The sequence below is a fragment of the Desulfovibrio biadhensis genome, from assembly GCF_055388615.1.
This window is the reverse complement of record NZ_AP042477.1, coordinates 3,329,049-3,386,719: the sequence shown is the minus strand read 5'-3', so window position 1 is coordinate 3,386,719 and position 57,671 is coordinate 3,329,049. Positions and strand designations below refer to the sequence as shown.

The 57,671-nt window shown below is 54.3% G+C and carries 55 protein-coding genes and 1 pseudogene (2 of these 56 cut by a window edge); 29 read left to right on the top strand and 27 right to left on the bottom strand.

Annotated elements, in window-relative coordinates; translation table 11 throughout:
* Positions 1-269: the beginning of a hypothetical protein gene (locus ACZ5EH_RS14695; RefSeq protein ID WP_464274632.1), read on the bottom strand. It extends 724 nt beyond the left edge of the window; the window shows 269 of its 993 coding nt (coding positions 1-269); the start codon lies at positions 267-269; the stop codon falls past the left edge of the window.
* A gap of 288 nt (positions 270-557) precedes the next feature.
* On the opposite strand from ACZ5EH_RS14695, the gene ybgF reads away from it, so the two are divergent.
* From ybgF to ACZ5EH_RS14665, 6 genes are all read left to right on the top strand, one after another.
* On the top strand, positions 558-1,484 hold the full coding sequence (ybgF, locus tag ACZ5EH_RS14690; RefSeq protein WP_464274631.1) for a tol-pal system protein YbgF: 927 nt from the start codon (positions 558-560) through the stop codon (positions 1,482-1,484).
* A 12-nt stretch (positions 1,485-1,496) separates the two neighbouring features.
* Positions 1,497-2,720 (top strand): DNA-processing protein DprA, encoded by a 1,224-nt coding sequence (gene dprA / locus ACZ5EH_RS14685; protein ID WP_464274630.1) that lies wholly within the window; start codon positions 1,497-1,499, stop codon positions 2,718-2,720.
* A 129-nt stretch (positions 2,721-2,849) separates the two neighbouring features.
* Positions 2,850-3,245 carry a hypothetical protein gene (locus tag ACZ5EH_RS14680; RefSeq protein WP_464274629.1) on the top strand — a complete coding sequence of 132 codons (396 nt, stop codon included), beginning with the start codon at positions 2,850-2,852 and terminating at the stop codon, positions 3,243-3,245.
* A gap of 4 nt (positions 3,246-3,249) precedes the next feature.
* Positions 3,250-4,089, top strand: a complete 840-nt coding sequence (locus tag ACZ5EH_RS14675) for an HDOD domain-containing protein (RefSeq protein ID WP_464274628.1) — start codon at positions 3,250-3,252, stop codon at positions 4,087-4,089.
* A 20-nt stretch (positions 4,090-4,109) separates the two neighbouring features.
* On the top strand, positions 4,110-5,087 hold the full coding sequence (locus tag ACZ5EH_RS14670) for a GGDEF domain-containing response regulator (RefSeq protein WP_464274627.1): 978 nt from the start codon (positions 4,110-4,112) through the stop codon (positions 5,085-5,087).
* Positions 5,053-6,042, top strand: a complete 990-nt coding sequence (locus ACZ5EH_RS14665) for a tyrosine recombinase XerC (RefSeq protein WP_464274626.1) — start codon at positions 5,053-5,055, stop codon at positions 6,040-6,042. Before ACZ5EH_RS14670 ends, ACZ5EH_RS14665 begins: the two co-directional genes overlap by 35 nt.
* Positions 6,043-6,104: 62 nt before the next feature.
* Here the strand turns inward: ACZ5EH_RS14665 and ACZ5EH_RS14660 are convergent, their stop codons facing one another.
* The 3 genes and pseudogenes from ACZ5EH_RS14660 to ACZ5EH_RS14650 all read right to left on the bottom strand — a co-directional run.
* The gene (locus tag ACZ5EH_RS14660) at positions 6,105-6,851 is read right to left on the bottom strand and encodes a superoxide dismutase (RefSeq protein WP_464274625.1); all 747 of its coding nucleotides are present in this window, start codon (positions 6,849-6,851) and stop codon (positions 6,105-6,107) included.
* Between the two features lie 10 nt (positions 6,852-6,861).
* A complete protein-coding gene (locus ACZ5EH_RS14655; RefSeq protein ID WP_464274624.1) occupies positions 6,862-7,968 on the bottom strand; it encodes an AI-2E family transporter in 1,107 nt (368 codons plus the stop codon).
* Between the two features lie 89 nt (positions 7,969-8,057).
* Positions 8,058-8,162: pseudogene (locus tag ACZ5EH_RS14650) on the bottom strand (desulfoferrodoxin FeS4 iron-binding domain-containing protein); the annotation flags it as partial.
* 310 nt (positions 8,163-8,472) lie between these two features.
* On the opposite strand from ACZ5EH_RS14650, the gene ACZ5EH_RS14645 reads away from it, so the two are divergent.
* A complete protein-coding gene (locus ACZ5EH_RS14645; RefSeq protein ID WP_464274623.1) occupies positions 8,473-8,727 on the top strand; it encodes a hypothetical protein in 255 nt (84 codons plus the stop codon).
* Positions 8,728-8,826: 99 nt separating this feature from the next.
* The gene (locus ACZ5EH_RS14640; RefSeq protein ID WP_464274622.1) at positions 8,827-9,216 is read left to right on the top strand and encodes a DUF3568 family protein; all 390 of its coding nucleotides are present in this window, start codon (positions 8,827-8,829) and stop codon (positions 9,214-9,216) included.
* A 174-nt stretch (positions 9,217-9,390) separates the two neighbouring features.
* Here the strand turns inward: ACZ5EH_RS14640 and ACZ5EH_RS14635 are convergent, their stop codons facing one another.
* From ACZ5EH_RS14635 to ACZ5EH_RS14625, 3 genes are all read right to left on the bottom strand, one after another.
* Complete coding sequence (locus ACZ5EH_RS14635; RefSeq protein ID WP_464274621.1) at positions 9,391-9,735, bottom strand: ACT domain-containing protein; 345 nt, start codon at positions 9,733-9,735, stop codon at positions 9,391-9,393.
* Positions 9,716-11,413 carry an acetolactate synthase large subunit gene (ilvB, locus tag ACZ5EH_RS14630; RefSeq protein ID WP_464274620.1) on the bottom strand — a complete coding sequence of 566 codons (1,698 nt, stop codon included), beginning with the start codon at positions 11,411-11,413 and terminating at the stop codon, positions 9,716-9,718. Before ilvB ends, ACZ5EH_RS14635 begins: the two co-directional genes overlap by 20 nt.
* 141 nt (positions 11,414-11,554) lie before the next feature.
* A complete protein-coding gene (locus tag ACZ5EH_RS14625; protein ID WP_464274619.1) occupies positions 11,555-11,677 on the bottom strand; it encodes a hypothetical protein in 123 nt (40 codons plus the stop codon).
* A gap of 281 nt (positions 11,678-11,958) precedes the next feature.
* On the opposite strand from ACZ5EH_RS14625, the gene ACZ5EH_RS14620 reads away from it, so the two are divergent.
* Positions 11,959-12,546 (top strand): hypothetical protein, encoded by a 588-nt coding sequence (locus ACZ5EH_RS14620; protein WP_464274618.1) that lies wholly within the window; start codon positions 11,959-11,961, stop codon positions 12,544-12,546.
* A gap of 12 nt (positions 12,547-12,558) precedes the next feature.
* Here the strand turns inward: ACZ5EH_RS14620 and ACZ5EH_RS14615 are convergent, their stop codons facing one another.
* From ACZ5EH_RS14615 to ACZ5EH_RS14605, 3 genes are all read right to left on the bottom strand, one after another.
* The gene (locus tag ACZ5EH_RS14615; RefSeq protein ID WP_464274617.1) at positions 12,559-13,596 is read right to left on the bottom strand and encodes a potassium channel family protein; all 1,038 of its coding nucleotides are present in this window, start codon (positions 13,594-13,596) and stop codon (positions 12,559-12,561) included.
* A 13-nt stretch (positions 13,597-13,609) separates the two neighbouring features.
* Entirely contained in the window at positions 13,610-15,628 is a 2,019-nt protein-coding gene (gene uvrB, locus ACZ5EH_RS14610) for an excinuclease ABC subunit UvrB (protein WP_464274616.1), read from the bottom strand.
* A 141-nt stretch (positions 15,629-15,769) separates the two neighbouring features.
* The gene (locus tag ACZ5EH_RS14605) at positions 15,770-16,327 is read right to left on the bottom strand and encodes an FxsA family protein (RefSeq protein WP_464274615.1); all 558 of its coding nucleotides are present in this window, start codon (positions 16,325-16,327) and stop codon (positions 15,770-15,772) included.
* Positions 16,328-16,567: 240 nt separating this feature from the next.
* Here ACZ5EH_RS14605 and ACZ5EH_RS14600 point away from each other — a divergent pair, with 240 nt between their 5' ends.
* A complete protein-coding gene (locus ACZ5EH_RS14600; protein WP_464274614.1) occupies positions 16,568-17,050 on the top strand; it encodes a hypothetical protein in 483 nt (160 codons plus the stop codon).
* A 9-nt stretch (positions 17,051-17,059) separates the two neighbouring features.
* Here the strand turns inward: ACZ5EH_RS14600 and aat are convergent, their stop codons facing one another.
* From aat to ACZ5EH_RS14580, 4 genes are all read right to left on the bottom strand, one after another.
* Entirely contained in the window at positions 17,060-17,779 is a 720-nt protein-coding gene (gene aat / locus ACZ5EH_RS14595) for a leucyl/phenylalanyl-tRNA--protein transferase (protein WP_464274613.1), read from the bottom strand.
* Positions 17,780-17,820: 41 nt separating this feature from the next.
* A complete protein-coding gene (gene clpA, locus ACZ5EH_RS14590; RefSeq protein WP_464274612.1) occupies positions 17,821-20,187 on the bottom strand; it encodes an ATP-dependent Clp protease ATP-binding subunit ClpA in 2,367 nt (788 codons plus the stop codon).
* Positions 20,188-20,502: an ATP-dependent Clp protease adaptor ClpS gene (locus ACZ5EH_RS14585; protein WP_464274611.1), complete on the bottom strand. Its 315-nt coding sequence runs from the start codon at positions 20,500-20,502 to the stop codon at positions 20,188-20,190.
* Positions 20,503-20,668: 166 nt separating this feature from the next.
* The gene (locus ACZ5EH_RS14580; protein ID WP_464274610.1) at positions 20,669-21,286 is read right to left on the bottom strand and encodes a class IV adenylate cyclase; all 618 of its coding nucleotides are present in this window, start codon (positions 21,284-21,286) and stop codon (positions 20,669-20,671) included.
* Between the two features lie 106 nt (positions 21,287-21,392).
* On the opposite strand from ACZ5EH_RS14580, the gene crcB reads away from it, so the two are divergent.
* Complete coding sequence (gene crcB, locus ACZ5EH_RS14575; RefSeq protein WP_464274609.1) at positions 21,393-21,761, top strand: fluoride efflux transporter CrcB; 369 nt, start codon at positions 21,393-21,395, stop codon at positions 21,759-21,761.
* A gap of 26 nt (positions 21,762-21,787) precedes the next feature.
* The gene (locus ACZ5EH_RS14570; protein WP_464274608.1) at positions 21,788-22,135 is read left to right on the top strand and encodes a DUF190 domain-containing protein; all 348 of its coding nucleotides are present in this window, start codon (positions 21,788-21,790) and stop codon (positions 22,133-22,135) included.
* On the opposite strand, the gene ACZ5EH_RS14565 is transcribed toward ACZ5EH_RS14570, so the two are convergent.
* From ACZ5EH_RS14565 to ACZ5EH_RS14520, 10 genes are all read right to left on the bottom strand, one after another.
* Positions 22,136-23,203, bottom strand: coding sequence for a protein-glutamate methylesterase/protein-glutamine glutaminase (locus ACZ5EH_RS14565; RefSeq protein WP_464274607.1), 1,068 nt, complete (start codon positions 23,201-23,203; stop codon positions 22,136-22,138).
* Between the two features lie 123 nt (positions 23,204-23,326).
* The gene (locus ACZ5EH_RS14560; protein WP_464274606.1) at positions 23,327-25,444 is read right to left on the bottom strand and encodes a chemotaxis protein CheA; all 2,118 of its coding nucleotides are present in this window, start codon (positions 25,442-25,444) and stop codon (positions 23,327-23,329) included.
* An 81-nt stretch (positions 25,445-25,525) separates the two neighbouring features.
* Entirely contained in the window at positions 25,526-25,888 is a 363-nt protein-coding gene (locus ACZ5EH_RS14555; RefSeq protein ID WP_464274605.1) for a response regulator, read from the bottom strand.
* Between the two features lie 123 nt (positions 25,889-26,011).
* Positions 26,012-27,670, bottom strand: a complete 1,659-nt coding sequence (locus ACZ5EH_RS14550) for a methyl-accepting chemotaxis protein (RefSeq protein WP_464274604.1) — start codon at positions 27,668-27,670, stop codon at positions 26,012-26,014.
* Positions 27,671-27,965: 295 nt separating this feature from the next.
* On the bottom strand, positions 27,966-30,026 hold the full coding sequence (locus tag ACZ5EH_RS14545) for a methyl-accepting chemotaxis protein (protein WP_464274603.1): 2,061 nt from the start codon (positions 30,024-30,026) through the stop codon (positions 27,966-27,968).
* An 89-nt stretch (positions 30,027-30,115) separates the two neighbouring features.
* Entirely contained in the window at positions 30,116-31,480 is a 1,365-nt protein-coding gene (gene radA / locus ACZ5EH_RS14540; RefSeq protein WP_464274602.1) for a DNA repair protein RadA, read from the bottom strand.
* Positions 31,481-31,507: 27 nt separating this feature from the next.
* Positions 31,508-32,548 (bottom strand): DUF3426 domain-containing protein, encoded by a 1,041-nt coding sequence (locus tag ACZ5EH_RS14535; protein ID WP_464274601.1) that lies wholly within the window; start codon positions 32,546-32,548, stop codon positions 31,508-31,510.
* Between the two features lie 108 nt (positions 32,549-32,656).
* Positions 32,657-33,133, bottom strand: coding sequence for an N-acetyltransferase (locus tag ACZ5EH_RS14530; protein ID WP_464274600.1), 477 nt, complete (start codon positions 33,131-33,133; stop codon positions 32,657-32,659).
* A complete protein-coding gene (locus tag ACZ5EH_RS14525; protein WP_464274599.1) occupies positions 33,130-33,636 on the bottom strand; it encodes a TlpA family protein disulfide reductase in 507 nt (168 codons plus the stop codon). The genes ACZ5EH_RS14530 and ACZ5EH_RS14525 overlap by 4 nt, the downstream gene beginning before the upstream one ends.
* A 189-nt stretch (positions 33,637-33,825) precedes the next feature.
* A complete protein-coding gene (locus ACZ5EH_RS14520) occupies positions 33,826-36,231 on the bottom strand; it encodes a homocysteine S-methyltransferase family protein (protein ID WP_464274598.1) in 2,406 nt (801 codons plus the stop codon).
* A gap of 246 nt (positions 36,232-36,477) precedes the next feature.
* Here ACZ5EH_RS14520 and ACZ5EH_RS14515 point away from each other — a divergent pair, with 246 nt between their 5' ends.
* The 6 genes from ACZ5EH_RS14515 to glpX all read left to right on the top strand — a co-directional run bounded on the left by ACZ5EH_RS14515 (position 36,478) and on the right by glpX (position 42,224).
* Entirely contained in the window at positions 36,478-37,569 is a 1,092-nt protein-coding gene (locus ACZ5EH_RS14515; protein WP_464274597.1) for a sigma-70 family RNA polymerase sigma factor, read from the top strand.
* 124 nt (positions 37,570-37,693) lie between these two features.
* A complete protein-coding gene (locus ACZ5EH_RS14510; RefSeq protein WP_464274596.1) occupies positions 37,694-39,379 on the top strand; it encodes a tetratricopeptide repeat protein in 1,686 nt (561 codons plus the stop codon).
* An 18-nt stretch (positions 39,380-39,397) separates the two neighbouring features.
* Entirely contained in the window at positions 39,398-40,264 is an 867-nt protein-coding gene (locus tag ACZ5EH_RS14505) for a hypothetical protein (RefSeq protein WP_464274595.1), read from the top strand.
* Positions 40,265-40,294: 30 nt separating this feature from the next.
* A complete protein-coding gene (locus ACZ5EH_RS14500) occupies positions 40,295-40,669 on the top strand; it encodes a hypothetical protein (RefSeq protein ID WP_464274594.1) in 375 nt (124 codons plus the stop codon).
* 108 nt (positions 40,670-40,777) lie between these two features.
* Positions 40,778-41,206, top strand: coding sequence for a ribose 5-phosphate isomerase B (rpiB, locus tag ACZ5EH_RS14495; RefSeq protein WP_464274593.1), 429 nt, complete (start codon positions 40,778-40,780; stop codon positions 41,204-41,206).
* Positions 41,207-41,234: 28 nt separating this feature from the next.
* Positions 41,235-42,224 (top strand): class II fructose-bisphosphatase, encoded by a 990-nt coding sequence (gene glpX / locus ACZ5EH_RS14490; protein WP_464274592.1) that lies wholly within the window; start codon positions 41,235-41,237, stop codon positions 42,222-42,224.
* A 298-nt stretch (positions 42,225-42,522) separates the two neighbouring features.
* On the opposite strand, the gene ACZ5EH_RS14485 is transcribed toward glpX, so the two are convergent.
* Positions 42,523-42,816 (bottom strand): hypothetical protein, encoded by a 294-nt coding sequence (locus ACZ5EH_RS14485; protein WP_464274591.1) that lies wholly within the window; start codon positions 42,814-42,816, stop codon positions 42,523-42,525.
* Between the two features lie 270 nt (positions 42,817-43,086).
* Here ACZ5EH_RS14485 and ACZ5EH_RS14480 point away from each other — a divergent pair, with 270 nt between their 5' ends.
* The 9 genes from ACZ5EH_RS14480 (at position 43,087) to ACZ5EH_RS14440 (ending at position 53,963) form a co-directional block, all read left to right on the top strand.
* A complete protein-coding gene (locus ACZ5EH_RS14480) occupies positions 43,087-43,542 on the top strand; it encodes a hypothetical protein (protein ID WP_464274590.1) in 456 nt (151 codons plus the stop codon).
* 12 nt (positions 43,543-43,554) lie between these two features.
* Complete coding sequence (locus ACZ5EH_RS14475) at positions 43,555-44,883, top strand: DUF401 family protein (RefSeq protein ID WP_464274589.1); 1,329 nt, start codon at positions 43,555-43,557, stop codon at positions 44,881-44,883.
* Between the two features lie 141 nt (positions 44,884-45,024).
* Positions 45,025-45,303: an Lrp/AsnC family transcriptional regulator gene (locus ACZ5EH_RS14470; RefSeq protein WP_464274588.1), complete on the top strand. Its 279-nt coding sequence runs from the start codon at positions 45,025-45,027 to the stop codon at positions 45,301-45,303.
* A gap of 180 nt (positions 45,304-45,483) precedes the next feature.
* Positions 45,484-46,476: a TRAP transporter substrate-binding protein gene (locus ACZ5EH_RS14465; RefSeq protein WP_464274587.1), complete on the top strand. Its 993-nt coding sequence runs from the start codon at positions 45,484-45,486 to the stop codon at positions 46,474-46,476.
* Between the two features lie 12 nt (positions 46,477-46,488).
* Complete coding sequence (locus tag ACZ5EH_RS14460) at positions 46,489-46,980, top strand: TRAP transporter small permease subunit (protein WP_464274586.1); 492 nt, start codon at positions 46,489-46,491, stop codon at positions 46,978-46,980.
* Entirely contained in the window at positions 46,974-48,308 is a 1,335-nt protein-coding gene (locus tag ACZ5EH_RS14455) for a TRAP transporter large permease (RefSeq protein ID WP_464278306.1), read from the top strand. Before ACZ5EH_RS14460 ends, ACZ5EH_RS14455 begins: the two co-directional genes overlap by 7 nt.
* 302 nt (positions 48,309-48,610) lie before the next feature.
* Entirely contained in the window at positions 48,611-50,941 is a 2,331-nt protein-coding gene (locus ACZ5EH_RS14450; protein ID WP_464274585.1) for a methyl-accepting chemotaxis protein, read from the top strand.
* A gap of 309 nt (positions 50,942-51,250) precedes the next feature.
* Entirely contained in the window at positions 51,251-52,231 is a 981-nt protein-coding gene (gene galE, locus ACZ5EH_RS14445; protein WP_464274584.1) for a UDP-glucose 4-epimerase GalE, read from the top strand.
* Between the two features lie 319 nt (positions 52,232-52,550).
* The gene (locus tag ACZ5EH_RS14440) at positions 52,551-53,963 is read left to right on the top strand and encodes a sugar transferase (protein WP_464274583.1); all 1,413 of its coding nucleotides are present in this window, start codon (positions 52,551-52,553) and stop codon (positions 53,961-53,963) included.
* A gap of 51 nt (positions 53,964-54,014) precedes the next feature.
* On the opposite strand, the gene ACZ5EH_RS14435 is transcribed toward ACZ5EH_RS14440, so the two are convergent.
* Both ACZ5EH_RS14435 and ACZ5EH_RS14430 read right to left on the bottom strand, forming a co-directional pair.
* Positions 54,015-55,178, bottom strand: coding sequence for a DVU_1551 family NTP transferase (locus ACZ5EH_RS14435; RefSeq protein WP_464274582.1), 1,164 nt, complete (start codon positions 55,176-55,178; stop codon positions 54,015-54,017).
* A complete protein-coding gene (locus ACZ5EH_RS14430; RefSeq protein WP_464274581.1) occupies positions 55,168-56,244 on the bottom strand; it encodes an XdhC family aldehyde oxidoreductase maturation factor in 1,077 nt (358 codons plus the stop codon). The genes ACZ5EH_RS14435 and ACZ5EH_RS14430 overlap by 11 nt, the downstream gene beginning before the upstream one ends.
* A gap of 192 nt (positions 56,245-56,436) precedes the next feature.
* Here ACZ5EH_RS14430 and ACZ5EH_RS14425 point away from each other — a divergent pair, with 192 nt between their 5' ends.
* Complete coding sequence (locus tag ACZ5EH_RS14425; RefSeq protein WP_464274580.1) at positions 56,437-57,069, top strand: nitroreductase family protein; 633 nt, start codon at positions 56,437-56,439, stop codon at positions 57,067-57,069.
* A 15-nt stretch (positions 57,070-57,084) separates the two neighbouring features.
* Positions 57,085-57,671, top strand: the beginning of a protein-coding gene (locus ACZ5EH_RS14420; protein ID WP_464274579.1) for a dihydrolipoyl dehydrogenase family protein. The gene runs 889 nt beyond the window's last position; only the first 587 of its 1,476 coding nucleotides appear in the window; the start codon lies at positions 57,085-57,087; its stop codon lies off the right edge, out of view.

The following is a 57,671-nucleotide window of genomic DNA, read 5'->3' as shown; positions in this document are numbered from 1 at the left end:
TTTTCCAGGTACAGCAAGAACCAGCTTCCGGCCCACCCCATCAGCCACATCACGGCGGTGAATGGCAAGGTGCACAGCCCGACAATGGCGGCCATGGCTGAAACCTGTTTGGCAAATTTATCCAGAAAAACGCGTTTCTTGGCCAGATAATGGCGCTCGCCAACCAGCGCGACCAAAGGCGCACCGCAAGCGGCCAGCAAAAAGACAGCCATAAGGCTAGTCAAAGCCAAAGTCCCCATAAACAGCGGGCTGTAAATTTCTGCGTTCACGTAAGCTCCTCGGCAAGGCTGCGCGTACTATTTTCTGCATTATTGGCAGTACAAAACAAGGATTTATGCCTGATTTTACCGTTCAAGGCAACCGCAGTGCAGCGTCGGTAGTTTTGCGCAACATATATGAAAGAACAAGGATTTCTTGCCTATTGCGAACTTGTACCCTATGGTGCAGAGCAATCATGAGGCGGTTGACGTGGTGTTTTTCTTTTGCCGCCCGTTGCATCCGTCTCACTTCGGCCTGCATTTGTCCGCATCAGCACGCTCCAGGAGGAGAAGAAGCCCATGCGGCCTTTTCGAGATTGCCAGTCTGCAATTACCCTGCTTTGTACCCTGCTTGTTCTGTCATTAATGGCGGGATGCGCGCCTCGTAATGGAGGCGTGGCGAATTCCGACTTTACCCAGAGCACAGAATTTCGCCTGCGCAGTCTGGAAGCCAAGTTTCTGGAACTCGAACGCAGGCAGAGCCAGCTGGAACAACAGGCAGTGCAGCGCGTCGCCTCCCTGGAAGAAATCGTGGCGGACTACAGGGGGCAGATAGAAATACTCCGTTCCATGCTGGGCGAAACCATGGCGTATTCCTCTTCTGCACAGATTCCTCCTGCGCCACGCCCCAAGACGGTTGCGAGGCCTGCAACCAAGCCAGCACGAAAGACCACGCCAAAATCGACGCCCAAGTCAGCTACAAAAGCGGCTGCCAAGACAACGCCTGCGCCGACATCCAAGTCGACACCCAAGCCGACACCCAAGCGGACAGCGTCCACATCAGAAAAAGCTCCAGCCCCTGCACCACCTGTACCTCCTGCTTCTGCAGCACCCTCCGCCCAGTCTGAACAGGCAGGGCAAAAACTGTATGAGCAGGCTCTGGTCCGCATACGGGCGGGCAAAACGGCGGAAGCCATCCCCATGCTGGAGCGCTTCGTCAAAGAAAATCCCAAAAGCCAGCTGGTTCCAGACGCCTACTTCCGCATCGGCGAAGCCTACTTCCAGGCGGGCGAATATGACCAAGCCATCCTGGCCTACAAAGAGATCGCAGGCAGCCATCCTGGCCATGCAAAGGCTCCTGAGTCCATGCTCAAGATAGGCTATGCCTATGAAAATCTTGGTGATATGAACAATGCCCGTTTTTACCTGCAAGCGTTGATGGACGAATTTCCTGGCACTGCGTCTGCCACCCTGGCCAGCCAGAAAATTTCCCAACTCGGGAACTGAGGCCGAAGGGCCATGCCCCAACTGACCCTCGCAGATACGGAGCAAAAGGAGTTCTGGGCCTGCCTGGCCCTGCGCCATACGCAAGGCATAGGCCCACGCACCTGGAAACGCCTGATCGAAGGCTTCGGCTCTGCCTACCAGGCCGTGATGCAGTACAAGGAGTGGGGGGCTCGCAAGCTGGCCCGGGAAGGTCTGGCCGAAACCCTGGCAACGGATGCCTGGCGAGAGCGCGCCCGTCAGGAGTGGGACGCCGTACGCGAATCACACTGCCGCCTGCTGCTGCATACTTCCCCCTACTATCCACGCCGGCTTTGGGAGATTCCAGACCCGCCACTCTATCTATTTGCGCAGGGCGATGCCTCCCTGCTCGGTGCGCCCAGTGTGGGGGTTGTAGGCACAAGGCAAAGCACCGTCTACGGACGCGATACCACTTGCGAGCTCTGCACCGGGCTTTCCAAAGCCGGGCTGACTATCGTATCCGGCCTGGCCTATGGCATAGACAGGCAAGCACACATCTCGGCCCTGGAAGGGCCTGGGTCATCCATTGCTGTGCTTGGCGCAGGATTGGACGTGAATTACCCGGCAGGCAATGCGGACGTGCGCACCAGGCTGGGGCAGAAAGGTCTGGTACTGACAGAATACGCCCCAGGCGTAACGCCGGAACCACGGAATTTCCCTGTCCGCAACCGCATTATCAGTGGGCTGTCGCTAGGTGTCATAGTGGTCGAAGCATCAGAAAAAAGTGGCAGCATGATCACAGCGCGCCAGGCTCTGGATCAAGGGCGCGAGGTCTTTGCCGTCCCCGGGCCGCGGGGCTCCAAAAATCACAAGGGATGTTTCTGGCTCATCAATCAAGGCGCCAAGTTGATTTGTTCTGCAGAAGAAGTATTGCAAGAGCTTGCGCCCCTTCTGAAGGAATGGCGGCTGAACGCCCCCGCCGCGGCAGTGGAGCGGCGCGACAGGTTCGAAGAACAGGAAGAGGCTGTTTCGCCTCCTGAACTTTTTCCCGTCCATACCGCCCCCTCTGCCCAATCTCAGAAGAAGGATGTGCCTCAGGACCTGGATCCTGAACAACGCGACCTGTTGCATGTGCTGCAGGAAACCGGGGAACTCCACATAGACATGTTGGCCGAAAAGCTTGCATGGGATGCCCCCCGTGTAAGTAGAACCCTGCTATTGCTGGAAATGCGAGGGCTAGTACGCCAGCAGCCAGGCATGATCTATAGCATTGTCTGAAAAAGTAGTGTAACAGGAAGAAAATATTGGCGAGCAATCGTTGGCGGGAAAAATGTCAGGCGAATAGTATATCATTTTCCCCCGCCCTGCCGATATGACTATACCATTATCCGGTCAAGGAGGCCCAGCGTGCAGCGAATTCCCGTGCGCCTGGCCAAGCCCGGCATGATCCTGGCAAAACCCCTTTTGCGGGATAACGGGCTTGTTCTCATCGCAGAAGGAACAGAAATCAGCGAGTCACTCGTTAGCCGCCTGGCAACGATGAACATAGAGTCCATCGTGGTCAAGGGATCGCCCCTGAACCTTGAAGGCATGGGCGACTCTTCCAGCTTCAGCAAGCGCATCGAGCGGATGGACCATCTGTTTCGCAAGTACCGTTCCGACCCGTTCATGATGAAGCTGAAAATGCGGCTTAAAGAATACTTCCAGCTCAAGGCTGCAGCTCAGGCAGCGGCAGAAGCCGCCGAGGCTGCCGAAGCCGAGGCCGCTCTCGAAGAAAAAAACCCCGAAAAGGGTGAGGAATAAGTTCATGGTCGACGACCTGCGAACCGAGCACAAGGGCAAGATACTGGCGGTCAAGGACCTGCCTACCCTGCCCAAGGTGCTCGATGAGGTCACACAGTTGGTGGAGGACCCCAACTCCTCAACCGAGCAAATCGCCAAGGTCATTTCTTATGACCAGGTGCTTTCGGCAAAGGTGTTGAAGATGGTCAACTCGCCCATCTACGGGTTTCCCGGCCGCATAAGCTCCATCCAACACGCTTTGGTTCTGTTGGGCTTCAATGTCATCCGCGGGGTGATCATCTCCACCTCGGTCTTCGATATCATGACCGCCAACATGGTGGGGCTGTGGGAGCACAGTGTCGGCTGCGCCATGGCCTGTACGGAAATCGCAACCGCCGCTAAGCTCAAAGACCCGGAAGAATATTCGGTTTGCGGCCTGCTGCACGACCTGGGCAAGGTTGTTTCCGCAGTGCAATTGCCGGAAGCCAAAAAACAGATCGACGCTGTGGTCAAAAAAAAGGATGTCTCCTATCTGGATGCGGAAGCGGAAGTTCTTGGCTTCGGGCATGACCGGATCAACGCCTGGCTTTGCGACCACTGGCACATGCCCCCTAAAATCAAGGAAGCCATTGCCTACCACCACGCACCTTTGCGTGCAGAGCATTATCCAGCCTTTCCCTGTGTAGTGCATTTGGCCAACTTTGTGGTAAGACTCCTGGAGTACGGTTCCGGAGGCGATGACAATGTCCCTCACCTGGACCCCAAGGCCATGAAACTCTTGAAAATAAAGGTGCTGGACCTGGAACGCGTGCTGGATGTCCTTGGCGAAAAGTTCATTGAAGTATCTGACCTGTCTTTCTCCTGACCCCATTTCCCGGAGTTTCGATGTCGGACAATTGCGACAAACGTCTCTGCCCTTTTCCGCAGCAAATCGATGCTGTCTGCATCACTGCGGATGAAGAACTGGCGGATATACTATACAGCCTTTGGCCCCAGGAAGCCGTGCGCTGGACCCACTGCACCCGCAGCGGTCAAGCCCTGGAGCGTCTTTTCACGGAACCGCCCGCCTTGCTTGTGGTGGACAACAACCTCCCCGACATGGACGGCGCCGAGCTGGTAAACCTGATCAAAAGCGAAAATGTTTACCGCCAGGTGCCTGTGGTCATCTGCTTTGAAGAAGGGGACCTGGGCAAGGATCTGAACTGGAGCACCCTGGAAGCCGATGATTTTCTGATGCACCCTGTCGCCTACAAAGAAGCCAAGGCCCGGTTGAACCTGACGTTGCTGCGCGCCTCCCGCAGTCTGGACGCCAACCCCCTCACGCGCCTGCCCGGGAATACGTCCATCATCCAGCGCATCCAGGAGATGATAGAGGCCAAGCATGACTTTGCCCTCGCCTATGCGGACCTGGACTACTTCAAGAGCTTTAACGACAAGTACGGTTTTTCCCGCGGGGATGAAGCGCTCCTAATGTCCGCACGCATCATTGTCAACACCATCCGCGGCATGAACCTGCCCTTTTCCTTTGTAGGACACGTAGGGGGCGATGATTTCGTCTTCATCGTACCCGTAGAAGAGGCAGAGGAAGCCTGCAAGCGCGTGGTGCAGCGTTTCGATGCCATCGTACCCAATTTTTATGATGAAGAAGACCGCGAGCGCGGGAACATCACTTCCACGGACAGGCAAGGCAACATCCGCGTTTTCCCGCTCATGGCCATCTCGCTTGCAGTGGTTTTCAACCGCGACGGCTCGCTCAAGCACTACGGTGAAGCCTCGCAAATGGCCATGGCCTTGAAGAAAAAGGCCAAGGAAGATCCCAAGAGTTCTTATGTCCTCGACCGCCGCGCCCCAGAATCAGACTGAACCATTGCCCAAGCCTCTGGAAGGGTTCCTGGTCCGGCTCAAATCCGCCAAGGGGTACTCCGGAGCCACGCTTGCGGCCTATGAAAAGGACCTGCTTCAATTCCACGCCTTTGCAAAGTCGCAATGCGGCCTGGAGACGGGACTTGCTGCTCCCGAGCACATAACGCGTGACCACCTGCGCCGATTTCTGGCAGACCTGCACCGCCAGGGCATGCGCAAAAGCTCCATGGCCCGCAAACTTTCTGCGCTTCGCTCCTTTTTCAAACATTGCGCAGGGCGGGGAATCATGCAGCACAACCCAGCTGCCGGGGTGCGCAACCCCAAACAGGACAAGCCCCAGCCAAAGGCGCTGAACGTCGATCAGTCTGTTGCGCTGGTAGAGAGCAAGGCTCCCCAAAAAGGCGCGTTGCCCAGCCCCTCTGACCTGGCCGTCAGGCTGCGCGACATTGCCCTGGCCGAGTTGCTGTATGGTGCTGGCCTGCGCATTAGCGAAGCATTGGGCCTCGATGTAGACAGTGTTTCCGGTGGCGAGCAGGCGGTACGCGTACTGGGTAAAGGCAACAAGGAACGCATGGCGCCTCTTGGCGATGCAGCCAAGCGTGCTTTGGGGGCGTATCTGGAATTGCGCCCTCTCCTTAATCCAAAAGGCGGAGAAACCGCGCTGTTTCTAGGGGTTCAAGGTAAAAGGCTGCAACGCAGACAAGCCAACCGCATCATTTCCACCCTGGCCAAGGAAGCCGGCCTGCCGCAAGACGTTTCTCCTCACATGCTACGGCACAGCTTTGCCACCCACCTTCTCCAGGCAGGCGCCGACCTGCGCAGTGTACAAGAGTTGTTGGGGCATGCCCGCCTCAGCACCACGCAACGTTACACACACCTCGAACTGGGACGCCTCATCGCCGCTTATGACAAGGCCCACCCTGGTTCTGTACCGCTAAAAAAACACGAAAGCTAAAAAAGCGCGCCCCAGCAACAAGGCGTGGAGCGCACTCGATTACCGACTTACGTTATACGACATCAGGCCTTTTCAAAGTTCTGCATGGCGAATTCCCAGTTGGCCAGATTCTGCAGCACAGCCTTTACGTAGTCCCCGCGCTTGTTTTGATAATCCAGATAATAGGCGTGTTCCCACACGTCCACGCACAGAAGCGGGGTAAGGCCCATGGCTATGGGTGTTTCAGCGTTGGGGGTGTTTATACAGGTGAGTTTTCCATCCTGAAGGACCAGCCATGCCCAGCCGCTGCCGAACTGCCCGGTTGCCTTGCCGGCCAGGGCTTCTTCCATTGCCTGTACACTGCCGAAATCTTCTACCACCTTATCAAGCAACTTGCCTTCGAGCTTGCTGCCCCCTGGCGTCATGGAATTCCAGTAAAAGGTATGGTTCCAGACCTGAGCCGCGTTGTTGAAAAGCCCCTTCATTTCCGGATCCTGCGCGGCGTCCTTGATGATGGTCTCAAGGGGCTTGCCCTCCAGGCTGGTGCCTTTTAGTCCTGCATTGGTCTTTTTCACATAGCCTGCGTGGTGCTTGCCATAGTGAAAGCTCAAGGTTCTGGCAGAAATATAAGGCTCCAGCGCATCTTCGGCATAAGGCAGTGGCGGCAATTCAATCATGTTTGCAGCGCGGGCGCTTGTGCTCCAGACAAGAGGTCCTGCCGCAAGCAAAGCACTCCCCGCCAGGGCAGCACCAAGAAATTGCCTCCGGTCCATACCATTATCTTTCTTGTCCGCAGCAACACCGATCAAATCCACTTTGTTCTCGCTCACAAGAAACCTCCTATGTTGTGCTATTTTCGGCTGTTTCAGCGCGTTTTGCGCCAGCCTCTTCCAGGTACTCGTCCTTGAAACTTTCGAGCATCACTGTCAGCAGGCCAAAAACAAGAGGTCCATAAACCAGTCCGGGCAATCCAAAATAGAGAACCCCACCGACTATGGCCAAAAATAAAAAAAGCGGTGACATCTTCGCCTCTTTCGGCATCAGAAAAGGGCGTACGTAATTATCAATGGGCCCCACCATGATCAGACCCCACCCTGTTAACAGCAACGCGTACCAGAACTCGCCGTTCAACAATGTCAGGGCTATAAGCGGTATGAAGACAAGCCCAGTTCCCAGAATGGGTATGAATGAGCACACCCCGGCGACCGCTCCCCACAAAAAAGGAGAATACCCCACAATCCAGAATCCAAGTCCGGCCATGGCGCCCTGTAGAAAAGCAGTGAACAGGCTGCCGATGAAAACCGCATGAAACATGCCCCTGGCGCGTTTTAACAGGTCTTCCGTCTGGTCACTATGCAGCGGGAGCAACTCCTGAAAACGTTTGTGCATTCTCTGGCCGTCAAGCAAAAGAAAAAACAGGACAAACAGCATTACAGGAAAACGCGTCACCACAAGCGTGGCGTTACCCAGGGCATTTGCGCCCTTTTGCAACAGCGCCCCCGCCAATCCCTGAAATTGCTCGAACAACTTCTCACGTGTTTCCGGCCATGTGGTATCAAGTCGCCAAAGCTGATTTTTCGCCCATTGTTTCGCGTTCTGCACTTCTTCGCTGTTTTCCATCTCTTGCCATTGATCGTTTTCCAGCCATGTATCCAGTTGCTGTACGGTATCCACACCTTCCTGGACAACTGCCAGCCCCAGCATGGATATAGGCATGATTATCACGACGGTGACGATTGCTGTCATGAGCATGGCAGCCAGCGTTTTGCGCCCTCCAAGCACCTGTATAAACCGCTGTTGCACAGGAGAAACAAGCGACGCCAGCAGGATAGAGAAAAAAATTGCATGAACGAACGGCTGCAGCATGAAGAAAGCCAGCACCAGTAAAAGCACCAGCACAAAGCCAAAAAACAGGTGATATACCCAATTGTTGCGTGACGTGGTCATTGTTGGTCTGTCCGCAGAAGCTCAAGTACTTTATGTGGGCTTTTTGCGGCCGGGAACGTGTTCCCGGCCGCCAGCAACAGCTAGACTTCTTTCATTGGTTCGCCACAGCAGACCAGTTCGCCGCCGCCATCTTCAACCATCTCAACAACATTCCCACAAATTTCGCATTTGTACTTCTTGCCTTCGTTACCCATGGTTGCCTCCTCGGTTTTGTTTTCCGGCTGTATCAGCCGAATATGGGTTTTGCTAAAAACACGCTTTCCTTGCGCGTACCAAAAGATTTTCAATTATGGAGAATACACCGCCCCCTGAAAAAAAACAGCTCTTTTCGAGGGGAATCATCGGGGTATCATCGGGGAGTCTCTATTTCCCCAAAACTCCCCCGAAAAGCCCCCTTCCTTTTAGAAAAAACCGTTTCTATTTATTATAACAGGTTCTATCCTAATAAATCCTGATAAACATATAAATGTGGCATAAAGCCACTTACATAAAAAGGAGCACACAATGCATGAAGGCATAACGCACAGTGAAGGGAAGATGTTGCGACCAATGGTGAAATTCGCACTGGACATGCTCAGGCTTTATGACGATTCACACTTCATCACAGACAAGAAATACGCCTACAATGCTTTCGCGGAACACTTCTCAGGCATCATGCAACATGAAGGCGTAGACGTTGAAGGGAAAAAGCTAAAAGAGTTGATCAAAGAATACGGAGATGACACCTTTGCTGATTATCTTTCTGAATATTTAGACTAATGTTGACTATTGCCTAAAGAACAGATGGAACGTTTCTGCTCCATCACTTGAAAGACGCAGCATTATTGCTCCACCTCAAGAACAGAGGAGTATGGAATTATGTATACCACCAAGCGACTTCTTTTCGGACTTGCTGCACTATTGATGACCGTGAGTCTCATGGGTTGCGCCGCCGTGGTAGTCGGGGGCGCTGCCGCCACTGCTGCATACGTATATGAAAACGGGTGGCTCGAAAGAAACTATCAGGCAAATCTGGACCAATCCTATGCCGCGTCCAAACTGGCGCTGCAGGACCTGGGCATAACCCTTACGGAAGAAACCAAAAGCATAGCGGACGCAGAACTGAAAGGCGACTACAATGGGCAGAAGGTCTGGGTTGACCTGGAAGAAATAGCGCCAACCACGACGACCATTGGCGTTCGCGTCTCTGCGCTTGGCGACAGGGCCGCTTCAGAGAAAATCCATGAAGCCCTGGACCGTCGCTTATAGAAGCGATGAGGCGCAACGCAACTCCCGCCAGATGGCAAGCGCAAAACAACGCAATACGCTATTGGCGGGCACCACGCACAGTGCCCCCCTGTATGGCTAAAAGCAGACGGAGATATACCTGCCTTCACACACGGGAAGGGAGCCTGCCACTCCCTTCCCGTATTGCGTTGTACATCAGGCTGCGGCCTCGCGAGATGCACGGACGGCAAATACTTCTTTAAGCGCAGAAAAATGTTCCGGGCTTACCCCTTCCTGCCTGACCTCAAATACGTCTTCAAGTTTTCCAAGTTGTTTGAGCACTTGATCCAAATCTTGCTGCGCCCCGACAAGCAACCAGATAAGGCTTGTTGCGCCGCCCTGTTCCGGCATGCACAGAATGGCCTCAAGGTTGTAAGCTCTGCGCGCGAACAAGCCGCAAACGTGAGACATAACGCCAGGATGATTTCGCACGCGGAGCGTCAAAACGGTGCACCCCTGAGGATGTGTATCGCAAATATCATTATGCAGTTGCGCAGGCATTCTCATACCCTCCAATCATTTCACTGTTTGCGGCGCCTGGAGGCACCATGGGAAGCACACGTTCGTCCTGACTGATGGGCGCCCGTAACAGACAAGGTCCATCATGGCTGAGAGCCTGGCGCAACATCTCCATAGGGGCGCTCCCGTCTCCCAGATCATAAGCTTGCAGACCAAAACCACGGGCTATTGCGGCAAAATCAACCTGGTGAGAATAGGATGAGGCGACATAGCGTTTCTCACAAAAGAAATCCTGCTGCTGTCGCACCAGCCCCAGAGCACTGTTATCGTAAAGCACGATGGTCAGATTCACGCCCTGCTCAGCTGCTGTGGCAAGCTCTTGAATATTCATCATCACGCTGCCATCGCCACTGAAACAGACAACCTTGCGCTCCGGATGGGCAAGGGCAGCGCCTATGGCGGCCGGCAGGCCGAATCCCATTGTGCCCAACCCCCCTGAGGTCAGCCATTGGCGGGGCGCTTTGTGCGGAAAGGCCTGGGCCGTCCACATCTGATGCTGCCCAACATCGGTGGCGATGATGGCGTCTTCCGGCAAAAAAGATGACACGGCACGGATCAAGCCATAGGGAGTGCGTGGATCTTCGACTCCAGGCATCTGCAAGCCGTAATCACTCTTGAGCGCTTTTGCTCTGGAAAGCCATTCGGCTCTCTTTTTTGGGCGAACATGGGGCATCATGGATTGCAGCACTTGAGCCACATCGCCGGTGATTCCCACATGCGCCTGTTTCAGCTTGTCCAGTTCTGCGGGGTCGATATCCACATGAACGACCGCTGCGTTGGGGCAGAACTGAGCCACCTTGCCGGTTGCCCTGTCGTCGAAACGAACGCCAGCGGCAAAGATGAGGTCAGCTTCTTCCAGCAACATGTTGGTCCCCATTGCCGCGTGCATACCCAGCATGCCCAGGTGCATGGGGTGTTCCGCCGGGACAGCGCCCAACCCCATCAGGCTGGAGACCATGGGCATGGAAGCCTTCTCAGCAAACTCCCTGGCCAGCTGGCATGCGCCATTATCTGCCGCTGCAACAACACCTCCGCCAAGATACAAAATAGGGCGCTCGGCATCTTCCAGCAGCATGGCGGCGCGCAAGATATCAGCCATGTCAGCTTCAGGCGCCTCTTCTGGGCCGGTGGTCTGGGGCCATTTTGGAAAATTCATACTCTGGGTCTGCACGTCCCTGGGTACATCGATAAGCACAGGACCGGGGCGTCCCGAGGTGGCGATACGGAAGGCCTCTGGAATGATCCAGAGCAGTTCGAGTGCGTCGCGAACAAGGAAATTGTGTTTGGTGATGGGAATGCTCAACCCGTAGGTATCCACTTCCTGAAAAGCATCGGTGCCCATCAGGCCGGTGGGCGTCTGCCCTGTAATGCAAATGACAGGCACAGAGTCGAGCTTTGCGTCTGCAATGGCGGTGAGAGTGTTGGTGGCTCCAGGCCCTGAGGTGGCAAAGAAGACGGCAGGCTTTCCTGTGGAGCGCGCCATACCCTGCGCAATGAAGCCGGCGCCCTGCTCGTGCCGGGTAAGGACATGGCGGATATCGCTCTGTCCGAGTGCGTCGTAGAGGGGGAGGTTGGCGCCACCAGGAATGCCAGCCACAATGCCGATCCCCTGTCGCTCCAAGAGGTGGATAATACATTCCGCACCGTTACAAGTAATCATTCTCCGACTCCTTCTGGTTGAAGGTTGCCCCTGGAGGTTGGGGGCCGCCTCGGCCAGGGAGTCACTTTGCAACAAAAAATCCCCTGCCGGCGGCCTTGCGCCGGCAGGGGGTGGTGTTCACCTGGAAAAAATCCGTACCCGCTAGCGCATGGCCTCCATAACGCCTACTACGACGACGTTTACTACGACACCGACGACGACCGCGGATACGGATAGCATGCTCAATGAGCGGGGAGCGATGCTGGAGGCGGTGTGTCTGTTCATGTCGTGGCCTTAACGGGTCTTTTCTTAACGAATTTTTTGTTGCAGTTCGGTATTACGAACCTGTTGTAAGTTCTCTATCCGCCCCTTTGAGAGAATGTCAAGCACAGAATGTATTTTTCTCTGCTTATACTGCCATACTGCTGCGGGCGTCTTGCATATCTAGAGATTTTCTGTATATGGTCTGGAAGGTTTTCTGATGGGATGTTGCCTGGGCAGGGCCGGGCAACAGGAAAGCCGATGACCTGCCGGTCTCATACGACCGCAAACAAGGGGGGTCGAGCATGGCGCGCCAGACAAGAGGCACACTGACCATCACCTCCGTCAGGGATGAAAAGGCCCGCATGGAGGCGGCACGGATGCTTGCCGAAGCAGAAGGCCGCAAGGCCGAAGCCGTGGCCGCACGTCTTGCCACCCTGCCCTATGAATTGGGGCATAATATCAATGAAGAAGACGCCTCAGACATTATTCTCTTCTTACGCACCATAGGCGTTACTGCCCGCTTTTCTCCACAGATGGACAAGAAGCTGGAAAAACAGGCGAAAAAGCCTGCGCCCAGCCTACGCCAAGCAGATGCCAGCGACAGGCTGGATGTCAGTGGTATCGATTTCACGCCTGGCAAATCCTCGCCAAAGGCTCCCCCACGAAAGAAAACCTCTCCCCAAAAAAGGGCTACGCCGCCCTCCTCCTCAGGAAGTGCAAACATTGATTTTCGGGTCGGTAAAAAGGCTCCGAAAGTCCAAAAATCCAAGGGAAGCAGAAGCTCAAGCGCTTTGGAAATCCTGCTTGTGCCGGTATTGCTGTTTCTTCTGGCTACCGCGCTTTGGGCCTACATCGCATTTATTAATCCCACGATGTTGGTTGCAGGCTGAGGCTGGCTCCACTTAAAGAATCTTCTGCATCTGTTCGAGACTTTCCTGCTTGCCAATGGCGAGCAGAGTGTCGCCCGCTTGGATGATCGCCTGGGCGGAGGGGTTGAATTGCATACTTCCATCGGGCTTTTTGATCGCTACGATAATGAGATTAAACCGGGGGCGTATCTGCGATTCAATGAGGTCCTTGCCCACGAGCTCTGAGCCTTCAGAAATATTCAACTCTTCCATCTGCAGATCAATGCCCCCGCGAACCGCGAGCTCCATGAAGGAAATCACCGTGGGGCGCAGTACACTTTGAGCCATGCGTACGCCCCCTATGGTATGCGGCAGGACAACTCGGTCCGCGCCGGCCAGCTCCAACCGGTGGATATGCTGCTCACTGTCAGAGCGGGAAATGATCATCAGGTTGGGGTTCAACTGCCGCGCAGTAAGCACCACATAGACGTTGGCGGCCTCCTGTGTCAGCGCGGTAATGAGCGAACTGGCTTTTTTCAAGCCAGCGGCCAACAGAATATCATCTTCTGTGGCATTGCCCGCCACATATAATATGTTGTCTTCTTCAAGTTTAGCTATCGTTTCGGGATCATTTTCGATGACCACGATGGGCAGGCCTTCTCTCTTGATCTCACGGGCTACGATGGAGCCGATGCGGCCATATCCGCAGACGATAAAGTGGCCCTGGAGCTTTTCTATGGTCCGCTGCATTCTGTGTCTCCCCAGCATTTTTTGTAGACGCCCTTCCATGAGAACCTGCGCCGTGGTACCGGCAATAAAGGCAAAGCTGCCCACTCCGACAAATATGAGTCCACTGGTGAACAAGCGCCCCATTCTGGAAAGCTCGTGCACTTCCTGGAACCCCACAGTGGAGAGGGTGATGACGGTCATGTAGAAGCTGTCCCAGAAATCCCAGCCTTCCAGGCGCATGTAGCCAAAGGACGCAAGGATAAGAATGAGCAGGATACCAAACAGCCCACTGAACAGGGGCAGCAGGGATCCGTAGCGCGAATGCAGGCTCTTCTTGCGACGAGTCGGGAGCTTTATCTGCATTGATTCCAATGCCTCAGGCGGCTTTCAAAAGACGTTCACGCAACAAGGCTATCTTGTCGCGCAGGGCTGCTGCCCGTTCAAATTCGAGTTCCTTGGCGGCCTCGCGCATCTGCCGTTCGAGCTGCTTGATCTCCTTGGCCAGCGCCTTGGGATCGACCGGCGCATCCCCATAAGGGGCGGCATCCTCGGCAAACGCCGTGGCTTTATGTTCCGCGGTCTTTGTTTGCGCGTAAATGCTCTCCAGAATATTGTCCATCTTCTTTTTAACGGTGGTGGGCGTTATACCATGCTCTTCATTGTGGCGTATCTGGATTTCACGGCGCCGCATGGTTTCTTCCATGGCTTCCTGCATGGAGGGCGTCACCCTATCGGCATACATAACCACCGTACTGCCCACGTTGCGCGCAGCGCGGCCAAAGGTTTGAATAAGCGACCGTGTGGACCGCAAAAAACCTTCCTTGTCGGCATCCAGGATGGCGACAAGTGAGACTTCGGGAATATCCAACCCTTCACGCAGCAGGTTGATGCCTATGAGAGAATAGAATTCCCCCGCACGCAGGGCCTGCACAATTGCCACCCGCTCAAGGGTATCAATGTCAGAATGCAGGTAACGGGCTTTATGCCCCATATTGTTGAAGTATTCCGTCAAGTCCTCGGACATGCGCTTGGTCAACGTGGTTATCAGTACCCGCTCATCGCGCCCCTCGCGGGCTTTGCACTCGGCCAGCAGATCCTCCACCTGCCCTTTTGTGGGGCGCACTTCCACCACGGGATCGATAAGGCCTGTGGGGCGGATGATCTGCTCCACAACCAGCCCCTGTGATTGTTCCAACTCCCAGGGGCCCGGCGTGGCGGAAACATAAACGGTCTGGTTGATGCGCTCGAGAAATTCCTTGAAGGCCAAAGGTCGGTTGTCCAAAGCCGAAGGCAGTCGGAAACCGAAATCAACAAGGGTGCGCTTCCGGGACTGGTCGCCATTGTACATCCCGTTCACCTGCGGAATGGTGATATGGGACTCGTCCGCAAAAAGCAGGAAATCTCTTGGGAAATAATCCAACAGGCAGGCGGGGGGCTCTCCCGCCTTGCGGTTGTCCAGATGGCGTGAATAGTTTTCAATTCCGTTGCAGTACCCCATTTCCTCGATCATCTCGAGATCCATCATGGTGCGCTGCTCAAGCCGTTGCGCCTCCACCAGCTTGTTTTCCGCCTTGAGAAAACGCAAGCGTTCGCCAAGCTCGTCGCGAATATCGCTGACGGCGCGGTTCAGGTTGTCCCGATCAGAAACATAGTGGCTGGCGGGATAGATCACCGTCTTGGAGATGCTTCCCAACACCTCCCCGGTTAGTGGGTCCACATCGTGGATGGCCTCGAGTTCGTCGCCAAAAAATTCCAGTCTGAGTGCGCGCTCATGATGATAGGCGGGGATGATTTCCAGCACATCGCCACGGACACGGAAGGTGCCGCGGTGGAAGTCGTAATCGTTCCGCTCGTACTGCACCTCGATGAGCTTGGCGATGAGCTTTTCGCTTTCCAGACGTTGCCCCACTTCGATGGGAATGACCATCTTGGCGTAATATTCTGGCGAACCCAAACCATAGATGCAAGAAACCGAGGCCACGATGACCACGTCGCGCCGCGTGAGCAGCGCATGGGTAGCCGCGTGGCGCAGCTTGTCTATATTGTCGTTGATGGCCGAGTCTTTCTCGATATACGTGTCAGACTGCGGAATGTAGGCTTCTGGCTGGTAGTAGTCGTAATAACTTACAAAGTACTCCACTGCGTTGTTGGGCATCAGGTCCCGAAATTCATTGTAAAGCTGTGCAGCCAACGTTTTATTGGGCGCAAGAATCAAGGCAGGGCGCTGTGTGGCCGCGATGGTGTGGGCCATGGTGAATGTCTTGCCAGACCCCGTAACGCCCAAAAGCACCTGATCGCGAACGCCCCCCTCTATATTGGCGGCAAGCTCGCTAATCGCCTGGGGCTGATCCCCAGTGGGCGAATATTCGCTGACAATTTCGAATTTATTACTCATGCATGCTCCGGCGTTGTATAAGGAGCGAGGAAAAGAACACGCCCTTCCCTCGCTCCGTGCCGTAACATAACACGTGTGGTGAAAAAGAGAAACGTCAGACTAAGGGCTTATATGTCCTTGTCTCAGGCAAATGGAAGAATATTACCCAAGAACCACCCGGGGAGAGGTCTGCTGTTGCAGCCATTCCGCAAGAGGTTCGCGGAGCCCAGGCAGCATGGCCATGACGCCAATGAGGGTGGTGAGAGGATCCGGCAGGAGCAGAAGCACCCCGCAAAAGACTGTGAGCCCGCGGCGAATGGCCACCAGAGGCACATTGCGCCCCATGTGTAAACCATCGATACAGGCGGCCAGGGTTGCAAAGGGGCGGGGCCCCTGACGCAAAAGTACGGTGGTCCCTGCTAGGGCGCTCACTCCCATGCCGAGGAGAGTGGGCACGGGTCCGGCCAGGGCGACGCACAGCGTCAACGCTACCAGAGGGGCCAGAGCGACCGCCAGCAGCAATAGAGGAGCGCAGGGGCGCACGGCGTCCAAGACCCGAGCCAGGCGCATAACAGGACTCAAAAATTTTCGCCCCAATGGCTGTACGCTGACGGGTGTGGAGAGCATGCGCTCCGCTTCGCCCTTAGGAGGCCGTAAACACACCTCCGCCATATCTTTCAATAACCAATGGATTTCGTCCTGGCTCAATCCTGTGTCCATGGGCTTCTCCCGTTTTTTTCGTGGTTTGCTCATGCCGCAATACCTTACCCGCAACCGGGCCTCATGCTGGGGCAGTGGCAGGTTTTTCCCATCACTGCCTGTTGTTCAGGAGTTTGCACGAAAGATGCCAGAGAGTGCGTCTTAAGGTTTGGGCGCGCAGTCAAGGCTCCAGGGCTTCCCTTGCAGAGCAGAATCGCTTACTGTTCCGGCGAACAAAAAACAACGCATCCGGAGGATTCCGTGGAACGCAACATTATGACAGCCCAGACCCCGCAACTGGCGGACCGGGTCTACGCCATTTCCATTACGATCAAAAGTTTCAAGGGCCGTCGCGACGTGGAAGTCCATCTCTTTCGCCCCGACTATGATTTGGCTGAAGCCGATAATTACAATTGGGACAAGCTGTTGGGCGATCCGTTGCACCCTGAACTGCCGGTGGACATTGAAAAAAGCAAATGTATTCTTCTGGAATCTTTTACTGAAGAAGAGCGCGACCAGATTGTGGACTATCTGGACAGAAGGTATATCGACCGCCTCTCCGCCCTTAATTCAGGACCGCTGGATCTGCCTATTCCCCTGGGCCTGCCTCCCCTTTCCTCCATTCCAGGAGGCAAAACCATCGGCTTTATCCACTTTGAACAGGTCCCCAACTTCGACCTGCCCTTCAAGGTGCATGGGTTCTACGACCTGGCCCAACACAAGCCGTTGGTGGAAGGCGAGTAAAGAGCAATCTTAAGCAGGGCTCTCCCCCGGAGAAAACTGCCGCCATGAACCTGCCCTCCCTTGCCGGGGGGCGGGTTCCATTATTGCCTCCTCCAACCTTTCCAGAAAGTCTGCCCTGGGCCATTCCGTAGCACCAAAGCGTTGCATGTGCGGTGTTGTCTGCTGGCAATCGATGAGGGAGAACCCCCATTGATGCAGCAGCCCTACCAGGGTTGCAAAGGCAACTTTGGAAGCGTTGGGCTCTATGAAAAACATGGATTCGCCGAAAAAGGCCCTGCCCAGGGCAACACCGTAAAGCCCCCCAGCCAGTTCTCCATCCACCCAGGTTTCCACGGAATGGGCGAATCCAGCATGATGCAGGGCGATATACGCCTGCACCATTTCTTCCAAAATCCATGTCCCATCCCCTTGTGGGCGAGGCACTGAAGCGCAAAAGCGCATCACTCGTTCAAACGCGGTATCAAAGGTAACCTGAAAGCGCCCTTGTCTGAGGATTCGGGCCAGGCGTTTCGGTATGTGGATGTTGCCTGGCTCCAGCACCAGGCGGGGGTCTGGAGACCACCAGAGAATGGGGGTATCTTTGCTGTACCAGGGGAATATGCCCCTTGCGTAAGCAGCAATAAGCCGCGGGGGGGCAAGATCCCCCCCTACGGCGAGTAATCCGTCGCTATCGGCTTCCGCAGGATCAGGGAAGGCGATACATTCATGCGGCAAGTAGAAGATGGTCATGCCATCCCAATGCAGGCCCAAGGCCCGGGGCCGTCATGGCCTCAAGCTGTGGCTTCAGCCTTTTTTCTGCTGGACTTTTTGGACTTATCAGGTTTGGCGCTACCATCAGCAGTCTCGTATTCAAAGCGCAGTCCGCTTTCATCCTTGGGCAGTTCCACGTCCTCTTCAACGTCACTGTCGATAAGCACCTTGCCGCCTTTTTGCAGACAGCCGAAGAGCACTTCCTGGGCCAGCTTGTCTTTGAGCTCATCCTGAATGACCCTTGCCAGCGGGCGTGCACCAAACGTCGGGTCATAGCCCCGTCTGGCCAGATAGGCACGGGCCTTTTCGGAGAGTTCGAGGGTGACTTTCCTTTCTTTCATCTGCAGTTCAAGTTCCACAATAAACTTGTCTACGATGCGTTCCATGACCTCAAACTGCAAGGCCTTGAAGCCGACGATGCCATCGAGACGGTTGCGGAACTCTGGGCTGAACATGCGCTCCAGGGCTTCTCTGCCGCGGTGGCTCACATCAGACGCAGTGCCGCTGCCAAAGCCTATATGACCTGCGCTCATTTCACGGGCGCCGGCATTAGTAGTCATCAGGAGCACCACATGGCGGAAATCGGCGCGGCGGCCGGCATTGTCCGTCAGTGTCGCATAGTCCATGACCTGCAGCAGAATATTGAACAGGTCCGGGTGGGCCTTCTCGATTTCATCCAGCAAAAGCACCGTATAGGGATTCTTGCGGATGGAGTCGGTGAGAAGACCTCCCTGGTCGAAGCCGATGTAGCCAGGAGGCGCACCGATAAGCCTGGCCACAGCGTGCTTCTCCATGTATTCGCTCATGTCGAAGCGCAGAAACTGCACGCCCAGCGACTGGGCAAGCTGTCTCGCCAACTCGGTCTTACCCACGCCTGTGGGGCCATAGAGCAGAAAACTGCCTGTGGGGCGATCCGGGTGGCGCAAACCGGCACGCGAACGCATGATGGAACGCACAATGGTTTCCACAGCCTGATCCTGGCCGAACACCATGCTCTTGAGCTGGGGTTCCAGACTTTCGAGCAGATTCTTGTCCGAAGAAGACACGTTCTGCTCCGGAATCCGGGCCATGCGGGAAACAACACGTTCTATGTCTGCGGGCGTAATGGTTTTCTTCTTCTGCCCTTCGCCTTGCTTGAGCTTGAATACAGCGCCGGCTTCGTCGATGACGTCAATCGCCTTGTCAGGCAGGTAACGGTCATTGATATGCCGGGAAGACAGCTCGGCTGCTGCCTTGATGGCCGGCAGCGTATAGTGCACCTGGTGGTGCTCCTCATAGTACTGGCGCAAGCCTTTGAGGATGTCGACACACTCGTCAACGCTCGGCTCGGCAATTTCGACTTTCTGAAACCGGCGCGAAAGAGCGCGGTCTTTTTCAAAGTGGTTCTTGTATTCCTCAAAGGTGGTGGAGCCTATGCAGCGCACCGCACCGGAGGCCAAAACGGGCTTCAGGATGTTGGAGGCGTCCAACGTACCGCCGCTGGTGGCGCCGGCTCCGACAATGGTGTGGATTTCATCTATGAACAGGATGGCGTCCGGAACAGCCTGCAGTTCCGAGATGACTCCTTTCATGCGGACTTCAAAATCCCCCCTGTATTTGGTGCCCGCCAAAAGCGCGCCCATGTCCAACGCAAAAATCTTGGCGCTCTTGAACACTTCCGGGACTTCACCATTGGCAATACGCAAGGCCAGACCCTCAGCGAGGGCTGTTTTGCCCACTCCGGGATCCCCTACGAACAAGGGGTTATTTTTGCGCCGCCGCATGAGCACCTGGACCGTGCGTTCAAGCTCGGCGGTCCTGCCAATAAGCGGATCGATCATCCCTTCAGAGGCCTGGCGAACCAGGTCCACCGTGAATTGCTCAAGGGCCTTGTTGGAAGTCTTGGCGTCAGCCGGCTTGGCGCCCTGCTGCCTGCCGCGTTCCAAGGGATTCTGTTCCTCTGGCTTCCAATCCTCGTCCTTGGGCAATCCGTGGGAGATGTATTCGAGAATATCCAGCCGGGCTACGCCGTGGGACTTGAGAAAGTACACCGCGTAGGAGTCATCCTCGTCAAAAAGGGCAGCAAGGACGTCACCCACCTCTACCTTACTCTTGCCCGAGGACTGCATCTGCAGGATGGCGCGCTGCAATACGCGCTGCACACCCAGCGTCTGCACCACTTCACTGGAAGGAGCCCCGCTCATCACCTCCATGTGGTCCTGGAAAAAACGCTCCAGCTGCTGCTGCAGGCGTTCCACATCCACACCACAATGAGACAAAATATCACGCGCCTGCTCTTCGTTAACAAGAGCGTGTAGCAGGTGTTCCAGAGTAAGATATTCGTGATTGCGTGTGCGGACCGTACGCACCGCGGACGTAAGCACGTTTTCTAATCTTTTACTGAGCATTTACACCTCTTCCATGCTGCTTCGTAATGGGAACCCTTCTTTCCGGGCCATAGAATGCACAGTTGCGACCTTTGTCTCGGCCAATTCGGCAGAGTATATGCCGCAAACGCCGACTCCGTTCTCATGTACATTCATCATGATCTGCGCTGCTTCGGGTTCGCTTTTGTTGAAAACCGCCCGTAATACACGGATCACGAAATCCATGGTCGTATAGTCGTCGTTGTGCAATAGAACCTTGAACTGTCGGGGCTCCTGTAGTTCTTCATCCAATCCGATTTCAGGTTCGAATTCAGGTCTTTCGAAGCGCTTGGCCATGCTTGTCGTTCTCTCAAATTGTTTCTGTTGTAAAATCTAAGTACGCTTGGGTCTCTTGTCGAGTCCCTTTACTTTTCGGTTTCAGCAGGGGTGCCCTTCTCTAGCCCTTACTGTGGAAATTAGTGCATCCTGCCCACAAAATCAAGGTGATGCAGGTGCAACGCCGTCATTTTTCTTCCGCCCACCAGGGAGTGGGCACAGTATCCGGCGCAAATGCAAAGCTATCGTCATCAGGAAGATTGTTCGCGCGGCGGTATTCCTTGTTCAAAGCATGGTATGTCTTATCAGTACCCTGCGCCATATCCAGGCCGAGCCGCCCGGCGCAGGCCTCGATGGCGGCGGGGGAGCCTTCCAGTTCCACAACATCCCCGAAGGGGAGCCTGTCCAGACATACCGTACACGCCTCGAGCCGCCACTCCTCGCGGAGTTTTTCGTATACCAGGGTAACGCCGCATCCCAGAGCATGAAAGGCTTCCGCCAGCGCTGCGGCGTCGGTCACACGGGTTTCGGTCTCCTGCCAGACCTTGTACCTTTCCTTCTCATCGGCAGCAGCCGGAGGACGCTTGAGGGTCATCAAACCATCTGCGCTCTTATCACCAGGTTTTGACGCCATCTGTCGCAATCGGAGCAGAATGTTCTTGGCAAAAAGACTGCGGTCGGGGGTATCAAAAACACGATTGCTTTCAAAATGACCGCCAAGTCGCGACGCCCCTGCCTCTAATAGCTTGTCACGCAAGGCTTTCAGGTCTGCGTTGGTAAATTTGATCTCGATTTCCAATGCCATGGCTCTTATGATACCACAATCCCGCTTGTGAGAAAATGACGCGTATAACCACCCGCCGCCACGTCATTTCACTATTTTCAGGCGCGGGTAAAAAGGAGTCTGCAACGTGCAGAAACTGTTTTTTCTGGCTGTTGCCGGAGGAATTGGCGCTCTCAGCAGATACACTCTGGCCGGTCTGGTGCAACGATATTTCGGCAGCAGCTTTCCCCTTGGAACCTTTGTCGTCAATATCCTCGGCTGTTTCCTCTTCGGCCTGATCTGGAGCATTCTCGAAACACGTCTTGGCCCCCAGTACCGCGTGGTTGTGCTTACAGGCTTCATGGGCGCATTCACCACGTTTTCCACCTACGCTTTTGAAAGCGCGCAGCTATTGCAACACGGGCAATGGGGGTGGGCCATCGCCAATATGGCCGGACAAAACGTCCTTGGTCTGGCGTTGATGCTGGGCGGTCTCGCCCTGGGGCGCGCCCTGTAAGCTCTTAACAATGCAAGGAGTCAGCCATGCAACTACCTGATACTGTAGAATGTCTGCGCATATATACTGGAGAGAACGACAAGCACGGATCGCGCCCCGTGTATGAACTTGTTGTGGAAGAAGCCCGGCGCCAGGGACTGGCAGGCGCAACAGTGCTCAAGGGAGCCATGGGATTCGGTGCAAACAGCCTCGTGCACACGGCCAAGATACTGCGGCTTTCAGAGGACCTCCCCATTGTTGTGGAGATTGTGGACGCCAAGGAAAAGATCGATGCATTCCTGGAATACGTGAACAGCATCCTCAATGAGGGGCTAGTGACCCGGCAGACCGTGGACGTACACTTTTACCGCCACAACAACGGCGGCAAGGGGTGATTACGACCGGCAAAGCCTTACAACCGCTGGGGCAATACTCTCCAACGACATGACCTTGTGCACGCCCCCCAGCTTGATGGCTTCCTGAGGCATGCCAAAAACCACGCAGGAGGCTTCATCCTGGGCAATGGTATAGGCTCCGGCTTCGAACATTTCCTTCATGCCATTGGCGCCGTCATCTCCCATACCGGTCATGATAACACCCACGGCATTGCTCCCTGCATAGCGCGAGGCAGAGCGGAAAAGCACATCCACAGAAGGGCGATGTCTACGCACCAAGGGGCCTTCGCGCACCTCGACATAATAGCGCGCCCCACTGCGTTTGAGCAGCATGTGTTTATTACCAGGGGCGATGAGCGCCTGCCCCCTGAGCATGCCGTCTCCATCTGCAGCTTCTTTCACCGTGATCCGGCACAAGCCATTGAGCCGTTGCGAAAAGGCAGCCGTAAAATGTTCCGGCATGTGCTGCACAATGGCTATTGCAGGGCAGTCACGGGGCATGGCCTCCAAAAAGACACGAAGGGCTTCCGTGCCACCGGTTGAAGCGCCAACAACCGCGACTTTTTCAGTAGTTTGTATCATGGCTTTTGAAGAAGGGCCGGGCATGACGGCGTCCGCGGAAAGCGTAGGCTCCACACGCATTGTCTTGGCCGAGACTTTTTTCAGATGCGCCTTTGCTGCGGCCTTCACTGCGTCGCAAATCCGGATTTTGGATTCTTCCAGAAACTGCTTGGTGCCCACTTTCGGCTTTGTGATGATCTCGACAGCGCCGAATTCCAACGCTTTGAGCGTAGTTTCGGCACCAGTCTCCGTCAACGTGGAGCAAATGACCACAGGCAGCGGATGCTGGGTCATGAGCTTGCGCAAAAAGGTAATGCCATCCATACGCGGCATCTCAATATCCAGCGTAATCACATCCGGCACTACTTCCTCAAGCCTTTTGGCAGCGGCGTAGGGGTCGCTGGCAGTGCCAACGACCTCGATTGCTGGGTCCGAGGACAGGATTTCCCCAAGCGTCTGCCGCACCATGGCAGAATCGTCGACAATGAGTACCTTGATTTTGGCCATGTTGATCAGTTTGCTCCGTTTGCAAAGTATTGGCAATATTGCTCCATAATGCCACCCTTACGGAAAACTGGCAAACCTATTATAATGATGCTGGGAGAAAATGTCGTGATCTGAGAAGAAAGGTCAGCGCCCCTGACGTCCGGCAACAGACTGGATAAGTTGCGGGACATCCAGGATTAACGCCATTGTACCATCACCTTTGATGGTTGCGCCGGATATGCCCTGTACGTCTTTATACAATTTACCCAAACTCTTGATAACGGTTTGGTGCTCACCTATGACGTTATCTACCACAATGCCAACACGGTTGCCTGCAACTCTGACAACTACGATCTGTTCAATGGCAGGACTCTCTCCCGCCACTTCAAACCATTCACGCAACCGGATATAGGGTACAATTTCGCCACGAAGATTCACTATCTGCTCATTGGTGTCGCGCTGCTCACTGTTGATGAGTTCCACACATTCTTCCACCAATGTCAGCGGCATCACGTAATACTCATTTTCCACGACTATTTGCAGCCCATCGATGATGGCAAGTGTAAGAGGCAACTTAACAGTGATGGTGGTGCCTACCCCTTTTTCACTCTGAATGGAAACCGAGCCTCGTAACTCATCGATACTGCGCTTGACCACATCCATGCCCACACCTCTGCCCGAAACATTGGTGACTTTCTGGGCAGTGGAAAACCCGGGCATGAAAATCTGCATCAGGATTTCCTGCTTGCTGTAATCCTGCCCCGGCATGAGCAAACCGCGCTCGATGGCCTTGGACAACACGATATCCGGGTCTATCCCCTTGCCATCGTCGATGATCTGAATAACGACTTCGCCGCCAGAGTGTTCGGCAATGAGCTTTATGTGCCCCACGGGCTCCTTGCCGGCAGCCTGACGCTCGGCAGGTGTTTCCACACCGTGGTCTATGCTGTTGCGCAGCAAGTGCACCAGCGGATCATTGAGGCGCTCAATAACGGTCTTGTCCAATTCCGTTTCAGCGCCCTCAGTCTGCAGGTCGATTTCCTTGCCGAGGTCTGCGGACAGATCACGGACAAGTCGCCTGAACTTGCTGAACGTGGTGCCAATGGGAAGCATCCTGATGTTCAGGGTGGAGTCCCTGAGTTCGTCGCTCAATCGTTCCAGGTCTTCCGCCAGGGTGGTCAACTGCGTATCCTTGCGCTCGCTCACCATCTGGGTCAACTGCGCCTGGACAATGACAAGCTCGCCAACGAGATCCACCAGGTAGTCAAGCTTGTCAGCGGCAACGCGGATGCTGGAAACCTGCTGTTCAGGAGGCTTGCGCACCGTTGTGGAACGCTGCTCGCGTATCTGACGGACGGTACGTTGTTCTTCAAGGGCGGATTCGACCTTTTCCTGGCTCACAGCACCGGATTCCGCCAGCATGTTGCCGATGCGCTTGCGTTCAGCAAGCACGCGCTCCAGCTCTTCAGCACTGATGTCGCCGCGCTCGACTAATATTTCGCCAAGTTTTTTATAGTTTTCTTCCCCATCCAGGCCTTCACCCTGATCAACGGCGCTGACCTGCAGGTCGCATTCGTCTTCCACAAAAAGAAAAACATCATGCACTTCCTGCTCTGTTGCCGCGCATGAAAGCAGCACATCCCACCACGCGTAACAGGATTCAGGGTCCAGATCCTCAAGAACGGGTACATCTTCAAAATGGGGGAAGGCTTTCGCTGTGCCCATCTCATCCAGCTCGTCCAGCTGTAGCAAAGGGTTGTTGCCGAACTGAAAAAAATCCTCATGGGGGCGGAAGCGGATTCTCCAGGTAAGCTGCTCTGCTGCTTCTTCAGGTTCTTCGTCTTTTGCTGCTGCAGCAGCACCAGGACCTGCCACATCGGCAGGCAAAAGCGAACGCAACCCCTGGGTTATGTGCCGGGCTTTGTCTACATCAGGCGCTTCGCCGCTTTCGGAACACGCCAGTAAGTAAACGATATGGTCCCTGGATGACAGGGTGAGGTCGAGCAATTGGCGGGTGACCGCCATATGCCCATTGCGAACGTATTCGAATACACTTTCAACGTCATGGGTAAAAGCCGCGATATCGTCGAACCCGAACATGGACCCTGAGCCTTTGATGGTATGCATGGCTCTGAACACCCTGTCGATGAGGTCCTGATTGTCAGGCTGGTCCTCAAGCTCCAACAGGGCAGTTTCCAACTCGGTCAACAAATCATTGGCTTCTTCAAGAAAAGCCTGTCTGTTCATGTCCTCCTGGGACATGTTCAATCCCCCCCTTCCCTGCAGCCTTTCTTTCCGTAAACACCTGCAGCAAGGTGCAACGGCTCCATGGAACGCATGTACTTACCTTAGTACTTTTTTTACAACTGATAATAACTGATCCGGCTTGAAGGGTTTTACAATCCAGCCGGTGGCTCCGGCGGACTTGCCCTCTTGCTTCTTGGAAGCCTGGGCTTCCGTGGTGAGCATAATGATAGGAATGAATTTGTAAGATGCGTTAGCACGGACATTGCGTATCAGTTCGATACCGTCCATGTTAGGCATGTTAAGGTCAGTGACGATCATGTCCACCTGGCCCTTGAGCTTGGACAGAGCGTCTTTTCCGTCAACAGCCTCTACAACAGTATACCCAGCATTCTTCAATGTAAATCCAACCATTTGTCGAACGCTGGCAGAATCGTCCACAGTCATAATTGTCTTGGACATGTATTCCCCTCAATCACTTGTAATGAAATCAGGCTATATGGACCTGCCTGCGATATTTACTATTAAACTGACTCATAAATGCCTCATATTGCCCTAAAAGGCAATGGTGGGAACCAATGTCGCTTAGAATAGCTCAACATTGTCCATATCGTCTCCCGCATCTTCTTCAGTCGCTGCATTACCGTCGGCAATGTTGAGAACCTGCTCGTGAACCAGGCGTTCGGCATCCATGGTGTAACGCTCAAGAAGGTTCTTAAGCCGTTCAGGACGGTGCTGCTCGTCAGAAGGTGGCGCAAGCTCCTTGGCCTGTTCTTCAAATGCAGCCAGCTTGTCTTCAGCCTCCTGAAGCTGCGCCTCGACCTTCAAATGGAAATCTATGCTGCCGGTAAGTTGTGCAATATCCTGCGCCAGCTCACTGCTTTCATTGACCAGTTGAGAAAAACCGGAAGAAATGGTCCCATCCAACGTTTTGAGATTTGTCAGCAGACCTTTCAGTTTACCCACCATGTCCTGAACCTGGGAGGTATCAAGAAATTCTGCCGCCCTTTCTTTCAGCATTCCGGCAAGATCACTTACCCCATACAAAAGCGAAGACACTTCCTCGGTCTGCCGGCTGGCTTCTTTGGAAAGCTGTTGCACGGACATGGCCAATACACCCATTGCAGCACCCTGCTCACCGGTATGCGCCGCCTTGATGCTTGCATTCAGGGCAATCAACTCTATTTCGGCGCCGACTTCTTCAATATCACTCAAATATTCGCTGATTTCCGCAACGGTGCTGGCGACGGAACTCATGGTCCGGCCGATTTCCTCACCCTGTACGGCAAAATCATTCATGGTGCCCAGCATACCGTCCACTGTGCGCTCAATGGCGACAAGGCTTTTTGTGCCACCGGCAGTATCCTGCCCCACCAGGGAGGTGATTTCATTTTCCATGACCTGGACGCTGGAGACAATACCCGAAAGGTTGTCCTTAAGGGATTCAACAGCATTGACGAACCGCTCCTTGCCGCTCTGCACCTGCAGTTTCTGTATGCTGGCGACATCGGCAACCCAGCCGGCGAGGTCGGCGTTTTCAGGCTGTACGGAAAGGTGTGTTTCACTGTTGTTGAACAAAACACCGCTTACATCGTCCAGGGCCTCTTCCACATGCTCCACTTGCTGCCGCACTATGTCATGAAATTGCAGCATGGAGACAACTTCGCCAATCCGCTGCGAAACATCCTGGGAGGAGCTGGCGATGCTTTCTGTGAGCCCTTCGGAGCTGGAGGCCATGTTCAAAAGTGAGTCAAGATTGCCTTTGATGCTTTGGAAGATCGACTCTGAGCATTTTTCCTGCTGTTGCAACATTTCCTGGGTCTGCTGAATTGCCAGCCTGGCAAGTTCCAGCAAAGAGCGCGCTTGCTGCGTTATCCTTGTTGTGTGCCCGTCGATACGATTACCCAATTTTTCCACGTCATCGGCAAGGGTATGAAAACCACTACCATCCGAACCGAGCCGGGCGCTCTCTATCCGTGTCGAGATTCCCAGCATGTGCAGGTGGCGCACAAGCCGGCCGAACTCGTCCATCAATTCTTCGAGTTCGGTTATTGTCTTGACGATATTACGCAAATCATCAAGCGCCTTGCGCCCGGACAGGGTACTACAGACATTGTGCATGGACTGGAGCTCTACATCAAACCCCTTGATAAGCTCTGCAATGTCCTGCCCGGAAGTGGACTGCAAAAGACCCGAAGCTGTGGATGACAGGTCGCCTGCCTGCATGGAGTAGCGCTGCAGCATATCTCCCAAACGGAGAAATTAATCCTCATGGGCATGTATGCTCTTGGAAAGCAGCTTTTGCAGCACAGGCAAAAACTGCGAACATCTTTCCTTTAGCTGATCGACCAGTTCAGTAGTATTTTCCATATTCTCTGCCGTCTCTTCCCGGATTGGGGATAGACCGGTTGCTCTTCAGCCCATACGCTACGCCGGCACGTGTAAGCGACGAAATCAAGATCAAAGCTAGCGATGAATACACAGTGTACGCAAAAATACAGCATATTGCCAAGGACTATATGCTGATAGAATACTCTTTCTAATTGAATCTAATCTCCGCCCTGGCGGTATTTTCATCCACCGGTTTAACTTTCACGTTCACATGCTCGCCCATGTAGTCCGCCGCACCAAGCAAAATGCCTTCAAAGTAATCGAAAAGTCCCCGATCAGAGCGATACGTCATCACCAGCACATCTCCCTTGTCATCGTAAAAGAACTTTGGAGGTTTAATCCCGGGATAGTCCTTGGTCAGTTGCTGGTGCACCTTGTCGATGGAAAGATAGAGTTCCTTCAGGTTATCGCCCTTGATGTAACGTTTGTACATCTTCTCGAACTGCTTCATGGTGTAGCGCCCGAATTGCAGAAAAATGCTCCGGCTGTCCTTCCCGGTCAGCCCCTCCACCACGCTCGCCATCTGCTTCAACACGACATCGGGGTAGTTGGACGTCGGTAAAAACACGGGGTTGCCCAACGCGTCCTCCATTTGTGTGAAGACCTTGTTCCCGAACTCCAATTTGACGAAATCCTGCATAAGCTTTGGCAAAACGCCCCGCATGCTGCCTTCGGATTTCCACAACTTGTCGTTTTCCGTACTGCCACTGAGTTCCAGGGCCAGGGTCAGAAGCTCCTGCGAGAGCTCCGCCAGATCATGGGTGGCGCTGGCAGTCTGATCTGCCCCCTCTTCAGCCTCCCCGGCGATCAAGGCGATTTCTTCGATACTCTGATTGATTTCTTCTGCAGAAGCGGACTGCTCTTCCGCAGCCGTGGCGATCTGCGCGACTCGCGCGGCCATGTCTTCTATGCGCTCCATGATCTGGCGCAGTGCATCACTTGTTTGATTGGAAAGCTCGTTGCTGGTAACGACCTGACGCTGTGTCTCTTCCATGGAAGTCACGGCGTCCTGCGAACTGTTCTGGATGGTTTTGATGGCCTGCTCCACTTCCTTGGTTGCGACCATTGTCTTTTCCGCAAGTTTACGGACTTCATCGGCAACCACCGCAAAACCGCGTCCGGCCTCCCCTGCACGCGCAGCTTCAATGGCTGCGTTCAAGGCCAGCAAATTGGTCTGATCGGCTATGTCATTGATGACACTAATGATTCTTCCAATCTCTCCAGCCTGTCCGTCAAGTTGTGAAAGAACTTCCGCCAGCTTTTCAGAGGCGGAAGCAACACGATTGCTGCTTTCCAGGGCCTTGGAAACGAGCTCCACACCATCATGCGCTGCGCTCTGGGCTTCATCCGCCGCATGGGAGGTAGCTGAGGCGTTTTGTGCAACCTCAAGAACCGTGGATCCCATCTGCCCCATTGCAGTTGCAACATTCTCGGATTGTGATTTCTGGCGTTGCGCGCCTCTAGCCTGCTCGTCGGCAGAGGCGGACAATTCTTCGGATGCTGAAGCGACACGTTGGGCGACATCGGAGATAGTGGCGCCGGTTGTCAACAACTCCTGTTTGTCTTTTTCAAGCTGCTCTATCTGGTCAATAAACGCGTCCACCGCGCAAAAAGCGGCAACCCTGCCCATGACCGTTCCTTTCTTGTCCGACAAAGGGGCAGCGCCCCCTATTGCATGTATCGTTTTTCCACTCTTCAAAACGAGGGTCAGTTGTTCGCCCTGCATATCATTCTTAAAAGCGTCCCCCCCATTCTGAAACAGCGCTTGGGAGTAATTCTTACCTATAAGATTGCTTTGAGGAACGCCTGCGAGCTCGGCCAGGGGGCGACTGACTGCAAGCAAATTACCACCAGCATCCGTAACAAAAAGTGGCAGGGGTGAGTGCGCTATGCTCTCCATTCCCACTTCAGACGCAGCAAGCGTTTTTTGCAGCGTCTGCATGGAGCTTTGCAGCTCCGGGAAACGGGAGCCAAATTTCGCAACCGCGTCCAGGTCCTGTTTTGCCAAGGCAGGCAAAAGGTCATCTACAACCGCCGTGCCTTCGCGCCCTGCACGGCTGGCAAGGAACAGCGTCACCACGACACCGACAAGGAACGCGGCCAATGCCGCCCACAAAGCACCAATATAAAACGTGCAGAGCGGCAACAAACTGAGCACAATACCGCCTGCTACAACCAGTTTGTTACGTGCTAAAGGACTGCTAGCCATCTATAACCCCCCTTCGGTAATGGGAAAATGAGAATCACATATTTTTCAGAATAACCGGGTACACGTCATGGAGCAAGCAGGAATAGCAACTAGCCGTGAAACAAACTCTGTTGCAGTGTCTGTAATGTATCCACCCAGTTTGCTTTGACCTTTTTACGAGAAGAACCGCCTTCCTGCGCAGGACAGAATATGGGGTCGTAACCCAGCCGGCTGGCCTGGGCAAAACGAATATCCTGTCCAGCAACGGGGCGGATTTGTCCATTGAGATCGATCTCACCCCAAAACACCGATCGTTCAGGCAAGGGGCGGTCGTAATATGAAGAAAGTACGGCAGCGGCCAAAGCCAGGTCCATGCCAGGGTCTTGCAGCCTGAGACCACCCGCAAGCTTGGCGTAAAGGTCCATTTCTCCAAGGTGGATGGACAAACGCTTTTCCAACACAGCCAAAAGCAAATGCAGGCGGTTGGCGTCTACACCAAGGGCAGTGCGGCGGGGGATGGAAAGATAGCTGCGACAAGCCAGCGCCTGCACCTCCACTGCAAACGGGCGCTGCCCGTCCAGAGCCATATTCAAGGCAGTGCCGCTCAGTGCAGGGTTCCGCGCACCCAAAAACAATGTGGAGGGGTCGTGAACCAATTCCATCCCGCGCCCTCCCATGCTGTACACCAGCACATCCAGGCACGGGCCGAACCGGTTTTTAAGCACGCGCAACAAACGAAACGCCTGCTGCCTGTCCCCTTCCAGGTACAGCACGGTGTCCACCATGTGTTCAAGCAGCTTGGGCCCGGCGATCTGGCCATCCTTGGTAACGTGCCCTACCAATACGAGAGCCGTCTCGGCGCGTCTGGCCGCCTCGATGAATTCCGTAGCAACAGCCCGCACCTGTGACACGCTCCCCGGCAGCCCATCCGCACGGGGAGAAACAAGGGTCTGTACAGAATCTGCAACAAGCAGGGAAAGCCCCCCGGCTTCAAGCTGCCGCAGGCCATCCTCTGCGTTGACGGTGGAAAGCGCCAGCAGGTTGTCACCAAGCACACCGAGTCGCTCCGCCCTGGCCCGGATTTGCGGCAGGGATTCTTCACCGGAAAGATAGACTGTGCGATGCCCCCCAGCCGCCACCGCACCTGCAATCTGCAAAAGCAAGGTGGACTTGCCAATGCCAGGGGCGCCGCCCATGAGCAGGGCGCCTCCCGCGGCCAGGCCATTGCCCAGAAAACGATCAAGGGTCTCTTCGCCTGTGCTGAAGCTGCGAACGGATTCTGCGGCAAGACTGGAAAGGGAAACCGCCTCTTGAGAAAGGGGCGCGCCACTTGTATGCCGCTGGGAACGGGAACCACCAGAAGCGACTACACGCTCCTCCATTGTGTTCCATTCCTTACACTTTGGGCATTGTCCGCGCCATTGCGGACTTTGGGCGCCGCACTCGCGGCAGGTATAGACGTGGCGCTCTTTCATTATCCGCCCATTCACCGATGCAGACGGCTATTCCTTGGGCGGATTTTTGGCCGAGACCACCTTGATGCCAAATTCCTGCACGGTCTCCGGTGGATTGTAAAAGGTGACGACAAAAGGTACCTCGCCACCTGGGGGAACATTGGTATTGGCAGTCAGAATACCGACCTTGTTGTTGATAGCGGATTCAAGCTCCTCTTCGGTGAGCATCTGCAACTGATACAGCGAGACAGAGTTGCCGGCGAGAATTTGTTTGTCCTTCACGCTTACGCCGCCAGCATCAAAAAGATTGGCTTCAATAGTGATAAGCTCCTTCGGCGAGGAGAAATTGTTCACCACCTTGCCCTGAACGACGAAAATCTTGCCGACCTTATCATTGTCGACATAATATTGCTTTACGTCCTCCAGAGAAAAATTCTTGATCTGCTCTGTGGTGATGACTTCGTCGGTCTGCGCGGTCTCCTGGCTTTCAGGGGCAACCGTATCGTCACCGCTCATAAAGAAATACCATGCACCAGCGCCGGCCAGCAGCAGCAAAACCGCCCCCATGATTATAGGCAACAGAGAACGCTTTTTCTTGCCGCTGTCCGTCCCCACCAGGGCATCGAGGTCTATTTTCTTGCCGCTTTTTCCCTTCCCCTTCTCATCGCCAAGTGAGAACTCCTCGCGAACGCGGCTGCCGGATTCCTGCTCTTCTTCAAGCGCATCCGCAAAGCTGTCATCTGCAGGTGGTTCTTGAGGTTCTGGTTCCGGAGGGGCAGCTGGAACAGGGGTTTCCTCCAGAGAAAAGGAATCCATGTCGTCTTCCTCAGGGGAGTCACCGTCATCGTCAAAAAGACTATCCAGGCTCTCGTCGCCCAGACCGGCGTCAAAGGGCTCTTCTTCGCCGCCAAAGTCGGTTTGATCCCCCCCGAGAAAATCTTCTGGCTCCTCAGGCTCAGGAGGAGTGGCAGCAGGCGGCTCCAACTGAAAAACGTTGCCGCAAATGGTGCACTTCACCTTGCGCCCAGCAGAAAATTTATCGTCCGGGAAATTGTACTTGGTATCGCAGCTAGGACATTGAAGTATCATCGCAAGCCCGCGTTCAGGTCTTGGAGCGTTTCAGCCGGAAATTGCCGGCAGCGCCACGTCTCGGGCAATACATAGCCCTCTTGTTCAGTGAAATCAACCAGCCGCGCATTACAGCTCCATGAGCATACAGATTTCATCACAGTCCGGAAATTTGGGACATTTCAGACAATCCGACCAGACTTTTTGTGGCAGCACATCCTTGTTCACTTCGGAAAAATCCATCCTGGAGAAAAAGGAGTCCTGATACGTCAGTGTGAAAATCCGGTAAATGCCCAGCGTCAAGGCCTCACTGAGACAAGCTTCCACCAGCCTTTTGCCCCATCCATGCTTCTGCAGACTTTCATCCACAACCAGCGAACGGATTTCACCGAGGTCTTCCCATGTAATGGTCAGGGCGCAACACCCCATTATGTCCCCTGCTCCCAGAGGCGCGATGACGAAAAAATCGCGCAAATGACTGTACAGCTCATTGTAGGAGCGCGGCAACAGCAACCCCTGTTTGGAGAAGTGCATGAGCATGCCATGGATGCGTTTCACATCCTGGACACGGGCTTTACGTATATAGTGTGCAGGTGCTTCACTCATTTTTTGCTAATGGCGTCCAATACTTTTTGCAAATCGTCTTTACTGATGAAACCGTCATGCTTCAGCACCAGTCCACCACGTTCGTTGTAGATGAGCATCTTCGGCAGGGCGGAAACCTGGAAAACCCGGGCAACGTTGTCATCGCCCCAGTATATGGGGTAGTTGAACGGCACCTGCTCCGCAAACTCCTGCAGAGCGTCGCGGTCCTCGTCCATGGAGATCCCCAACATCAGGACCTCGTCCTCGGGGAGAGATTCCCGCAGACTGATGAGTCCGGGTATTTCCACTTTGCAAGGCTGACACCAGCTGGCGAAAAAATTAACGATAACTATCTTGCCCCGGGCAGCGTTAATGGCCTTCAACAGCTCGATGTGCTGCATGCTTTCGATTTCCGTGGTCTTGGCCATGGAATTGCCGCACAGGGGCATGGTCACAAACAGCAACCCGAGAACAAAAACAACGGATATCCCGGCCTTACGTATACAACCCGTAGTACGTGACATGGACACTCCTGGAATAAATCACATTCGTCAGTACGGGAAATTTGAAAAAGCCCCACCCACCCTTGTTTCGGAGGGTGCTGCTTTTTCAAACAACAAGGTTCTGACAAGCATTACGCAGCCAAGTGCAAACCTCTACCATGCACCCGGTCACGAGACAATCCAAAACCCTGCGCCCACAAGGTGACGAATTTATTCTTTAGTCAGCTTTTCGGCAAGGCGTACAGCGCTCACTGCGTCCAGGGAATAACCGTCCGCCCCTATGCTTTCGCAGAACGACTCGGTGACAACCGCGCCGCCGATCATAACCCTTACATCCAAGCCCTGTTCTTTGACCATATCCACCACATCGCCCATGCGCACCATGGTTGTCGTCATAAGGGCGGACAAACCAATAAGCTTGGCGCCATGCTCCTTGGCTGCATCAACAATGGTCTGGGCCGGTACGTTCTTGCCCAGGTCCACCACCTCAAAACCATGGTTGCGTAGCATCAGGTTCACAATATTTTTGCCGATATCATGGATATCGCCTTCCACCGTGGCCATGACTACCACGGTTTTTTCACCTGCACCGGCTTCCTGCTCCAAAAGCGGCTTGATACGGCCAAAAGCCTTCTGCATGGTCTCAGCCGAGGCAATGAGTTGCGGCAGATAGCACTCGCGGCGCTCGTAGCGGTCACCCACTTCGGTAATCGCAGGAATCAGCTTGTCGTTCACCAGGACAAAGGGCTTTTCCCCTGCTTCAAGAGCGGCGTCCAAAAGAGGCAGGATGGCGTCCTTGTCTCCCTGAAGCACGGCGTCTTCAATGGTCTCCACCTTGCGGCCCGCTTTTGCGCCGCCAGAAGCAACACCGCCCCCTTCTCCTGGTGTCCAACTGCTGAAAACATTGATGTAGCTTTCTGCGCGGCTGTCCCTGTCCAGCAGGACTTCACCGGCCATCAACGCTTCACGCAGCAGGGGGGCGCTTGGATTGGCAATGCAGGACGCCAGACCTCTGGCCATGGACATGTTCAAAAAGGCGGCATTCAGCAAGGGGCGCGCTGGCAGCCCAAAAGAGATATTCGACAGACCAAAAACAGTAGGCAAACCAAGAGTATTGGCGCAATAGTCGATTGTCTCAAGGCACGCCTTGGCCGCCTCCGGCTTGGAGGAAACGGTCAGGGCCAGCACGTCGACCATCAGCAGTCGTTTGGGCAGCCCCATGTCCAGGGCTTCCTGCACCAGCTTGTCAATGATCGCTATGCGCTCCGCAGAGGTGACGGGCAAATCCTTTCCCTGCAGCGGCAACAAAATGCACGGCGCGCCATAGCGCTTGCACAATGGCGCAAGATTCTCCATGCGCCCCTCTTCTCCACTGATGGAATTGACGAGGGGCGATCCCGGATAGGCATCCAGCCCTGTGCGCGCTGCATCAGGGTCTGAAGTGTCCAGACAAAGAGGAATCTCGTACCGGGAAATCAATGTCTGCACCAGCGCGGGCAACACGTCCGCCTCTTTCACCATGGGGGCGCCCACATTCACATCCAGAATGGTCGCGCCCATGTCCATCTGTTCCTGGGCAAAACGCAATGCCGTACCGAACTCACCAGCCTGCAGCTCGGCGGTAAGCTGCTTTTTGCCCGTGGGGTTGATGCGCTCGCCTATAAGGGCCACGGGTCTGTCCACCCCAACAGGCACGGAAATCGTGCGCGATGTGAGCACCATGCATTCTTCTTCTACAGCAGCAGGACGAGGCGCACGTATATTTTTCACTGTCTGGGCCAGAGCCCGGATATGATCCGGCCCTGTGCCGCAACAGCCACCAACTAAGGAAGCGCCCAATTCAATGAGCTTGACGCATTTTTCGGCAAAGACCTCTGGCCCCATGCTGAAAACGGTTTCTCCATCCTTGAGTTCGGGGAGGCCGGCGTTCGGGTAGACCATCAATGGCAGGGTCAGGCGTCTGCGCATTTGCTCCACAACCGCAGCGAACTGCTCCGGCCCGGCGCTGCAGTTGGTTGCTACGAAATCCACACCCATGTTTTGCATGGTGTCTATGAAGGTCAGCGGTGACGTGCCGGTCAGACACGCCCCCTGGTCAAAAGTCATGGACACGCCAATGGGCAGATCACATACCTCTCTTGCAGCAACAACCACGGCCCTTGCTTCGGCCAGGTCAAAATGGGTTTCGGCAAGAATGAAATCCGCCCCGCCCTGTACAAGCCCCTTGATCTGCTCGGCAAAGGCTTGAACCAGGTCGCGAAAATTCAAATCGCCCATAGGGCGCACAAAATGTCCGGTGGGGCCAACACCGCCCGCAACCCAGGCTTTATCGCCCACGGCTTCGCGGGCCACTTCGGCCATGCGCCGGTTGAGGGCCACCGTCTCCATTCCTTGGGGCAGCTTGAAGTGCGTAGCGCCAAATGTATTGGTAGTAACGATATTCGCCCCGGCATCGAGATACAGCCGGTGAACGTCTACAATAGTTTGCGGCGAATTCCAGCCGAATTCCTCAGGAGAAGCGCCGGCCGGCATCCCCTTCTGTTGTAAGAGTGTTCCCATTGCTCCATCGGAGACAATAACACATGAATCCTGCAAAGCGGTTCTAAAATCGAGCATTTTTAAAGGTGCTCCGTAAAATTGTGGGTGATTCAGCCCGTGGACCATGTACGTTTCGAGCATGCCGTGTCAGGCGTCTCGAAATCGGCCGTTTCACTGCTTCAGGGACGGACTATCCTGTCCGGCCGGATAAGGTTACCCGGCTCCTCCTGAAAGACGTTGAAAAGGGCTGGCAAAAAATATACGTTGTCTTCTTAGACCAAGATGGCCTTTGAGCAGACCGGAACCTTACGTTAAGCAGCAGCAATGAGCAAGAGGCCTATGCCTGAAGACAAAAACAACGCAAATAAAGCGCACGAGCCCGAAGAAGAACAGAGCCAGGAGGAACTGGAAACCGCTGACCTCGACGAAGATGTGGACGAGGTTGTCGATGCTGACGTGGCGGACGACGGTTCTCTGGACGACGACTCGGATGATTCTGACAAGGAAAGCCCCGGCCCCTTGCACCTGCCCATGCCCTCCCCGGGCAGCGCAACCCAGGTGCGGGACCCCCTGCGCCTTTATCTCCGCGAGATAAACCGCTTTCCCATGCTCGAGCCAGAAGAGGAATACGCGCTGGCCAAGCGTGTTCAAACCCATAACGATCAGGATGCCGCCTTCAGGCTGGTGTCCTCGCACCTGCGGCTGGTGGTGAAAATCGCCATGGATTTCCAGCGCCGCTGGATGCAGAACGTGCTGGACCTCATCCAGGAAGGCAATGTCGGACTGATGCGCGCCGTGCAGAAGTTCGATCCCGAAAAAGGCATCAAGTTCTCCTACTACGCCTCTTTCTGGATCAAGGCCTACATCCTCAAGTTCATCATGGACAACTGGCGGCTGGTCAAGATCGGCACCACACAGGCCCAGCGGAAGTTGTTCTACAATCTGAACAAGGAGCGGCAGCGTCTCCAGGCCCAGGGGTTTGATCCGGACGCGGCCATGCTCTCCCAGAATCTCAATGTCAGCGAAGCACAGGTGACGGAGATGGAGCAGCGCATGGGCGCCAATGACATGTCGCTGGACCTCACCCTTGGCGATGACTCCACAACCACCAGACTGGACATCCTCCCTGCGCTGGAACCCGGCATCGAAGCGACCTTGGCTCAGAACGAGATTTCTCACGCGCTCAAAGAGCAGATCGGAACCATTCTGCCGGAACTCAATGACAAGGAGCGCGACATCCTTGAAACAAGGCTGTTGGCGGAATCCCCTGTGACCTTGCGTGAAATTGGCGAAAAATACGGTATCACGCGCGAGAGGGTGCGGCAGCTGGAAACACGTCTTCTCCAGAAACTCCGTGTTCACTTAACCAAAAATATAGACGATTTTTCAGAGGATTGGATTCCCAACGAGGATTGATGGCCAAGCATGGGGTGCATAGCACCCCGCACAGTGCCACTTTCCACTCTGGGTAAAAGCCTGTACACTTTTCAGAAAGGAATTGTGGGGTTCTGTCTGGCAGAACTCTTTCATAAAAAACAACATGCTTAAATCCTACATTGCCATAGCGGCTGCATTGTGTCTGGCCCTGCTGGTCGGCGCCTGCACCAAGACACTTGAGGAACAGCTCTCTCCCAAGGATTGGGAATTGAGCACCGACGCCAGTTCCACATATTATTACCTGCTTCTGGAAGACGCCAAACGGCAAAACAACAGCACCATTGGTGAGTTTGCCCTGGAAGGTCTGCTGCAGACAGACGCCTCCCCGCAAATTTTCGTGGAAGCGGCTAATTTTTACTGGCACCAGGGCGATGCAGAGCGCACCAAGCAGGTATTGCAGCAAGGGCTGGCGCGCTATCCGGAAAGCCAGGAGCTGGAGCTGATGCTCGCGCAACTGTACCTGGCGGAAAAGCAGCTCGATGACGCTGCGGCCACTATCAATTCGTATCTCGAGAAAAACCCCGATGACATGCTCACCCGCCAGGAACTGGCGGACATTCTGATACGCAATGAACAGTACCAGAAAGCCCTCGATGTTCTCGGCGATATTCCCAAAGACGAGCAGGGGCCGATCATCCTGTATTACCTGGCCAAGGCCCACGAAGGGCTGGGCAAGCGCAACCTGGCCATCAAGCTCCTGAAACAGGCCGTTGCGAGTGACTCCGGCATCATCGAAGCATGGGCCGAGTTGGCCTATCTCTATGAGCTGGAGCAGGATTACGGCAAGGCTCTTGCCACGTATACCCACATGCTCGAAATGGGGGAGTCCAGTCAGGAACTCTGGCTGCGACTGGTGGACCTCAACCTCAAAATGGGGCGCCCTGACCAGGCGCTGGCGCTTGTGCGCAAAGGCCCTGCCGACCTGAGCTTCGCCCTCGGTGCGGGAACACTTTTCGTTGACCAGAACTACTACAAGCAGGCAGAGCAAGTCTTTCTGCCCCTCACCAAGGACAACCCCGAAGCCAAGGAAGTCAATTTCTACCTTGCCTTGCTTGCCTACCGCGGTGACAAGAACCTGGACAAGGCCATTTCCCTGCTGGAAAAAGTGCCGCACGACAACCGATTCTACAGCAGAGCCCTGCGATTCCGTGCGCATTTGCTGTGGGAGCGCGGTACCAGTGAAGACAAGGCTGAAGCCCTGCAACTGGCCCGTGAAGGCCGCGCCATGTTTCAGGACGATGAGGAATTCTGGATTCTCGAAGCGAGCCTGCTCGAAGATCAGGAAAATCTCAGCGACGCCCTGAACGTCCTTGAAGTGGCGCTCAAAAAGTGGCCGGACGAGCCTGAACTGCTGTTCCTTTTCGGTGTGCTTCTGGACAAGACAGACCAAAAGGATGAGGCCCTGGCGGTGATGGAACGCATCGTCACCATTTCCCCTGACCATGCCGATGCGCTCAACTACCTGGGCTATACCCTTGCCGACCGCAACCAGCAGTTGGACCGCGCCTACACGCTTTTGACCAAGGCCAAGCGTCTGAAGCCAGACAACGGCTACATTCAGGACTCCATGGCCTGGGTGCTCTACCGCATGGGGCGTTTGCCCGAAGCCTGGGAAGAAATTCAGCAGGCAGTGAAGCTTGCCGATTCCGATCCCATTATATGGGAGCACTACGGTGACATTGCCGCCTCTTTGGGCAACATCCAGGAAGCACGCACAGGGTACGAGAAGTCGCTTACGCTGAACCCCGAGGATCCTGAAGCTGTTCGACGCAAGCTCGAGGCCCTCTAACCAACCATTTTGCGGAGCATGATGCTGCAACCAACGCGCCCCTCCGCCCTTGAAGGCCTGACACGCTCTTGCAAAGGTCCGTTTATTGCGCTTGGCCTCCTGCTGGTCTGTGCGCTGCTCGCATCTTGTGCGCCCAAGACGCCACCTGCGCCAATTGCGGAAGAAGGCGCAGCAGCACCCCACCCCGATGCGGTTTGGGCGCTTTTTTTGAAGGACGCCCCTGCTGCGGCTGATGCAGAAGGCTTTTCCGCCAGCGCATCCTTGAATTATGCAGGCCCCCAGGCAAAAAGCCGCGTCTCTGTTTCCTTCTGGGGGAACCTCAACTACCCCTTGCGGTTGGACCTGCGCGCGGGGCTGGGCTCCACGGTTGCCCTGTGGCGTGAGGACATGGGAGAGTTCATGGCCTATCTGCCCGACAAACAGACGGCGTATGTCCATCAGGACGGCCGCCTTGGCATGGCCGCTTTCGGCATCAACCTGCCGTTCACCCTGCGCGAACTGGCCCTGCTCATTTGCGGGCGGTTTGCAGAGTTGATGCCCGAGCATTACCTTACCGTCAGACGCACCAATGAAGGACTTTACCTTTTTACGGTTGCTACGGGCGGCCGACGCTTTTCCGTGGAGTTGACCGCTGCGGGCGTACCTGTGGGCATGCGTACTCATGAATCAGATCCCTGGAGCATGGAATTCAGTGGATCGTTGGAGGATCAGGGGCTCCCCTCCCTGCCGCAAAAAATCCGCATGCAACGCTCGAGCGGTGAACGCGCCATAGTTTTCATCAAAGAGCTCGAACTGAAAAACGAGCCCTGGCCTGTGGACGCGCTGACCCTTGAACTCCCCCCTGAAACCAGGGTGCTTCTTCTGAAAAACACCGCCGACGGGTAACAATAACGACGCCAACCGGAGAACGGGACAATGTCTGGAATCAATGCAGACGCGCCGCGTCGCGGCATTATCAGCAATTTTTATTTGGGTATCCGTGTCATCTTCAGTGAGCTTTCCTGGCTGGGCCTGAAAGGCCTGCGCGCCTGGGAACTGCAACAACTGAAAAAACGTCTGGCGCAGGAGCATACTGCCCTGGGCATTGCCGTGGCCGCGGACTTGAAAGGGCGTGAGCCCGAATACGACCTCGGCAGAAAGGTCGAGCTGCCTGCTCTTGGCGACGACAGCGTCCTAGCAATGAAGCAGGTCCGCTTTCTGGAAACCGAAATAGCGCATTTGCGCAGCGAACGTCAGACCATGCGTCAACAGTTCGAAGCCAGGCTTCGGCGAAAGTTCGGGCTGGCGTAACACATCGTTTTTAAGCACGCGAGGGAGCTTTCCCCAATGGAATCCCGAGCCCTTCTGTCCAACATGAATCAACGTGCCACAAACCGGGCACTGATCCTGAGGTGAACCATGTCCCAACGCATCCACATTGCATCTGACCACGGGGGCCTTACCCTGAAAAGCCACCTTGTCAAGCATCTGCAAGACGCCGGTTACGAAGTGGTGGACCTTGGTCCGGATTCCACAGCGAGCACGGACTACCCCGTTTTCGCCCACAAACTTTGCGACAGCGTGCACAGCGAAGGCTCTCTGGGCATCCTGATCTGCGGCACTGGCATCGGCATGAGCATGGCCGCCAACAAATGCCCCGGCATACGGGCAGCACTCTGCACCAACGAATACATGGCCCGCCGCAGCCGCCAGCACAACGACGCCAATGTGCTTTGCCTGGGTGAACGCGTGCTGGGGCTGGACGTTGCCGAAAGCATTGTTGACGCCTATCTGGAAGCGGCATTCGAAGGAGGGCGCCACCTGCGCCGTATCGAACAGTTCAAGTAACCCACTTCTCTTGCCCGAAGGGGGCGCCATGGCCGTTGAAATTCCAGAACAAAACTTTGCAATGGATTTGGTGCGTGTCACTGAAGCCGCAGCCATGAGCGCCGCACGCTGGCTGGGCAAAGGCGACAGGGAATCCAGCGACGGTGCGGCTGTGGACGCCATGCGCACCACCTTCAATGCCCTTTCGATCCAGGGCACCGTCGTCATAGGCGAAGGCGAAAAGGACCGCGCGCCCATGCTGTTCAACGGCGAAAGCCTGGGCAGTGGCAGCGGCCCCGCCGTGGATGTGGCCGTGGACCCTGTGGAGGGAACGAGCCTGCTGGCCTATGGTCGCCCGAATGCCATCAGCGTGGTGGGAGTAGCGCCGGCCGGCAGCATGTTCCGCCCCGGCCCGAGTTGGTACATGCAGAAGCTTGTCGCTCCTCAGGAAGCACGGGACGTGGTGGACCTGGACGCTCCGGTTTCCAGGAATCTTGAGCGCGTGGCCAAAGCCCTGGAGAAGGACGTAGACGACCTGGTTGTCTTTGTGCTGGACAAACCCCGCCACCAGCGCCTGATCCAGGCGATACGCGAAGCTGGAGCCCGCATTCAATTGCATAGCGACGGCGACGTTGCCGGCTCATTGATGGTGGTAAGCCCCAATGCGGAAGTGGACCTGATGCTGGGCACCGGCGGTACGCCGGAGGGCGTCATAACGGCCTGCGCCCTGCATGGTACAGGTGGGTGCATGCTGGCGCGCCTTGATCCGCAGACACCCGAAGAGCGTCAGGCAATACTCGACGCAGGTGTTGATCCAAACGCCATGCTCACCGAAAAAGACCTTGTGGCGTCGGAAGACAGCTTCTTCGCCTGTACGGGCATTTCATCCGGCTCATTATTGCAGGGCGTAAAATTCACAGGCAAAGGCGCCGTCACACATTCCCTGGTCATCCGCGGCAAGACCGGCACAGTGCGCTTTATCGAAAGCCATCATGACTGGAGCCGGCTCATGCGCATCAGCGCCTTGCCTTATGATTAAGACGCCTTCAATTACAGCGTACTAGACAGGTGTAAAGCTCCTGAATAAATAAGGGGCGCCCCATTCCGGACGATGAGGACGTTGCAAAATCTGTATGGAAGACCATTACTGTTGCGCTATTCCCTGAACGACACAAAACAACTCAGGGAGCACAGGCACACAAACGCCTGTCAGAACAGCCGCTTCGCCCTCCAAAATAGTTCAGAAGATACGCAGGCCTTTACGGCCAGCCGCATGGTGGGCACAACCACCGCGCGGCTGGCGGAAAAAGCCCCCTTACTGTTTTGCGTGCGAAAAGCTACTCTTCTTCGTCATCCAGCCAGGTGGAAAGAATATCAATAATCTTTTGGGCCTGATCCCTGCTGGAAATGGTGAATTTCGACTGCGGGCGATAGGTTCCCTGCATCTTGCGATAACGACGGATCACGAATTTAACCGGTCCGTATTCACCTTTTTTGCGGTCCATGTCCTGATATTTGAAAAGAATGGTGCTCCAGGCGCCTTTGGTCAGAACCTGTTTATCCAGCTCCTTGACCACAAGTTGCCCGTCTTCTTCATAATTCACAGTCAATTCATCAATGGTTTCTGCCATGCAGTCCCCCTTTTTCTGTTTAGGTATATACCCCTGAAAGGGCCTTCATTCTTTGCGTGCTAATGGCTATAGTTCGCATTGGCTTTTGCTGCAAACGGGTGCGCATGCTACCCAATGCCCAGAGCAGGGGCAAGCGCCCCATGCCTGAAGACAAAACCGGGGTTTCCAAATAAAAAAACGCTTTCTGCCAGGAACACCACTTTCACTTTTTTTCAAACAAGATGCGCGCGGTATTTCCTGGAACCAGATAAAAAACTACATGATAAGACCATGCCCAAGACACTGCCCATAATCATGCTCATCACCGCGGGTGTTCTGCTTCTTATAGTCGTCTTGCGGCTTTTGTTTGCTGCTGTACGCGCGAGTGTTGTCAAAGATGTCTGTACACGCGTCGATACCAGTCAGGCCATCAAGGCCGCCGGTTTTGCCAACTTTTACGGCGTTCTTTCTAAGGGTATGACCCAGATTCGCGGCAACGGTTCACTTGTGCTTTTGCCAGATAAATTGTTTTTTCTCCAGGCGGTTCCCAGGCGCGAAGTCAATATTCCCCTGGAAAAAATATCGGAACTCTCGACGCCATCGAAATTTTTGGGCAAACTGAGCCTTCGCCCCTTACTGCGTGTGGATTTTACCACAGAATCCGGCCCTGATGCAGCCGCCTTCCTCGTCTCCGGCCCCACAGATTGGATAGCTGCCATTAAAACCGCCCAAAACAAGGCATCCTGAAAACTACCTCCCATGACACTGCTCTCCCTGCTCCCTCTTGGCAAAGTCTTACTTGCCTTTTTCGCCATGCTAGCCGGCATCCGACTGCGCATCGGCCTTGCCCTTTCCATCATCATTGGCAGCATTCTGCTGGCCCTGCTTTTCGGCATGGGTCTCATCGAATGGGGGCAGGCCGCAATTCAGGGCATTTTCCAGGAACAGACCCTTTTCCTGGCGTCCATCGTCGCCTTGATACTGGTATTTTCCGATCTCCTCGATCACAGCGGCCAGGCCGGGCGACTCCTGGATGCACTTTCCGGACGCATCCGCAAGCCGAGGCTTTCCTTGGCTTTTTTTCCAGCGCTTATCGGCCTGCTGCCAATGCCGGGGGGAGCTGTTTTTTCCGCCCCCATGGTGCGAACTATGGCAGAAAAGCTTGAAAAGCGGCGCATCATGACAAACGTGTCACCGGTGGATCAGGCCTTGATAAACTACTGGTATCGCCACATCTGGGAACTGGCCTGGCCGTTGTACCCCGGTGTCATCCTCGCGGCATCGCTATCTGGCATCGGGCTTGTCCACCTGGCATTCATACTTTCCCCTTCGCCCATCATAGGCCTAATTGCAGGGTGGTATTTTGTCTTGCGCCCCGCCACCAGCGCTCTTGCAGAGGCAGAAGGCAACGAGCAAGAGCACCTTCTCCAGCCCATTGCCCCCCCTGCTCCATGGAGTAAAATTCTGCTTGAAGGCGCCCCCTTGTTGGTAGCCATCCTGGGAGCCATTGCATTGGAGGTGGGCATATCCCTGCTTGCCCCCGACATGCCATTCGAATGGGGTGTCATTGCCGCGCTGCTCGGTGCGATTACCACCAGCGCCCTGCAAAACAAAGTGAGCCCCCTGACCATTGCCGGCTTTTTCACACGCCGCCATTTGCTGACCATGATGTCGGTGATCGTAGGTATTTTCGTTTTCAAGGAAGTGCTGCAAGTATCAGGCGCGGTGCATCGCCTTGCAGAAACTGCAGGAGGCGACGCAGCCCTTTTCGGCGCTAGTGTGATCCTGCCTTTTTTCGTGGGCCTGGTGTCCGGCATAAACATGGCCTTTGTCGGAGCGGCCATGCCTCTTGTGCTGGCGCTGGTGCAGCAATTGGGGCTGCAGGGAGAACTCCATGCCTGGGTGACGCTGACAATGTTTGCCGGCTACGCCGGCGTCATGGCTTCCCCCCTGCACCTGTGCTTCATCCTGACCTGCCAGTTTTTTGATATCGAACTTTCCAAAGCCTGGCGACGTTTGCTGCCGCCCTGTTTTTGCCTGGTCATCGGCGGCCTTGCCTATTTCATGCTGCTGCGCGCCTTCAGTTGACCCATGGAAGCGCCAGTCTGACCACAGCAAGGCAAGCCGCCAGACTCGTTGCCAAAGGTGGTTCCGTGCTTGACGCAAATTGATGAACCTTCTATTTTTGTTTTTGATTTCAAAGCACAAAATACATTCAAGGAGCACCCCATGGTCAATGCTATTGTATTGATGCAAGTGGACCCCAAAAAGGTCAATGAAGTCGCAGAAGCTTTGGTCGATATAGACCATGTCAGCGAGGTGTATTCAGTCGGGGGGCGCTTCGACATCGTTGCCATCATCCGCGGCCGCGACAATGAAGACATCTCCAACATCGTTACACAACGCTTTCTAAACATCGAAGGTATACGCTCCAGCGAGACGCTTATCGCCTTCCGAGCTTATTCCCGACACGATCTTGAACGCCTTTTCGCCATTGGTGAAGAATAACGTTCACGCCATAACGTGAGCGGCGCAAGCCACCTTTTACACACCTTATAATGTGTAAGCTGATTTGAACGCCGTAAGCTCAATTTGCCGACCATGCTGCATGACTGTGCGTGATATGAGTAACACCTGCCCCATGTGGGGGCATTTCATTACCGTGACATGCCAAAACGGAGGCGACAAATGAAGAAACTGACCGGTATTGCAGGCATCCTGGCCTTGAGCGCCCTACTGTTTTCCAGTGCGTTGCCAGCCTTTGCCGCGGACGCGGTAAAAATGGACTGTAACGCCATTTATCCCGACACCAACTTCCACACCAAGGGCGCCCAGAAATTCGCCGAACTGGTGAAAGAGTATTCAGATGGCAGTGTTTTGATCACTGTGCATCCCGGCGGCAGCTTGGGCTTCAAAGGTCCTGAACTCCTGAAAGCCGTGAAGGACGCCACCTTGCCCATGTCTGACATCCTTATGGGCGTTGTCTCGGGCAGCGATGAAATTTTCGGCCTTTCCACCATCCCCATGCTGGTGGCGTCCTACGACGAAGCCAAGGCCTTCTATGCAGCGGCCAGGCCCTACTATGACAAAGCCTGCGAAAAGTGGAACCAGAAACTTCTATACGCAGCGCCATGGCCTCCCAGCGGATTGTTCACCAACCACACCATTGCCAAGGTTGCCGATCTGGACGGCCTCAAGATCCGCACCTACGACAAGAACGGCGCCGAATTTCTGAAGCGCTGCGGCGCCAGCCCGCAATCGCTGCCATGGGGCGAAGTTTACACCGCCCTTTCCACTGGCCTTATAAACTCCGTGCTGACGTCAGCCACCTCGGGCAAGGACGGCAAGTTCTGGGAAGTGCTCAAACACTTTACCAAGATCAACTACTCATTCCCCTTGAACATGATGACCATCAACCTGGACTACTGGAAATCCCTTTCTCCCGAGCAGCAGGATGCCGTACTCAAAGCGGCTGCTGCAACAGAAGAAGCCCAGTGGAAGGCATCGCAACAAAGTGTTGTGGATTCTCTGAAGATTCTTGGCGACAATGGCATTGTCATTGCCGAGCCAAGCGCCGAACTCAAAGACCAGTTGCACAAGATAGCTGCTGATATGGCTGCTGATATGAAGGCCAACGCCGGAGACGATTTCAAGGCAGCACTCACCGCGTTTGGAAAATAGTTCGAGATTCAAATGACGAAGCTGCTTACCCGCCTGGATGGCCTCGGCCGCGTATCCCGCGCCGGGGCCTACCTGGCTTCTTTTTTCATGCTGCTTATCGTTGGCCTGATTCTGGTGGAGATTCTGGTCCGAAGCCTTTTCGGATCGTCCACACAGATTGCCAGCGAATATAGCGGCTATTTCATGGTCGCCCTCATCCTGCTTGGGTTTGCAGAAACGTTTCGTTCCGGCTCCTTTATCCGCATCGAGCTATTGCTTCCACGTCTTCCCAAAAAAGTCGCCAAGGTGGTGGAAATCCTGGCGGCGCTGTTCTCCCTTGCCATTACGATATACGCCCTCTGCTATAGCATCGATATGGTGCGTGAGAGCTTCACCCTGGACATGCGCGCCGACACAATGGCCGAGACGCCCTTCTGGATTCCGCAAATGGCACTGCCTGTGGGGCTTGTGCTGCTGGCCATGGAAATAGTTTTGTACATACTGCGGAGGGTGCGGCCATCATAAGCGATCCGTTGCTCCTCTCCGTGGTGCTGGTGGCCATCATGTTCGGCCTTCTGCTCTTAGGCATGTGGATTGGGTTTGCCCTGTTCGCCTCGGGCATTATCGGCATGCTGTTGTATCAGATCAATCTGCCTCCGACACTTTCCATCTGGGATAAGATCGGCGACCTGTTGGCAAATTCCATCTGGAATTCGATGAACTCATGGGCGCTGACGGCACTGCCTCTTTTTGTCCTCATGGGGGAAATTCTATTCCGCACCGCCATCTCCACTAAACTGCTCAATGGCCTGGCTCCCTGGCTGACGCGTATTCCTGGTCGCCTGTACCATATCAATGTAGTGGCCTGCTCTCTTTTTGCTGCAGTCTCGGGGTCCAGTGCGGCCACCACGGCCACGGTAGGCAAGATCACCCTGCACGAGCTGAAAAGCCGCGGCTATGATCCCAAACTGGCCATAGGTTCACTGGCTGGGGCGGAAACACTGGGCTTTCTAATCCCGCCCAGTCTGATCATGATCATTTATGGCGTGCTTTCGGACACGTCCATTGGCAAACTGTTCATCGCAGGCGTTCTCCCCGGGTTTGTGCTTGGAGGCATGTATATGGCGTATATCGCGCTCCAGTCCCTTCTGCACCCACATATCCTTCCGGAGGCGCGTGAATCCTATAGCTGGTCCGAACGGCTGGCCTCACTCAAGGACCTGCTTCCCGTCTTTCTGCTGATAGGTTTGGTGCTCGGCGGCATATATGCGGGCTGGACAACCCCCACTGAGGCAGCGGCAATAGGCGTTCTCGGCGCTCTCGGCATAGCCGCCATGTTCCGTAATCTTTCCTGGGAGACATTCAAGACAGCGCTGCTGGCCGCAGTAAGAACCAGCACCATGATCTGCTTTATCATTGCAGGGGCCGCCTTTCTTTCCCAGGTGGTTGGCTTCATCGGCATCGCACGCGCCATAAGCATGTACATCACCTCTCTGGGGTTATCGCCCTACATGCTCATCCTGGTACTCGGCTTGATGTACCTTTTTCTTGGTATGATCCTGGACGGCATTTCCATTGTCGTCATGACACTGCCCATTGTTTTGCCCATTGTTGTGGCGGCCGGCTTCGACCCATTGTGGTTCGGCATTTTCGTCGTCATCATGGTTGAACTATCCCAAATCACACCGCCGGTGGGTTTCTCCATCTTCGTGATCCAGCACATTGCGCAGACAAATGCCGCAACTATTTTACGCGCCACCTTCCCTTTCTTTTGCATTATGGTGCTGATGGCCATCCTTCTTTGTATCTTCCCCGACCTCGTATTCTTTTTGCCCCAGCAAATGATAGAGTAACGTAACTCTATTCTCTTCCACCACATTTACCCTCAATTTTAGGAGGGATATTATGCCTCCCATTTTACTACAAAATGAGAGCCCCCAACTGCTTTTTCTTCTCTGTAGCATTCACATTTAATGGATAATTATAAAGATAATAATTGCAAAAACCTTGTAATAGAAATTAAAATGAGATAATTTGTATAATTATCGTCAAATCGGAAACGCATATATTCGCTTATAAAGTAGCTTTGTATTTAAGCAATAGATGCAACAGACTACAGACTATTTTATATTCACTAGGCACAGAGGGGAAAATCTTGAAAAAATTTCTACACCATATCAACAGCGTTATTGCATTGGTACTAGCCGGCAGCATCGCAGTTGTTCTTGTCGTCAGCGTCAGTTTTGTCAGCAGAAGCAGCTATAACACCGTCCTTCAGAACCAGATGCAAGTCATGGAGGAATTGGTAAAACAAATCACGCTTAACACACAACGATACATAACAAATATAGAAGAGCTTGCCCAAAGTCTGGCAATACAAAATACAATAGAAGATTCACTTCTTTCCAAGTCCAATACCGCTGCAGTTGAAACTCGTTTGAAAGAACTTTTAAGCCTATACAATAACTATTGGGCCATTTTTATATTCGACACTCAAGGCAAGGTTATTGCCGGTTTCAACGCCAACGGAGTGTCTCTGGCGGGAGAAGATCGTTCATCTCGCGATTATGTAAAGGAAATACTTGCTGGCAAAGATGTCTATATTTCTAAAAGCATTTTTGAAGCAAAAAGCTCCGAAGAAGACATGCTCGTCATGGGTGCCAGCGCTGCCGTCAAAGACAAGTCGGGCAAAACCATTGGTGGTGTTGCTGCATTTCCCAATTGGAAAGAATTTACCGATCAAACCCTCGACCCTATTCGCATAGGTGAGAATGGATACGGTTTCATCATAGATCAAAAAGGCGTCATGCTCGCACATGCAGTGGATAAAAAACTTGTCATGCAGGATTTGCACAAGATCGATTTTATACAAATGGCAATCAAGGGAAAAAAAGGGAGCCAACCCTACGTATGGGAAGGCCGTGACAAGCGTATGAGCTATGCCTCCGTTCCGGCCACAGGCTGGATTGTCTGCATGACTGCGTATGAAGATGATCTCGCAGCTGCAGCCATCAAGCAAAGCAACTTCCTTATTGTCGGTGGCATCATCATCGGTCTGCTGCTCATTGGCGGCCTCATGCTCATTCTCCGCAAAGTCGTCATCTCACCAGTCAACCGCATTCTCGCCTTCTCCACCTCGGTTGCTGGAGGAGACTTTTCCGCCAAGCTTGAAGGCACCTACCATCTTGAATTCGCCATTCTGGCCGAGAAAATCCAGCATATGGTCGATGAACTCAAAGAAAAACTCAGCTTTTCCCAGGGAGTGCTCGAGGGTATCGTGCTCCCCTGTCTCGTTGTAGATAAAAACAACCGTGTCACATACGTGAATCAGTCGCTTTTAGATATTCTGGAAAGACCGGGAACGCCCAACGATTTTCTGGGGCAGACCACTGGTGAACTGATTTACAACGACGCCCACAAAGATACCGCAACAAACAAGGCCATCCAGGAACAGCGCTCCATACAAATGGAAGCTGTCCTTGAGAAATATACCGGCGGGGAGATCATTGTCATGGCCTCTTCAACGCCCTTTTTCGATATGGACGGCACCCTTGCCGGTTCCGTGGCCATCTGGGTGGATATGACGGACCTTCGCAAGCAGCAGAAGCAAATAGAAGAACAAAACCAACGCATAGCCACCGCCGCACGCAATGCCGAGGAAATCTCACAGAACATGGCCTCCGCTGCGGAAGAGCTTTCTTCCCAAATAGAGCAAGCCAGTCGGGGGGCGGATATTCAACGGGATCGTACTGCAGAAACGGCCACTGCCATGGAGCAAATGAACGCCTCTGTTCTGGAGGTGGCCAGAAATGCCTCCGATGCAGCAGAAGGCGCAGATGCCGCCAAGCTCAAGGCGCAGGAAGGCGCCGACATTGTCAGCCAGGCCATTACTGCAATCAAGAGCGTGCAGGAAAGCGCCAGCCATTTGAACAAGGCCATGCAGAACCTTGGCGGCAAGGCGCAAGACATCGGCCACATACTGGGCGTCATTAATGACATTGCCGACCAGACCAACCTCCTGGCGCTCAACGCTGCCATCGAAGCAGCCAGAGCAGGTGAAGCAGGAAGAGGATTCGCCGTTGTCGCTGACGAAGTGCGCAAGCTGGCGGAAAAGACCATGAACGCAACCAAGGAAGTCGGACAAGCTGTCCACGACATTCAGGTTGTGACCAATGAGAACATTCAGGCGACGGAAGCCGCTGTCGGCGCCGTTGATCAGAGCACTGAACTGGCTGGGCGCTCCGGCGAAGTTCTCAGAGAGATTGTCGACCTTGTCCAGCAAACCTCAGATCAGGTTCGCTCCATTGCAACCGCAGCAGAGGAACAATCTTCTGCAAGCGAACAGATCAACCAGGCCAGCGAGGAGGTCAACCGCATATCCTCCGAAACCTCCCAGGTCATGCTCGAGTCCTCCAAGGCTGTGCAGGAAGTTGCCGGACTGGCGCAGCAACTCGACACTGTCATCGGCAGCATGAGCAGCAAATAGCCCACAAGCGAACGCCCTGTTGCGCAAACAGCAGGGCGTTCGTTTTTTCCCGCTCTCGTACATATCTTCTGTCTTCCACAATTTCCCCCTGCGCACACCTCATGCAGCCTGTCGTAACAATACGCTAGAGCCTGCATATACATTGACATCTCACCGGTCATGTGCTGTCTTATTCAGTATGAAATTGTTTGAGAAAGTTTTCTTTCCAAGCATTATGTAGACTTTGCAGACGCTTTTGCAGCACTCGATTTACTTCAAGCCGTTATCCAAATTGTACTCTTCATTCTGCCTACAAAAATCGGGGGCACTGTGAGCGATAAAATCATCCTTGTCTGTGGCGGCGCCGGCTATATCGGCTCTCATATGCTCAAGATGCTCCATGGGCGTGGCTACACCCCTGTGTGCTTTGACAATCTGAGCACAGGCCACAGCGAAGCAATCAAATGGGGGGAATCCATCCAGGGTGATCTGCTGCGTGAGGAAGACCTCGACAGGGCGTTTGAGAAATTCAAAGTAAACGCAGTGATGCATTTTGCAGCGCGGAGCATTGTTCCCGAATCCGTCCACAACCCTGAACTGTATTGGCAAAACAATGTTGCAGGCGCAATAAACATGCTTGCCGCCATGCGGCGACATGGGGTCGAGCGTCTCGTTTTTTCCTCTACGGCAGCGGTGTATGGCCCTCCGGAAACCCAACTCCTGTCCGAGGAGCACCCAACTCGCCCTGCCAATCCGTATGGCGTCACCAAACTGGCCATGGAGCAGGCCATTTCGAGTTTTGCCGCGGCCTACAAACTGCGGGCAGTCTGCTTTCGTTATTTCAATGCTGCAGGCGCAGACCCCGATGCAGAGGTGGGGGAATCCCACAATCCTGAAACGCATCTGATCCCAAACGTCATTAAATCGCTGCAAAAAGGAGGCTCGCCCCTCACCGTTTTCGGGGATGATTACGACACGCCTGATGGCTCCTGTGTGCGGGATTACATTCATATAAACGACATTTGCAGCGCCCATCTGATGGCCCTGGAATACATGGAGCAAACACCCGGCAATACGGTATTCAACCTCGGCAGCGAGACCGGTTTCTCTGTCCTTGAGATTATCAACGCGGTGGAGCGTATTTCCGGCCAGTCCGTGCCGCACACCATGGCGGAACGCCGCCCTGGCGATGTTGGCAGGCTAGTGGCAGACAGCAGCAAAGTACGGGAGGCGCTGGGATGGAAACCAGAACATTCTCTTGACGAGATTCTGAGCACGGCTATTGCCTGGCATGCGCAACAACCATACTGAGCTGGTTTTTATCCACAGAGAAACTGGCACAAAACATTTTTCGAGACTCACCGCCAGGTGGCGAGGCGCCAGGGCGGACGTTTCGCAGATACATCAAGAAATACTATAAATACTTAACAACTATTTTTTCAACTACTTAGAACAGGAAAAACCGCTATATCATTCAGCGTTTTTGTATTATTGCTTCACACAGGGGGATAAGGTCGTGTAAGATAGGCAAATTGCTTTTACACGACTATTCATAGTATTTTCGCACAAAAACAAGATTTGCACGAACAACATCCCACATAGCTAATACTATGGGTAACTGTAGACAATAATGTACCAAAAACAAGTAGAATACCTTATCAATCTTATGATTGTCGGCGATGGCCTCATCATCATCGCCTCAGGCTATATTGCGCGTGAACTTCGCATGCGTTTTGGCGAGCCTAACTGGAGCATTGAAGAATCATTATTTGTCGGCACAATTTTATTTGTCATGTTCCTGAACAGCTTTGTCATGGGACATCTCGGGTTATATTCCGATCGCCGTACACAATCACTTTATGCCACCATCAAGAAGGTTTTTTTTGCTTTATTCGTCGATTTTTCACTCCTCAGTCTTGCTTTCATCATTGCCCGCGTAGAGGGTTTTTCGCGCCTTTTTCTCGTATTATTTGGTGGCACAACATTTGTCTTACTGCTTCTTTCCCGTATCCTTTTTGAATATTATGTAGATCGCCATTTGCGCTCTTCCTTCAACAGCCGCAAAATTTTGCTGGTTGGCGAGGGTGATCGCGTTTCCTACGTTGCCTCCGCATTAGGTCGTCAAAAAAGCTGGGGCCACGAAGTCATTGGGTACCTAAGTACTGAGGAGAAGCGCTATGAGCAGGCGCTCATCCCTGAAATCGGCAAAATAAACGATTTTGAAAAGCAACTCTCCGAAACGAATATTGACGAGGTTATTTTTGCCCTGCCTCCAAAATCCGAGGTAATGCTCACTCCGTATATCAGCGTTTGCGAAAAGCTGGGACTGGACTACCGCATCATACCAGCGATGTACGACCCCTTTTCCGATCGCGTTCTGACTGTAGAATCAATACAGAACATTCCCACATTGATGTGGCACACCATACGCATCAATCCATCCGGCCTTTTACGCAAGCGCATTTTGGACTATGCCGTCAGCAGCATCGGCATGATTTTCATGCTTATTACGTATCCTTTCATTGCGTTGGCAATAAAAATTGATTCCCCAGGGCCTATTTTTTTCAAACAACCGCGTATGGGCCAAAACGGGCGTATCTTTCACATTTACAAATTCAGAACAATGTATATTGACGCTGAAACAAGGAAAAAGGAGCTTTTACAGAACAACGAAATGCAGGGACTCATGTTCAAGATGGAGAATGATCCCCGCATCACCAAGGTGGGGCGTTTTCTGCGCAAGACATCTCTTGATGAGTTTCCCCAATTCATCAATGTCATGCGTGGTGAAATGAGTGTGGTGGGAACCCGCCCTCCGACCCTGGACGAGGTAAGCAAGTACGAATTGTGGCATCGCCGCCGCGTGTGCATGAAGCCAGGGATCACCGGGCTCTGGCAAGTGAGCGGCCGCAACAAGATTACCGATTTCAATGAAGTTGTGCGACTGGACCTGGAGTACATCGACACCTGGTCCCTGGGTCAGGATATCGGCATAATAATCAAGACGATCAAGGTTGTTTTTCTACGCACTGGCGCAAAATAGCTCGCTGCGCCCCCCCTTTATCAGTGCCACTGAAACACCCCATCCAACCGGCTATTCCCCGCTCAATGCCTGTGCTGCCAGATCGTAGAGCAGAACGCTTTCCTTCGCATGTGCAGCCGCCTGTAATGTCGCACGGCGGTACATTCCCTGAGCTCTGGAAAACCGGCCGAGAATGGCTTCGCGTGCTTCCACATTTTTCCAATAGCGACGAAGCATCACCCCATAGCGTTGTTCAATGGGGACGAGCTGCTCACCCTTGACAAGCTTATCCGCCAGGAAGACGGCTTCGCGCTCCGCCAGCCACTCCACGGAATCAGGAACGATATCTCGATGCGAAGCCACAATAGGGGCAATGGCGTCAAAACCTCGCTCTTCCAGCAAGCGTCCACCTTCGATTTCGTGACGCGATTTGCCCTTGGCAAGATCATGCACCAGAGCTGCACGCTCCACGAGTTCAAGGTCCAGGCCGTCCCCAAGAGCCCGGGCAAAGGCAACCGCCACACGCGCCACTGCCCTGCAATGCTGGCGTGTAGGTTTGGGGGTGCCGCAATCCTCATATAGCGCTTCGCATTCTTCCAGGGTCGGCACTCCGAGGCGTGCATGCCGGTCATAGACAGCCGCATAGCTCGCATCGGTATCCATGTCCTGCAAGATACCTGCGTCGGGCACGGCTACCTCCCGGACAGACTCTGGATCCTGCTGTTCGAAATTCTCAAAATAGCCGCGCAGCCCCCCCTCTCCCGCATACTCCGGAATACCGCTGAAAAGACTGCGCGCAATCAAGGGAGGGTGCCCTCTTTCGCCGAGAAAAGTAGGATGCAGCAGGGGAGCCGGGTTGTCATTATATGACGCTAACAGCTGTCGTACTGTCCAGGCGCGCACCAGAGGGATATCTACTGGCAACAAAAAAGCCGCGTCACAGTCTGGTGCAAGAGCTGCAAATCCATGGCGCATGGAGGAGAACATCCCTTCCCGGTAGTCCGGATTACGCACAGGGCGGGCGCCAAGTCGCACTGCCTCCCGATCTACTCGCTCCCCTTCATGCCCATAAACAACCACTACCTCTCGTACACCACCCTGTTTGAGTACATCCACCACATGGGCAAGCACACTCTGGCCACCAAGGGGCAGCAAGGGCTTGAATCCGCGCATACGCGAAGACAGCCCCGCAGCCAGAACAATAGCGTCCACCGCTTTCGCAGGATCAGGAGACACGTTTCGTCGCCCCCCTGCGTAAAGCTCTGGCGCGCACAATTTCCGCCACAATACTGATAGCGATTTCCTCAGGGGTTTCAGCGCCTATGCCCAGCCCGATGGGGCAATGGACCTTGGCAAGAGACTCCTCAGACACGCCCTCTTCCAATAGTGCGTCATACACTTGCTGCCGTTTGCGCGTGCTGCCAATCATGCCAATATAGGCGGCAGGTGTCTGTAACGCCTGGGCCAGCACAGCCTTGTCGTGCAGGTGTCCTCTCGTCAAAATGGCTATGTAACTATTGGCATCCACGGCAACATGATTGAAGCAGTCATCAAAGGAATCCAGGACAGCCACCTGTGCCGCATCTGCAAACCGTTCACGGTTGGCAAACTCCTCGCGGTCGTCAATGACAATGGTGCGGAACCCCACCAGGGTGGCAACACGCGCCGTCTGTTGCGAAACATGCCCAGCGCCGGCAAGAATAAGCGTTCCGCTCTCCATTTGTGGTTCCACAAGGTACCGCTTCCCTTCGTAATCAAAAAGTCTCGCTTCACTGCTGTCCGCCGCTTCACGCGCCATGCGGGCAAGACCTTCACTCATGTTCTCGCGAAAAGGCGCCTTGTCACTGGCCATCCAGCGTGCTGAAACACGCATCTCGGGCTTGTCTTTTTCTTGCAAGACCTCAAATTGGGTCACAAGCACAACCTTGTGCCCCTGCGCGACTGCGCGGGCCGCTGTTTTGAACAAAACCCTGGCCTGCTCATCCGGGGTAACCCTTTGCAGCAACACATCCAACTGCCCGCCGCACACCATGTCCGAAGCAGCGGCAAGGGTATTGCTGAGAGTAAAACGCCTCACCAAAGCCGTAGCCGGCTCTTTTTCAAACAACTCCATGGCCATCTCAATGGCTTTTCCTTCCACCACTCCCCCGCCAATGGTGCCGCGTATCGAACCGTCCCCAAGCACTGCCATGCTCGCTCCGCTACTGCGGGGGGTGGAACCGCTGTGTCCACAAACAGTGACCAGCACAAGAGCCTCATCCTGAACCAAAAGCCTATGTATTTCCGCAAGAATATTGTTCATTTTCAGTCCGTTAAATGTTTAACCCTGCATTTCTTGATCGTTTCATGTTCTTGAAAAATGCCCCATACTTGGCAAGACGTCCAGTCGGCATTTTTTTCTGGAATTCTTCTCAAGCCGTGGTATCATATCCTTTGAATCTGGCTTCACCATCATTGAAAACGTGCTTCTATAGATCATACCAAGGAGAACATCATGGATTTTTCAAATATTCTCGACAACCGACGCGCCATCAACTTTTTTGATCCGGATAAGGATGTGGAGCAACCTTTGCTTGAGCAGGTCATTAAAGATGCTGGCCGCGCTCCTTCCAGCTTCAACCTGCAACCATGGAACCTGATCGTGCTCCGCGACATGGAGCGCAAACAAAAGCTGCGCCCGCTTGCCTGGGACCAACCCAAAATTACTGAAGCCCCTGTTGTCCTGATTGTACTGGGCGACCGTGAAGGATGGAAAGAAAGGAACGAAACCTTTGAGCTGGTCTACAAGGATTTCCTGGATTCAGGCAAATTCACACCTGACCAGCGGGATTGGTTTCTCAATGCAACAAAATCCCTCTACGGATACAGTGATGCGGCTTCCCAGGCATTTGCCAACAAAAACGCCGGCCTCTATGCAATGTCGCTAATGTATGCCGCCAGCAACCATGGACTGCAGACGCACCCCATGGATGGGTTTGACCATGAAGGCGTACGCAAGGCATTCAACATTCCGGACAGATACTGGATTCCCATGCTCATCGCGGTTGGCTACCTTTTGCCCGGCGTGACGGTGCATCCGCAACGCTGGCGCAAGTCCTGGGATCAAACCGTCGTGGATTTCGACTAATTCTCCCCCACCATCATGGCTACTTACGATTACGATCTTGGTGTCATAGGGGGCGGCGCCGCCGGTCTTACCATCACCTCCGGCGCCGCCCAGATGGGCGCAAAAACGCTGCTGGTGGAGATGCGCGACAAACTCGGCGGGGACTGCCTGCATTACGGGTGTGTTCCATCCAAGACCCTCATCAAATCTGCGCGCGTATATCATCAGATGCAAAGCGCCCCTTTTTTTGGATTGCCGGAGACAACTCCCGATCCTATTGATTTCAGCAAGATAGCGAAACGAATCCGCGATGTTATCGAGAGTATCCAGCCCCATGATTCTCCGGAGCGTTTCTGCAGCCTGGGCGCCAAGGTCGCCTTTGGGCGCGCCACGTTCATTGACGAGCACACCATCAACCTTGACGGCAAAACCATTACGGCAGCCAAATGGGCCATTGCCACGGGGTCGCGTCCTGGAGCGCCCCCAATCAAAGGACTGGAGGGTGTTTCCTACCTTACCAACGAAACACTCTTCACCATGGCGGATTTGCCTTCAGACATGCTCATATTAGGGGGCGGCCCCATTGCCGTTGAAATGGCGCAGGCCCTGAACAGACTCGGCTG

Coding starts and splice junctions, on each gene's coding strand:
- ybgF (WP_464274631.1), top strand. CDS start 558: ATGCGGCCTTTTCGAGATTGCCAGTCTGCAATTACCCTGCTTTGTACC.
- dprA (WP_464274630.1), top strand. CDS start 1,497: ATGCCCCAACTGACCCTCGCAGATACGGAGCAAAAGGAGTTCTGGGCC.
- ACZ5EH_RS14675 (WP_464274628.1), top strand. CDS start 3,250: ATGGTCGACGACCTGCGAACCGAGCACAAGGGCAAGATACTGGCGGTC.
- ACZ5EH_RS14670 (WP_464274627.1), top strand. CDS start 4,110: ATGTCGGACAATTGCGACAAACGTCTCTGCCCTTTTCCGCAGCAAATC.
- ACZ5EH_RS14665 (WP_464274626.1), top strand. CDS start 5,053: ATGTCCTCGACCGCCGCGCCCCAGAATCAGACTGAACCATTGCCCAAG.
- ACZ5EH_RS14655 (WP_464274624.1), bottom strand. CDS start 7,968: ATGACCACGTCACGCAACAATTGGGTATATCACCTGTTTTTTGGCTTT.
- ACZ5EH_RS14645 (WP_464274623.1), top strand. CDS start 8,473: ATGCATGAAGGCATAACGCACAGTGAAGGGAAGATGTTGCGACCAATG.
- ACZ5EH_RS14640 (WP_464274622.1), top strand. CDS start 8,827: ATGTATACCACCAAGCGACTTCTTTTCGGACTTGCTGCACTATTGATG.
- ACZ5EH_RS14635 (WP_464274621.1), bottom strand. CDS start 9,735: ATGCCTGCGCAACTGCATAATGATATTTGCGATACACATCCTCAGGGG.
- ilvB (WP_464274620.1), bottom strand. CDS start 11,413: ATGATTACTTGTAACGGTGCGGAATGTATTATCCACCTCTTGGAGCGA.
- ACZ5EH_RS14625 (WP_464274619.1), bottom strand. CDS start 11,677: ATGAACAGACACACCGCCTCCAGCATCGCTCCCCGCTCATTGAGCATG.
- ACZ5EH_RS14620 (WP_464274618.1), top strand. CDS start 11,959: ATGGCGCGCCAGACAAGAGGCACACTGACCATCACCTCCGTCAGGGAT.
- ACZ5EH_RS14615 (WP_464274617.1), bottom strand. CDS start 13,596: ATGCAGATAAAGCTCCCGACTCGTCGCAAGAAGAGCCTGCATTCGCGC.
- uvrB (WP_464274616.1), bottom strand. CDS start 15,628: ATGAGTAATAAATTCGAAATTGTCAGCGAATATTCGCCCACTGGGGAT.
- ACZ5EH_RS14605 (WP_464274615.1), bottom strand. CDS start 16,327: ATGGACACAGGATTGAGCCAGGACGAAATCCATTGGTTATTGAAAGAT.
- aat (WP_464274613.1), bottom strand. CDS start 17,779: ATGACCATCTTCTACTTGCCGCATGAATGTATCGCCTTCCCTGATCCT.
- clpA (WP_464274612.1), bottom strand. CDS start 20,187: ATGCTCAGTAAAAGATTAGAAAACGTGCTTACGTCCGCGGTGCGTACG.
- ACZ5EH_RS14585 (WP_464274611.1), bottom strand. CDS start 20,502: ATGGCCAAGCGCTTCGAAAGACCTGAATTCGAACCTGAAATCGGATTG.
- ACZ5EH_RS14580 (WP_464274610.1), bottom strand. CDS start 21,286: ATGGCATTGGAAATCGAGATCAAATTTACCAACGCAGACCTGAAAGCC.
- ACZ5EH_RS14570 (WP_464274608.1), top strand. CDS start 21,788: ATGCAACTACCTGATACTGTAGAATGTCTGCGCATATATACTGGAGAG.
- ACZ5EH_RS14565 (WP_464274607.1), bottom strand. CDS start 23,203: ATGGCCAAAATCAAGGTACTCATTGTCGACGATTCTGCCATGGTGCGG.
- ACZ5EH_RS14560 (WP_464274606.1), bottom strand. CDS start 25,444: ATGTCCCAGGAGGACATGAACAGACAGGCTTTTCTTGAAGAAGCCAAT.
- ACZ5EH_RS14555 (WP_464274605.1), bottom strand. CDS start 25,888: ATGTCCAAGACAATTATGACTGTGGACGATTCTGCCAGCGTTCGACAA.
- ACZ5EH_RS14550 (WP_464274604.1), bottom strand. CDS start 27,670: ATGCTGCAGCGCTACTCCATGCAGGCAGGCGACCTGTCATCCACAGCT.
- ACZ5EH_RS14545 (WP_464274603.1), bottom strand. CDS start 30,026: ATGGCTAGCAGTCCTTTAGCACGTAACAAACTGGTTGTAGCAGGCGGT.
- radA (WP_464274602.1), bottom strand. CDS start 31,480: ATGAAAGAGCGCCACGTCTATACCTGCCGCGAGTGCGGCGCCCAAAGT.
- ACZ5EH_RS14535 (WP_464274601.1), bottom strand. CDS start 32,548: ATGATACTTCAATGTCCTAGCTGCGATACCAAGTACAATTTCCCGGAC.
- ACZ5EH_RS14530 (WP_464274600.1), bottom strand. CDS start 33,133: ATGAGTGAAGCACCTGCACACTATATACGTAAAGCCCGTGTCCAGGAT.
- ACZ5EH_RS14525 (WP_464274599.1), bottom strand. CDS start 33,636: ATGTCACGTACTACGGGTTGTATACGTAAGGCCGGGATATCCGTTGTT.
- ACZ5EH_RS14520 (WP_464274598.1), bottom strand. CDS start 36,231: ATGCTCGATTTTAGAACCGCTTTGCAGGATTCATGTGTTATTGTCTCC.
- ACZ5EH_RS14515 (WP_464274597.1), top strand. CDS start 36,478: ATGAGCAAGAGGCCTATGCCTGAAGACAAAAACAACGCAAATAAAGCG.
- ACZ5EH_RS14510 (WP_464274596.1), top strand. CDS start 37,694: ATGCTTAAATCCTACATTGCCATAGCGGCTGCATTGTGTCTGGCCCTG.
- ACZ5EH_RS14505 (WP_464274595.1), top strand. CDS start 39,398: ATGATGCTGCAACCAACGCGCCCCTCCGCCCTTGAAGGCCTGACACGC.
- ACZ5EH_RS14500 (WP_464274594.1), top strand. CDS start 40,295: ATGTCTGGAATCAATGCAGACGCGCCGCGTCGCGGCATTATCAGCAAT.
- rpiB (WP_464274593.1), top strand. CDS start 40,778: ATGTCCCAACGCATCCACATTGCATCTGACCACGGGGGCCTTACCCTG.
- glpX (WP_464274592.1), top strand. CDS start 41,235: ATGGCCGTTGAAATTCCAGAACAAAACTTTGCAATGGATTTGGTGCGT.
- ACZ5EH_RS14485 (WP_464274591.1), bottom strand. CDS start 42,816: ATGGCAGAAACCATTGATGAATTGACTGTGAATTATGAAGAAGACGGG.
- ACZ5EH_RS14480 (WP_464274590.1), top strand. CDS start 43,087: ATGCCCAAGACACTGCCCATAATCATGCTCATCACCGCGGGTGTTCTG.
- ACZ5EH_RS14475 (WP_464274589.1), top strand. CDS start 43,555: ATGACACTGCTCTCCCTGCTCCCTCTTGGCAAAGTCTTACTTGCCTTT.
- ACZ5EH_RS14470 (WP_464274588.1), top strand. CDS start 45,025: ATGGTCAATGCTATTGTATTGATGCAAGTGGACCCCAAAAAGGTCAAT.
- ACZ5EH_RS14465 (WP_464274587.1), top strand. CDS start 45,484: ATGAAGAAACTGACCGGTATTGCAGGCATCCTGGCCTTGAGCGCCCTA.
- ACZ5EH_RS14460 (WP_464274586.1), top strand. CDS start 46,489: ATGACGAAGCTGCTTACCCGCCTGGATGGCCTCGGCCGCGTATCCCGC.
- ACZ5EH_RS14440 (WP_464274583.1), top strand. CDS start 52,551: ATGTACCAAAAACAAGTAGAATACCTTATCAATCTTATGATTGTCGGC.
- ACZ5EH_RS14430 (WP_464274581.1), bottom strand. CDS start 56,244: ATGAACAATATTCTTGCGGAAATACATAGGCTTTTGGTTCAGGATGAG.
- ACZ5EH_RS14425 (WP_464274580.1), top strand. CDS start 56,437: ATGGATTTTTCAAATATTCTCGACAACCGACGCGCCATCAACTTTTTT.